Annotated in this window: 51 protein-coding genes and 2 pseudogenes (1 of these 53 only partly in view); 26 read left to right on the top strand and 27 right to left on the bottom strand. The window is 64.9% G+C overall.

Translation table 11 applies throughout. The features are described from left to right. Positions 1 to 72: 72 nt before the first annotated feature. Entirely contained in the window at positions 73 to 198 is a 126-nt protein-coding gene (locus QGN30_RS19290; protein WP_263644111.1) for a hypothetical protein, read from the bottom strand. Positions 199 to 274: 76 nt separating this feature from the next. Then, complete coding sequence (locus QGN30_RS19285; RefSeq protein ID WP_014379500.1) at positions 275 to 1681, bottom strand: adenylate/guanylate cyclase domain-containing protein; 1407 nt, start codon at positions 1679 to 1681, stop codon at positions 275 to 277. A gap of 253 nt (positions 1682 to 1934) precedes the next feature. Between QGN30_RS19285 and QGN30_RS19280 the strand changes: the two genes are divergently transcribed. The 3 genes and pseudogenes from QGN30_RS19280 to QGN30_RS19270 all read left to right on the top strand — a co-directional run bounded on the left by QGN30_RS19280 (position 1935) and on the right by QGN30_RS19270 (position 4857). Beyond that, positions 1935 to 3464 (top strand): CoA-acylating methylmalonate-semialdehyde dehydrogenase, encoded by a 1530-nt coding sequence (locus tag QGN30_RS19280; RefSeq protein WP_014379501.1) that lies wholly within the window; start codon positions 1935 to 1937, stop codon positions 3462 to 3464. A gap of 232 nt (positions 3465 to 3696) precedes the next feature. Further along, positions 3697 to 3869: pseudogene (locus QGN30_RS19275) on the top strand (D-aminoacylase); the annotation flags it as partial. 316 nt (positions 3870 to 4185) lie between these two features. Beyond that, positions 4186 to 4857: a CAP domain-containing protein gene (locus QGN30_RS19270; protein ID WP_026071529.1), complete on the top strand. Its 672-nt coding sequence runs from the start codon at positions 4186 to 4188 to the stop codon at positions 4855 to 4857. An 81-nt stretch (positions 4858 to 4938) separates the two neighbouring features. Here the strand turns inward: QGN30_RS19270 and QGN30_RS19265 are convergent, their stop codons facing one another. Both QGN30_RS19265 and QGN30_RS19260 read right to left on the bottom strand, forming a co-directional pair. Then, positions 4939 to 5397: a lipoprotein LpqH gene (locus QGN30_RS19265; RefSeq protein ID WP_036390507.1), complete on the bottom strand. Its 459-nt coding sequence runs from the start codon at positions 5395 to 5397 to the stop codon at positions 4939 to 4941. A gap of 280 nt (positions 5398 to 5677) precedes the next feature. Beyond that, positions 5678 to 6184 (bottom strand): TetR/AcrR family transcriptional regulator, encoded by a 507-nt coding sequence (locus tag QGN30_RS19260; protein WP_014379506.1) that lies wholly within the window; start codon positions 6182 to 6184, stop codon positions 5678 to 5680. Positions 6185 to 7687: 1503 nt separating this feature from the next. Here QGN30_RS19260 and QGN30_RS19255 point away from each other — a divergent pair. The 11 genes from QGN30_RS19255 to QGN30_RS19205 all read left to right on the top strand — a co-directional run bounded on the left by QGN30_RS19255 (position 7688) and on the right by QGN30_RS19205 (position 19784). Then, on the top strand, positions 7688 to 8476 hold the full coding sequence (locus tag QGN30_RS19255) for an MlaE family ABC transporter permease (protein ID WP_009953710.1): 789 nt from the start codon (positions 7688 to 7690) through the stop codon (positions 8474 to 8476). Between the two features lie 32 nt (positions 8477 to 8508). After that, positions 8509 to 9357, top strand: a complete 849-nt coding sequence (locus QGN30_RS19250; protein WP_009953712.1) for an ABC transporter permease — start codon at positions 8509 to 8511, stop codon at positions 9355 to 9357. A gap of 6 nt (positions 9358 to 9363) precedes the next feature. Continuing rightward, positions 9364 to 10833, top strand: coding sequence for an MCE family protein (locus QGN30_RS19245; RefSeq protein ID WP_009953713.1), 1470 nt, complete (start codon positions 9364 to 9366; stop codon positions 10831 to 10833). 38 nt (positions 10834 to 10871) lie between these two features. Next, entirely contained in the window at positions 10872 to 11900 is a 1029-nt protein-coding gene (locus tag QGN30_RS19240; RefSeq protein ID WP_009953715.1) for an MCE family protein, read from the top strand. Then, a complete protein-coding gene (locus QGN30_RS19235; protein ID WP_014379507.1) occupies positions 11897 to 13222 on the top strand; it encodes an MCE family protein in 1326 nt (441 codons plus the stop codon). Before QGN30_RS19240 ends, QGN30_RS19235 begins: the two co-directional genes overlap by 4 nt. Further along, positions 13219 to 14565: a virulence factor Mce family protein gene (locus tag QGN30_RS19230; protein ID WP_136244918.1), complete on the top strand. Its 1347-nt coding sequence runs from the start codon at positions 13219 to 13221 to the stop codon at positions 14563 to 14565. Before QGN30_RS19235 ends, QGN30_RS19230 begins: the two co-directional genes overlap by 4 nt. A 26-nt stretch (positions 14566 to 14591) precedes the next feature. Then, complete coding sequence (locus tag QGN30_RS19225; protein ID WP_009953718.1) at positions 14592 to 15722, top strand: MCE family protein; 1131 nt, start codon at positions 14592 to 14594, stop codon at positions 15720 to 15722. Between the two features lies 1 nt (position 15723). After that, the gene (locus tag QGN30_RS19220; protein ID WP_009953720.1) at positions 15724 to 17199 is read left to right on the top strand and encodes an MCE family protein; all 1476 of its coding nucleotides are present in this window, start codon (positions 15724 to 15726) and stop codon (positions 17197 to 17199) included. Beyond that, positions 17163 to 17894, top strand: coding sequence for a hypothetical protein (locus QGN30_RS19215; RefSeq protein WP_009953721.1), 732 nt, complete (start codon positions 17163 to 17165; stop codon positions 17892 to 17894). Before QGN30_RS19220 ends, QGN30_RS19215 begins: the two co-directional genes overlap by 37 nt. 62 nt (positions 17895 to 17956) lie before the next feature. After that, positions 17957 to 18658, top strand: coding sequence for a hypothetical protein (locus tag QGN30_RS19210; protein WP_009953722.1), 702 nt, complete (start codon positions 17957 to 17959; stop codon positions 18656 to 18658). A gap of 271 nt (positions 18659 to 18929) precedes the next feature. Then, positions 18930 to 19784, top strand: a complete 855-nt coding sequence (locus QGN30_RS19205; RefSeq protein ID WP_009953723.1) for an acyl-CoA thioesterase — start codon at positions 18930 to 18932, stop codon at positions 19782 to 19784. A gap of 30 nt (positions 19785 to 19814) precedes the next feature. On the opposite strand, the gene QGN30_RS19200 is transcribed toward QGN30_RS19205, so the two are convergent. The 3 genes from QGN30_RS19200 to QGN30_RS19190 form a co-directional block, all read right to left on the bottom strand. Then, positions 19815 to 21044 (bottom strand): CaiB/BaiF CoA transferase family protein, encoded by a 1230-nt coding sequence (locus tag QGN30_RS19200; RefSeq protein ID WP_014382027.1) that lies wholly within the window; start codon positions 21042 to 21044, stop codon positions 19815 to 19817. A 37-nt stretch (positions 21045 to 21081) separates the two neighbouring features. After that, entirely contained in the window at positions 21082 to 21864 is a 783-nt protein-coding gene (locus QGN30_RS19195; RefSeq protein WP_009953727.1) for a FadR/GntR family transcriptional regulator, read from the bottom strand. 75 nt (positions 21865 to 21939) lie between these two features. Further along, positions 21940 to 22935 carry an LLM class flavin-dependent oxidoreductase gene (locus tag QGN30_RS19190; protein ID WP_248923669.1) on the bottom strand — a complete coding sequence of 332 codons (996 nt, stop codon included), beginning with the start codon at positions 22933 to 22935 and terminating at the stop codon, positions 21940 to 21942. A 177-nt stretch (positions 22936 to 23112) separates the two neighbouring features. Between QGN30_RS19190 and QGN30_RS19185 the strand changes: the two genes are divergently transcribed. Beyond that, entirely contained in the window at positions 23113 to 24126 is a 1014-nt protein-coding gene (locus QGN30_RS19185) for a Rieske 2Fe-2S domain-containing protein (protein WP_020188811.1), read from the top strand. Beyond that, entirely contained in the window at positions 24116 to 24727 is a 612-nt protein-coding gene (locus tag QGN30_RS19180) for a TetR/AcrR family transcriptional regulator (RefSeq protein WP_009953731.1), read from the top strand. The genes QGN30_RS19185 and QGN30_RS19180 overlap by 11 nt, the downstream gene beginning before the upstream one ends. Here QGN30_RS19180 and QGN30_RS19175 read toward each other — a convergent pair. Continuing rightward, complete coding sequence (locus tag QGN30_RS19175; protein ID WP_020188810.1) at positions 24711 to 25328, bottom strand: cysteine hydrolase; 618 nt, start codon at positions 25326 to 25328, stop codon at positions 24711 to 24713. The two genes, QGN30_RS19180 and QGN30_RS19175, sit on opposite strands and share 17 nt — an antisense overlap. Before the next feature lie 109 nt (positions 25329 to 25437). On the opposite strand from QGN30_RS19175, the gene fadD4 reads away from it, so the two are divergent. Continuing rightward, complete coding sequence (gene fadD4, locus QGN30_RS19170; RefSeq protein ID WP_009953733.1) at positions 25438 to 26964, top strand: fatty-acid--CoA ligase FadD4; 1527 nt, start codon at positions 25438 to 25440, stop codon at positions 26962 to 26964. A 4-nt stretch (positions 26965 to 26968) separates the two neighbouring features. On the opposite strand, the gene QGN30_RS19165 is transcribed toward fadD4, so the two are convergent. The 3 genes from QGN30_RS19165 to QGN30_RS19155 are packed head-to-tail and all read right to left on the bottom strand — an operon-like array spanning position 26969 to position 29782. Further along, complete coding sequence (locus QGN30_RS19165; RefSeq protein WP_224112187.1) at positions 26969 to 28081, bottom strand: cytochrome P450; 1113 nt, start codon at positions 28079 to 28081, stop codon at positions 26969 to 26971. A gap of 60 nt (positions 28082 to 28141) precedes the next feature. Continuing rightward, positions 28142 to 28939, bottom strand: coding sequence for an SDR family oxidoreductase (locus QGN30_RS19160; RefSeq protein WP_009953736.1), 798 nt, complete (start codon positions 28937 to 28939; stop codon positions 28142 to 28144). 12 nt (positions 28940 to 28951) lie between these two features. After that, positions 28952 to 29782, bottom strand: a complete 831-nt coding sequence (locus QGN30_RS19155; protein ID WP_014379513.1) for a mycofactocin-coupled SDR family oxidoreductase — start codon at positions 29780 to 29782, stop codon at positions 28952 to 28954. 163 nt (positions 29783 to 29945) lie between these two features. Between QGN30_RS19155 and QGN30_RS19150 the strand changes: the two genes are divergently transcribed. Beyond that, positions 29946 to 30773 carry an enoyl-CoA hydratase/isomerase family protein gene (locus tag QGN30_RS19150; protein WP_248923592.1) on the top strand — a complete coding sequence of 276 codons (828 nt, stop codon included), beginning with the start codon at positions 29946 to 29948 and terminating at the stop codon, positions 30771 to 30773. A 46-nt stretch (positions 30774 to 30819) separates the two neighbouring features. On the opposite strand, the gene QGN30_RS19145 is transcribed toward QGN30_RS19150, so the two are convergent. From QGN30_RS19145 to QGN30_RS19130, 4 genes are read right to left on the bottom strand one after another with little or no spacing between them, the layout of a single operon-like run. Further along, on the bottom strand, positions 30820 to 31599 hold the full coding sequence (locus QGN30_RS19145; RefSeq protein WP_009953742.1) for an SDR family oxidoreductase: 780 nt from the start codon (positions 31597 to 31599) through the stop codon (positions 30820 to 30822). Beyond that, on the bottom strand, positions 31596 to 32705 hold the full coding sequence (locus QGN30_RS19140; protein ID WP_009953744.1) for an acyl-CoA dehydrogenase family protein: 1110 nt from the start codon (positions 32703 to 32705) through the stop codon (positions 31596 to 31598). Before QGN30_RS19140 ends, QGN30_RS19145 begins: the two co-directional genes overlap by 4 nt. Then, positions 32702 to 33853, bottom strand: coding sequence for an acyl-CoA dehydrogenase family protein (locus tag QGN30_RS19135; RefSeq protein ID WP_009953746.1), 1152 nt, complete (start codon positions 33851 to 33853; stop codon positions 32702 to 32704). Before QGN30_RS19135 ends, QGN30_RS19140 begins: the two co-directional genes overlap by 4 nt. Before the next feature lie 9 nt (positions 33854 to 33862). Next, a complete protein-coding gene (locus QGN30_RS19130; protein WP_014379515.1) occupies positions 33863 to 34690 on the bottom strand; it encodes an SDR family oxidoreductase in 828 nt (275 codons plus the stop codon). Positions 34691 to 34828: 138 nt separating this feature from the next. Between QGN30_RS19130 and QGN30_RS19125 the strand changes: the two genes are divergently transcribed. From QGN30_RS19125 to QGN30_RS19115, 3 genes are read left to right on the top strand one after another with little or no spacing between them, the layout of a single operon-like run. Continuing rightward, positions 34829 to 36049, top strand: a complete 1221-nt coding sequence (locus QGN30_RS19125; protein WP_009953751.1) for a Zn-ribbon domain-containing OB-fold protein — start codon at positions 34829 to 34831, stop codon at positions 36047 to 36049. Further along, positions 36046 to 37206, top strand: coding sequence for a thiolase C-terminal domain-containing protein (locus tag QGN30_RS19120; RefSeq protein WP_011724876.1), 1161 nt, complete (start codon positions 36046 to 36048; stop codon positions 37204 to 37206). The genes QGN30_RS19125 and QGN30_RS19120 overlap by 4 nt, the downstream gene beginning before the upstream one ends. A 12-nt stretch (positions 37207 to 37218) precedes the next feature. Continuing rightward, a complete protein-coding gene (locus QGN30_RS19115) occupies positions 37219 to 38028 on the top strand; it encodes an enoyl-CoA hydratase/isomerase family protein (protein ID WP_009953753.1) in 810 nt (269 codons plus the stop codon). Positions 38029 to 38053: 25 nt separating this feature from the next. Here QGN30_RS19115 and QGN30_RS19110 read toward each other — a convergent pair whose 3' ends face one another. The 5 genes from QGN30_RS19110 to QGN30_RS19090 all read right to left on the bottom strand — a co-directional run bounded on the left by QGN30_RS19110 (position 38054) and on the right by QGN30_RS19090 (position 43098). Beyond that, a complete protein-coding gene (locus tag QGN30_RS19110; protein WP_009953754.1) occupies positions 38054 to 38878 on the bottom strand; it encodes a PaaI family thioesterase in 825 nt (274 codons plus the stop codon). Then, positions 38875 to 39615, bottom strand: a complete 741-nt coding sequence (locus QGN30_RS19105) for a FadR/GntR family transcriptional regulator (RefSeq protein ID WP_014379516.1) — start codon at positions 39613 to 39615, stop codon at positions 38875 to 38877. Before QGN30_RS19105 ends, QGN30_RS19110 begins: the two co-directional genes overlap by 4 nt. 108 nt (positions 39616 to 39723) lie before the next feature. Then, a complete protein-coding gene (locus tag QGN30_RS19100; protein ID WP_009953756.1) occupies positions 39724 to 40866 on the bottom strand; it encodes an acyl-CoA dehydrogenase family protein in 1143 nt (380 codons plus the stop codon). A gap of 10 nt (positions 40867 to 40876) precedes the next feature. Continuing rightward, entirely contained in the window at positions 40877 to 41896 is a 1020-nt protein-coding gene (locus QGN30_RS19095) for an acyl-CoA dehydrogenase family protein (protein ID WP_014379517.1), read from the bottom strand. Continuing rightward, on the bottom strand, positions 41893 to 43098 hold the full coding sequence (locus tag QGN30_RS19090) for an acyl-CoA dehydrogenase family protein (RefSeq protein WP_014379518.1): 1206 nt from the start codon (positions 43096 to 43098) through the stop codon (positions 41893 to 41895). Before QGN30_RS19090 ends, QGN30_RS19095 begins: the two co-directional genes overlap by 4 nt. Positions 43099 to 43213: 115 nt before the next feature. On the opposite strand from QGN30_RS19090, the gene QGN30_RS19085 reads away from it, so the two are divergent. From QGN30_RS19085 to QGN30_RS19070, 4 genes are read left to right on the top strand one after another with little or no spacing between them, the layout of a single operon-like run. Continuing rightward, a complete protein-coding gene (locus tag QGN30_RS19085; RefSeq protein WP_014382029.1) occupies positions 43214 to 44707 on the top strand; it encodes an aldehyde dehydrogenase family protein in 1494 nt (497 codons plus the stop codon). Then, positions 44704 to 45915 (top strand): CaiB/BaiF CoA transferase family protein, encoded by a 1212-nt coding sequence (locus tag QGN30_RS19080; protein ID WP_009953761.1) that lies wholly within the window; start codon positions 44704 to 44706, stop codon positions 45913 to 45915. The genes QGN30_RS19085 and QGN30_RS19080 overlap by 4 nt, the downstream gene beginning before the upstream one ends. After that, a complete protein-coding gene (locus QGN30_RS19075; RefSeq protein WP_009953762.1) occupies positions 45915 to 46874 on the top strand; it encodes a VOC family protein in 960 nt (319 codons plus the stop codon). The genes QGN30_RS19080 and QGN30_RS19075 overlap by 1 nt, the downstream gene beginning before the upstream one ends. 57 nt (positions 46875 to 46931) lie before the next feature. Further along, positions 46932 to 47666, top strand: a complete 735-nt coding sequence (locus QGN30_RS19070) for an SDR family NAD(P)-dependent oxidoreductase (protein WP_009953763.1) — start codon at positions 46932 to 46934, stop codon at positions 47664 to 47666. Positions 47667 to 47674: 8 nt separating this feature from the next. On the opposite strand, the gene QGN30_RS19065 is transcribed toward QGN30_RS19070, so the two are convergent. The 7 genes and pseudogenes from QGN30_RS19065 to QGN30_RS19035 form a co-directional block, all read right to left on the bottom strand. After that, positions 47675 to 48586 carry an SDR family NAD(P)-dependent oxidoreductase gene (locus tag QGN30_RS19065; RefSeq protein WP_009953764.1) on the bottom strand — a complete coding sequence of 304 codons (912 nt, stop codon included), beginning with the start codon at positions 48584 to 48586 and terminating at the stop codon, positions 47675 to 47677. A 14-nt stretch (positions 48587 to 48600) separates the two neighbouring features. Next, positions 48601 to 49803, bottom strand: a complete 1203-nt coding sequence (locus tag QGN30_RS19060; RefSeq protein WP_014382030.1) for an acetyl-CoA hydrolase/transferase C-terminal domain-containing protein — start codon at positions 49801 to 49803, stop codon at positions 48601 to 48603. Further along, positions 49800 to 50936: an acyl-CoA dehydrogenase family protein gene (locus tag QGN30_RS19055; protein WP_036390527.1), complete on the bottom strand. Its 1137-nt coding sequence runs from the start codon at positions 50934 to 50936 to the stop codon at positions 49800 to 49802. The genes QGN30_RS19060 and QGN30_RS19055 overlap by 4 nt, the downstream gene beginning before the upstream one ends. Positions 50937 to 51062: 126 nt before the next feature. Next, positions 51063 to 52118, bottom strand: a pseudogene (locus QGN30_RS19050) (acyl-CoA dehydrogenase family protein); the annotation flags it as partial. After that, positions 52115 to 53605 (bottom strand): class I adenylate-forming enzyme family protein, encoded by a 1491-nt coding sequence (locus QGN30_RS19045; protein WP_009953768.1) that lies wholly within the window; start codon positions 53603 to 53605, stop codon positions 52115 to 52117. The gene QGN30_RS19045 and the pseudogene QGN30_RS19050, both read right to left, overlap by 4 nt. Positions 53606 to 53630: 25 nt before the next feature. Then, a complete protein-coding gene (locus QGN30_RS19040) occupies positions 53631 to 54851 on the bottom strand; it encodes a cytochrome P450 (protein ID WP_009953770.1) in 1221 nt (406 codons plus the stop codon). A gap of 26 nt (positions 54852 to 54877) precedes the next feature. Continuing rightward, a complete protein-coding gene (locus tag QGN30_RS19035; RefSeq protein WP_009953771.1) occupies positions 54878 to 56032 on the bottom strand; it encodes a thiolase family protein in 1155 nt (384 codons plus the stop codon). 174 nt (positions 56033 to 56206) lie between these two features. Here QGN30_RS19035 and QGN30_RS19030 point away from each other — a divergent pair, with 174 nt between their 5' ends. Then, positions 56207 to 57671, top strand: partial view of a class I adenylate-forming enzyme family protein gene (locus tag QGN30_RS19030; RefSeq protein ID WP_014379521.1) — the 5' portion only. The gene runs 35 nt beyond the window's last position; 1465 of the gene's 1500 nt are visible here — the first part of the coding sequence; it begins with the start codon at positions 56207 to 56209; the stop codon falls past the right edge of the window.

Raw genomic sequence — 57671 nt, 5'->3', positions numbered from 1 at the left:
GAGTTGGAAAGCTATAGCTGCTCGATCGTTAGATAACGGCGATCTCGGTGGGCGCGCGGGAGGCGAAGTCGATCACTCGCGCGCCGGCGGGCTGGACATCAGGTATCGGCTGGATGTCGCTGCCCACAGCGTCATCGAGGTGGACGACGACGCCGGCGGGTGGTTGTTCGATCGGGTGATGGCCGGGTGGGACGCCACTGTCTTCCTCGCCGCCGACGCCGATGTGCGAGAGCTGATAGCGCGGTCCTGCTGTGAGCGGACCGGCCAGCGAATGCTAAACGACATCATCGAACAGCGGCTCGGCCAGTTCGGTCATTGCCGATCGGCCTCGAAGCCACGCCGAACCGCGCGTTGCCCAGTGCTCCCGTTCCAACACCTGGGCTAGAGCGAGTGCGCTACCCGACGCCAGAATTCTGGAGTCCCATTGCTTGGCGTGATCAGCCAAGCGTGCGGCCTCGTTGACGGCGTCTCCAATGACCGTGTATTCGTAGCGGTTCTCCGCGCCGATATTGCCTGCGAATACCGCACCGGCGGCCACTCCGATACCGAAGTCCACCAGTGGCAGCGCCCTCAGTTCCGTGCCGAGCGCGCGTGCCGTCGCGAGCGCCGCCGAAGCCGGTTCATCAATGTCGATGGGTGCTCCGAACACGGCCAGGACCGCGTCGCCTTCGAACTTATTGATCAGGCCGTGCTGCTGGTGCACGGCCGCGACCACTATGCGGAAGAAGTCGTTCAGGATGCTCGCGACTTCCTCGGGCCGCCGGCCGGCGGCGATCGCCGTTGACCCCACCAGATCGACGAAGAGTACGGCGACATCGCGGACGTCACCCGATAGGGAGCCATCGTGTTGAAGTGCCTGGCGTGCCACGTCTGCGCCCACGTGGCGCCCGAAGAGGTCCCGGAGGCGTTCCCTTTCCTCAAGGCCTGCCACCATCCGGTTGAATCCGACCTGGAGTCGTCCGATTTCGGAGGGCTCATACACCTCGACGAGCGCCCCGCCATGGCCGTGCTCCACCTCGGTCATGGCGATGACGACTTCACGAACTGGGTCCGAGATTGACCGGGCAACCAAGATCATCGCGCGAAACCCCAAGGCGAGGGATGCCACAGCGAGCACCAGAACCGGTGTTTCGATTGGCGCTGACTTCGGCACAAGCCACCCGTTGGAGCGCGACAAGACGATCAATGCGATTCCAGCGATGGGTAATGCACTAAAGAGGACCCACGTAATCATCACTCGTGCAAGTACCCCCGGCATTTCGCTAGAGGGTTCGGCGGTCTTCATTGACGCCGCCAGGATGGGCCGCAGGATGCGTTGAGTTATCAGATAGCCCATGGAGGCGGTGGCCGCACCCCCGAACAGAATGGCGGTACCAATCACGCAGGCGACGGCGCCGCCGGCGTGAAAGTTGACCAGAACCAACACTGCGCCGCCGACAGCCCAGATGCCGAACTGGACGACGGTCTGGCGGGCGGCTATGCGCATAGCCGCGCGCTGTTGAGCGGGCGTTGGTTCGGCGCCATCGGCGAACCAACGGAAGGACGGAACCATATTCAAGACACCGGCCACACCACCGACGGTTGCCGAGATTGCGACCAGACCGCACACAGCAATCAGGTTCTTTCTGCTGGAGAGGATGCCGGGGTCCCCGCCGCGGTTACGGGTGAGCGAGACGATCATCAAAGAGACTGCGCCGGCGGCCAGGAGGTGCGCGGAGGTCAGCGCAGCCGCATAACTGAGCCCAAGACGAATTGCAGCTTTGCGCCCGGGAGTCCGGATTGACAGCCATGGAGGATAGGATGATTCCACTGGTAGACCGTCACTTCCGTTTAACGCATCTAACGACTACCATAAACAGCATTAATTGTTCTACTTCGTAGGTATCCAAACTTCGCGCACGTTAAAACCCATGACGAGGCCAGGACAAGACTGAATGACTGCGCACACGACGCTGATTCCGCACTTCATCGATGGGCAGCGCACCACCGGGCAGTCCGGTCGCAGCGCTGACGTCTTCGACCCCAGCACCGGGGGTGTTCAGGCGACGGTGCCGATGGCCGGCCAGGCCGACATCGATGCCGCGGTGGTATCGGCCGTCGAGGCCCAAAAGGGTTGGGCTGCAACAAATCCCCAGCGGCGCGCGCGGGTGATGATGCGCTTCATCGAGCTGGTCAACAAGCACAACGACGAGCTGGCCGAACTGCTGTCCCGCGAGCACGGCAAGACACTGGCCGACGCCAAGGGCGACATCCAGCGCGGCATCGAGGTCATCGAGTTCTGCATCGGCATCCCGCACCTGCTCAAGGGCGAATACAGCGAGGGCGCCGGCCCGGGCATCGACGTCTACTCGCTGCGCCAGCCCCTGGGCGTGGTCGCCGGCATCACCCCGTTCAACTTCCCGGCGATGATCCCGCTGTGGAAGGCCGGCCCGGCGCTGGCCTGCGGCAACGCGTTCGTGCTCAAGCCCAGCGAGCGGGACCCCTCGGTGCCGGTGCGGCTGGCCGAGCTCTTTGTGGAGGCGGGCCTGCCGCCCGGGGTGTTCCAGGTGGTGCACGGCGACAAAGAGGCCGTCGATGCCATCCTGAACCACCCCGACATCCAGGCGGTCGGGTTCGTCGGCAGCTCCGAGATCGCCCAGTACATCTACGCCGGGGCCGCGGCCACCGGCAAGCGTGCGCAGTGCTTCGGCGGCGCCAAGAACCACATGATCGTGATGCCCGACGCCGATCTGGATCAGGCCGTCGACGCCCTGATCGGGGCCGGCTACGGCAGCGCCGGCGAGCGCTGCATGGCGATCAGCGTGGCGGTCCCGGTCGGTGACCAGACCGCCGACCGGCTGCGCGCCCGGCTGATCGAGCGGGTCAACAACCTGCGCGTGGGCCACAGCCTGGACCCCAAGGCCGACTACGGCCCGCTGGTGACCGAGGCCGCCGTGGCGCGGGTGCGCGACTACATCGCCCAGGGCGTGGACGCGGGAGCCGAACTGGTCATCGACGGCCGCGAACGCGCCAGCGACGACCTGGCTTTCGGTGACGCCAACCTCGAACGCGGCTTCTTCATCGGCCCCACCCTGTTCGACCACGTCACACCGGACATGTCGATCTACACCGACGAGATCTTCGGTCCCGTGCTGTGCATCGTAAGGGCGCACGACTACGAGGAGGCGCTGCGGCTGCCGTCCGAGCACGAATACGGCAACGGCGTGGCGGTTTTCACCCGCGACGGCGACGCCGCCCGCGACTTCGTCGCCCGCGTGCAGGTCGGCATGGTCGGTGTCAACGTGCCGATCCCGGTGCCGGTGGCCTACCACACCTTCGGCGGCTGGAAGCGTTCGGGCTTCGGCGACCTCAACCAGCACGGCCCCTCGTCGATCACCTTCTACACCAAGACCAAAACCGTGACGTCGCGGTGGCCGTCCGGCATCAAGGACGGCGCCGAATTCAGCATTCCGACCATGAATTAGGCGAGCCCTTGTAAGTAACCACTTTCAATCAACCGAGCAACTTTCAACCTCGAACTGGTGACGGAGGCCGTCGAGGCGGCCGCCGCAGCCGGCCGGCAGGCTACCACCAGCGCCGAAGCCGCGGCACTACTCGGCCTACCACGGGCCATGGAATCGGTGCCGCGTAACGATTGCGGATTCGAAATCGGTTGCGGGACAATGATAAGAGAGAGCTGGTTAATGAGTTACGGATCTGGTGATCCGGAACGGCTCGATCGTTGACGGTTCGAGGGGAGTGCCCGAGCGGGGTTATGTCGCGGTGCGTGGTGGTGTCATCGTGGCGGTTGGTTCGGTCGATGTATGGGCACGCGTGAGATCGATGCGGCAAGCCTGTTGGTCACGCCCGGGTTCATTGACCTGCACACCACAGCATCTGAGCTGCTCGCAAGGTAATCCTGGCATCGAGCGGACGCCTCGTGCCGATGACAACATTGTTTAGCCCGCCTCGCCAGTCGGGATCGCAGCTGGCACAGACAAGTGCTTAAATAGATATTCATTTAAGTAATAAAACCTCTAGACGACTTCGCGGCGTCGTGGGTAGCCTACATGCATGTCAGGCTCGTTTCGGTCCTGCAACGGCTAGCTGAGGCGATCCGATCAGCCAGGCCGGCACTCGGTCGCAGCGCGTCCGCCGCACAGCACCGTCGACCACCGCTGGGTGGCTAACAAGGAGGACTTGGACATGCAACGTCGGCCGCACCGGCTGCCTGCCTTGGTTGTTACCGCCGGCGCTCTGTTGAGCAGTCCCGTCGCGCATGCGGACAATGACAACAACACGCTCATACCGAACAACAAGCGGCTCAATGACAGTGTCGTCGCCAACGTCTTCACCGTGCAGCATCAAGCAGGCTGCAATAACGACGTGAGAATCAGCCCCCAGCTGCAAGCCGCTGCGCAGCGACACACCCAGGATTTGTTGAACAACCGGGCCCTCGATGGTGACATCGGTTCGGACGGGTCTAGCCCACAAGACCGCGCCAACGCGGCTGGTTTCCATGGCCCGGTGGCCGAGACGGTGGCGATCAATCAGTCAATCGCGATCAGCGGCAATGACTTAATCAACCGGTGGTACTACAACCCCGACTATTTCAAGATCATGTCCAGCTGTGCGAACAGCCAGATGGGGGTTTGGTCGCTGAACAGTCCGGATCGTACGGTCGTGGTTGCGGTCTACGGACAGCCACAAGCCGATCCCTCGGGACGGGGAGCAACACCACTGAACACCGATGGGCAGAACATTCCGCTCGATCCCAGTCCTGACTATGACGCCAGCGATGAACTCCAGTTCGGTCTCAACTGGTTCCCGTGGATCCTGAGGGGCGTGTACCCGCCGCCGGGCAATCCTCCGCAGTAGAGCGAGATTCGTCTATCGGTAGCAAACGCGGGTCAAAAGCCCGCACATCAATGTAATCCGGCCATAGGTCGCAAGGTCGCGTTAACACGCGACCTTGATTATGAACGTGTCGGTTGCCTTCAGGCTGGGATTATCGGTGTCAAAGCCCTCGGCACGTCCCCGGATGGTGTAGGTGTATCCGTGCAGGGCTACATCGGCGGCGCCCTGGAGGTCTTCGGCGTAGCCGCCGGTGAAGCCGCCCAGGTCGCTGATGTTGACCGACTTGGCGGTCAGCGCACTTCCGTTGGAAATAAACGCTTTTGTGCCTGCCGCTGTGTCACCGATAGTAACCGCAGTGAGTGATCCCATCGGAATGCACTTCACAGCGTGGGTCTCCGGAAGGGCATGATCGTTGATCGTCACCTGTGCGGTTTCTGGGGGCAATGTTCCCGGAGGTGCGGCTGCGCGGGGCGTTGACGAACATGCACCGACACTTGCTGTTATCACGACGATCGCGGATGCGTTGCGGAACCGCTTCTGCACGAGCGCACCCCATTTCATCTCGCCGCCATCCCGACTCCGAATTAGAGCAAGGTCGCCACCGCTGGATTTCGGCGTCGGCTTGCCCGGTGCGGCGAGCGGTCGGCTTGGTCAAAACAACGATATCCGACTTTGGCATCGTGGTCACGGCTATCGCGATGTATTCGTCGACAACCGTTTTCGTCTGTGGGTCGGTGATCAGCCGTCATCGTGGTCGATTGCGCGTCCTCTTAACGAGGACAACAAGATTGAAGAGCTGACGGTGTAGCCAGTGCAGCCGTGACTTGATCTCGGCGAGAGGCTATCGCCGAGGGGTTAGCGAGGCGACGAGCAAGTTGCGCAGTACGCCCTCATCACCACCGTCATCGGGGTCGGCGGGCTCCGCGATAAGGCTGAAGTTGATGCGGACGATCCAGCGGGCGAGGGTGTCAGCCGGGACATCTCGGCGAATATCGCCGACAGCGGCAGCAGCCTCGAGGCGCCGCACCAGCGCGTCAGCGAGCTTGGCTCGCCACAACTCGGAACCTTCGGCGGCATGATAGGCAGCGCCGACGGCTTGATGGTCGTCGACTAGTGATCGCATCACCGGTGAGCCACGGGCGATGTCGATTCCCCGCATGCATGCGGCGACGAGCTGAGTCAGGAAGGGCTCGTCAGTCTGCCAACATTGTTCAACGGCGTGCAGGGTAACGGTGAGCACTCGCATGAAGGAGGCCGCCAGCAGAGCGTCCTTGCTCGGGAAGTAGTAGTACACCGTCGACCGGTGCACGCCAGCGCGCCGGGCGATGTCGCCCATCCGGGTGCGCACAGGCCCCTTATCCGAGTAGCAGGAATCGGCCGCGGTCAGCAACCGTTCGCGCGCCTCATCATCTGCCGGCGAGTCCGCCCCGGCTGGCCTCGGGCGACGGCCTCTGGATTGGGCGGTCACACCAGCACACTACGGCCTCGCAGCTGTGTCGGTGACGCGATGCGAATGTCTCGGCGAGGACTCGCTGGCGGTTTAACTGCGCTGCGAGAGGTGGCGGCGCCACCGGTTGTTCCCGGCGAGTGAAGCTCAACCGGCCTTGGCGGCTGCCCGGAATCTCGGCGATGGGGCAAGCCCACATCCAGATGAGCCGGGCTCTACCCCCGACCAGTTAACCGGGTAGCAACTGTCCGGCAGCGCACCTGACTCACTGCGGCTCAGCAGTGCAGAGTTCCCTCGAGATTCTCCAGTAATGCTCCGAATAATGAGCTAACGATACAAACCGATATATAGATAACTATTTAGCTTTAACCGTCACTTCTGTCAGCCCCTTTTGTGCGCTGGATCACTGCCATCCGCGCTACAGAGTAAGGCTCAGGCGAGAGGTCGGTTAGTCAAGATCGGCGATTAATTGCCACGCATGCGGGGGTTGGTGTTGACCCATGCTGGTATACCCGCGTGAACAAGTTTTCGCCCGGAGTGTTAAGGGTCGCGCTGACGCCAGAAAATTCGTAGCCCTACCTTGCGGTAAGTGCAGCTCAGGACCCCACCGGTGGCTCGACGCGCTCTGTGCGGGCCTGGGATATGGAGACGCGCCGGTGTGCACTCGATCCCGCTCAGCGGCGGGCTGCGATGGTGGAAATGCAAGGGATGTATCCGTACTTCAGTGAGCCGATTTACGTCGCAATCCCTTTATTGATTCCGGTGCGCAATAAGAAACGACGTTTAAGCATCCTGCTCTGCAATAAATACTACTGTTTACCGTCTGGAATGAACTCAGTTAAGGTGATTACTGTAGATAGATCTGCGAACGTATAGCGCGCAGTTCCTGGATACCATTCCTAATTTATGGTCAAATAGTGTAGTTCGTAGCAAACTTTATGGCCCTGGACTGGTCGCGATGCGGGTGATGCTGGGCGCGGGAGCGTCCAGCCCTGGCCGATGCGGCCGATCACCTGGCCCTTGCGATATCTACGAGGTCTGATGGGTGCTGTGCTGTTCGACACGGGTGTAGCGAGCCAACCTGACACGGCCCTCCCGTTTGCGGGTATTGCGACATTTCAGCCAAAATTGTCGGAACCCACAGCAAACCACCGCAGTTGCGCTCACGTCACTTCGCCGGTTTGTCCAAAATGGCGTTCGTCGATGTTGCCTTGCCTTAATGTAATGGTGTAGCGTCCCGCTGTGCTCTGGGCCACACCGTTTCGAAAGGGAGCAGCACGTCGTACCGCTGCCGGGGAGGATTCATCGTCTAATGTCGGCTCCGACTGGTTACAAACGAGTGCGCTAGTGGTAGTCGCGGACACAGCACCTATTCCCGCCTTGACCGCTCCGCCAGAGGAGGGCGTGGTGGTCGAGTCTCCGGGAACCGCTCGGCTGGCCGTTGCCGGCAAGCCGCTACGCGAGGTAGGCAGCTACTTCGCATTGACCCTCGACATCTTCACGCAGCTGGTGCGCCCGCCGTTTGCTTGGCGCGAATTCATCCATCAGGCGTGGTTCGTGGCTCGGGTGTCGATCGCCCCGACGATCTTGTTGTCGATTCCGTTCAACGCGCTCAGCGTCTTCATCATCAACGTTCTGCTCGTGGAGATCGGCGCCGCCGACGCATCAGGTGCTGGGGCTGCGTTGGCGAGCGTGGCATACATCGGCCCGATAACCACGGTGCTGGTCGTTGCGGGTACCGGCGCTACTGCGATTTGTGCTGACCTGGGTGCTCGGACCATCCGCGAAGAGCTCGACGCGATGCGGGTGATGGGGATCAACCCAGTGCAGCGACTGCTGGTACCCAGGGTCTTGGCGCTCTGCCTCAACGGGTTGTTGCTCAACTCGATCAACACCATCGTCGGGTTGGTCGGCAGTTTCTTCTTCTCGGTCTACTTTCAGCACGTCACTCCGGGTGCCTGGGCGGCGAGCCTGACGCTACTGGTCAAGATCGCCGACGTGGCCATCGCCTTCTTCAAGGCGGCTTTGTTCGGCCTGGTTGCTGGGACCATCGCCTGCTACAAGGGCGTCACGGTTGGTGGGGGACCCCAAGGTGTCGGCAACGCGGTCAATGAAACCGTGGTGTACACGTTCATGGCGTTGTTCGTGATCAACGTCGTGCTAGTCGCGGTCGGCACGAAGGTGACGATGTGACCGCGGCCCCCGCCCGACACCGCCCGACAAGCGTGATTCCCGCACCGCCGCGGTTGGCACGATTGTCGATCACCCTGCACCGCTTGGTCGCCGGCTGGAATCGGCTGGGAAGCCAAACCGCGTTCTACGTCAAGGCGCTGAGTCTGGTGTGGGATGCGGTCGCCCGCTATAAGGCTGAGACGCTGCGCCTGATCGCCACTATGAGTCTGGGGATCGGTGCGCTGGCCATCATCGGCGGGACCGTGGTGGTCGTCACCACACTGGTCATGTCGACCGGAGCGTTCATCGGTATCCAGCTCTACCGATCACTGTCCGATGTGGGCGTGGAGGCTTTGAGCGGTTTCGCCTCGGCCTACCTCAACACCCGTTTCGCCGCGCCGCTGACCTCGGCCATCGGGCTTGCCGCGACTATCGGCGCCGGAGCCACCGCACAGCTGGGAGCTATGCGCATCAACGAGGAGATCGACGCTCTGGAAGTGATGGGCATCCGCGCGATCAGCTACCTGGCATCAACGCGAATCGTAGCCGGCGTGCTGGTTACCGTTCCTTTGTGGTGCCTGTCCTCGCTGGCCGGATATCTGGCGACGCGAACGCTGGTGGTCGTCGCCTTCGGGCAGGCACCCGGGGTCTATGACCACTATTTCAACACCTACCTGCAGCCCACCGACTTGATCTGGTCACTGCTGCAAGTGATAGCGACGGCAACGGTCGTGATGCTGGTACACACCTACTACGGTTTCAACGCGACCGGCGGCCCAGCCGGCGTCGGCGAAGCTGTCGGCCGCTCGGTGCGCGCCTCACTGGTCGTGGCGGTAACGGTGCAGTTGGCGGTGGCAATGGCCGCCTACGGCGTGTCCGGCAACTTCAACCTGTCTGGATAGCACGCGATGAAGAAGATGCAACGTGAAGCCGGCCTTCCCCCGGCGCTGTGGACTCTCATCCTCCTTGGCACGATCACCGGCCTGGTCGTGCTCACGGTAGCGGCGTTCAACAGAGACCTGAGGCCCTATGCGAGGGTGACCCTCACCGCCGACCGCTCCGGTCTCATCATGGAACCCGGCGCCAAGGTGAAGTTGCGCGGCGTTCAGGTCGGCCGGGTTACCTCGATTCACTCGGGCGATCCCGTGACGCTGCGGCTGGAGCTCTACCCCGAGCAGCTCCAATACATCCCGGCCAACGTAAGCGCCCAGATCACCGCCACCACGGCGTTCGGGGGCAAATACGTCGATCTTCAGATACCTGAAAGCCCGAGCCCCAGACGCCTGGCGGCGGGCGCTGTCGTGCGATCACGCAACGTGACGACCGAGGTCAACACCGTGTTCCAGAACCTTGTCGCGGTGCTCAACCAGGTCGACACCCCCAAGCTGAACGCCGTACTCACCGCGCTGGGCGACGGGTTGCGCGGCAAAGGGGAGGCCCTCGGTGAGGCGACCACCGACCTCAACGAAGTCCTCGAGGCGATCAATCCCCGCAGCGAGACGATCCGGGCCGACTTTCGCGCACTCAAAGGATTCAGCGACACCTACAGCTCCGCCGCACACGACATCGTTACGGTGCTCGATGCGGCCAGCACCACCAGCGCCACCGTCAGCAACAATGCTCAGGCCCTGGACTCACTGCTGCTCAACGTCGTTGGACTCTCCCACAGCGGCATCGGTTTGATCGGCCCGAACAAAGACAACCTCGTGCACGGCGTCAACTTGCTCGAGTCGACCACGCGGCTGCTGATGAAGTACAACCCCGAACTGACCTGCACGCTGGTCGGCTCCAAGTACGACGCCGAGTTTTTCGGCGACGTATCGGGCGGCCACAACGGGTACTCGGTCACACTCGACGTCGCCTTGCTGCTTGGTGACGAGGCGTACCGATACCCTGACAACCTCCCGATCAACGGAGCCAAAGGCGGCCCCGGGGGACAGCCCGGCTGCGGAGCGTTACCCGACGTGTCCAAGAACTTCCCGCTGCGCTACCTCGTCACCAACACCGGGTGGGGGCGCGGCCTGGACATGCGACCCAACCCCGGCATCGGTTTCCCCGGATACGTCGACTACCTGCCGGCCACCCGTGGAACACCGCAGCCGCCCAGCCTTCGCCATCCGGGAGGGACGGCACCTGGTCCGATTCCGTACCCGGGTGCGCCACCGTACGGAGCGCAGCAGTACGCGCCGGATGGAACGCCGCTGTATCCGGGGTTGCCGCCCGCGCCTCCGCCGGGACGACCGCGAGATCCCGGCCCGCCGCCTGCGGGGTCGGAACCGTTCACGCCGCCAGTGCCGGGGGCGATCCAACCGACCTGCGGCGTCCTCAACCAGGTGTGCGAACCGCTGCCACCGCCACCAAATGTCCCGGGGCCATGACTGCCCACCGCGTTGAGAAGAGTTAGGGGAGGGCAGACATGAAAGAGAACCTCACCGGGACACTGTGGCGCCTCGCCATCTATGTCGTCGTCTCTGTCCTGGGCATGTTCACGCTGGTCGCCCTGTTCGGGCAGCTGCGCTTCCAGTCCGAGAAGACCTACAAAGCGCAGTTCGCGAACGTGTCGGGGTTGGAGGGCGGAAACTTCGTCCGTATCGCCGGTGTCGAGGTCGGCAAAGTCAAGAACATCACCGTCGAGCCCGACTCCACGGTCCTCGTCGAATTCACCGCAGCAGAAAAGGTCGTGCTCACCGAGGGCACCAGGGCCGCCATCCGTTTCGCCGACCTCACCGGCGGTAGGTACGTGGCACTCGAAGAGGGAGCGGGCAACATCAGGCGACTCAGTCCAGGCGCGACCATCCCCCTAGCCCGTACCGAACCGGCACTCGATCTGGACGCGTTGATAGGCGGTTTCCGGCCACTGTTCCGGGCGCTGGACCCAGACCAGGTCAACAAGCTGACCGGGCAGCTGATCGCGGCCTTCCAAGGTCAGGGCGGCACGATTGGCTCATTTCTCACCCAGGCCGCCGCACTCACCAACACCTTGGCCGACCGCGACCACCTGATCGGTCAGGTCATCGTCAACTTGAACACCGTGCTCGGTTCGCTCGGCGGCCAAAGCGGTCAGTTCGCCCGTGCCGTCGACTCCCTCTCCGAACTGGTAGCAGGCCTTGAAGCCCGCAAGCAGGACATCAGCAATGGCGTGGCGTACGCGAACGCCGCCGCCGGGTCGATCACCGATCTACTGGCCCAAGCCCGCCCGCCGGTGAAAAAGGTGGTGCACGAGGCAGATCGCACCGCGGGGACCATGCTGGCCGACCGCGAGTGGCTCGAAAAGTACCTCGACCACTGGCCCGACGCCTTCAAGATACTGAACCGGCAAGGCTTATACGGAGACTTCTTCAGCTTCTACCTGTGTGACATCGTGCTCAAGCTCAACGGCAAGGGCGGCCAGCCGGTGTACGTCAAGGTGGCCGGCCAGGCCAGCGGCAGGTGCACGCCGCGATGAAAACGTTCTCCGAACGCAATCCGTTCATCATCGGCGCCATCGGCCTGGGCGCGGTTTTTACACTCATGTTGGTGTCCCTGAACTACGACAAGCTGCCGTTTTTCCATAGCGACAGAACGTATTCGGCATACTTCGCCGAAGCGGGCGGCCTGGAGCCCGGTAACCACGTGCAGATATCGGGTTACCGGGTCGGGCAGGTCGACAGCGTCGAGTTGGACGGACCGCGCGTGCTGGTCACGTTCACCGTCGCCAGCAATCTCCGCCTCGGTGAGCGCACCGAGGCAGCGATCAAATTGCGGACCGTGCTGGGCAGCAAGGTCCTCGAGGTCAGCCCTCGTGGCGAGGGGCAGCTGACCGGACCGATCCCGCAGCAGCGGACCACATCTGCCTACCAGCTGCCTGACGCGCTAGGCGACCTCACCGCGACGATCAGCGGTCTTAACACCGACCAGCTGTCGAAATCGCTTGCAGTGCTAGCCAACACCTTCACCGACACCCCGCCCGACCTGAAGGCCGCGGTGCAGGGGGTGGCGCGCTTCTCGCAAACCCTGGATGAACGCGACGGCCAGTTGCGGACCCTGCTGAGTAACGCCAATAAGGCGACCACAGTGCTGGCAAAGCGCAGCGACGAAGTGGCCAAGCTCGTCCGCGACACCAACGCCCTTTTGAGGCAACTGAGAAGCCAAAGCAGCGCGCTGGAGCAGATTTCCAACAATCTTGCTGCGCTGGCCCGCCAACTCAAAGGCTTCATCGCCGAGAACCGCGACACGCTGAAGCCGGCCCTCGACAAGCTCAACAGTGTGCTGGCGATCGTCGACAACCGCAAGGAGAACGTCCAGAAGGCGCTCGTCGGGCTCAACAAGTACGCCTTGGGCCTGGGGGAATCAGTGTCGTCCGGGCCCTTCTTCAAGGCCTATGTCGTAAACCTTTTCCCCGGACAGTTTGTGCAGCCGTTCATCGATGCGGCGTTCTCCGACCTCGGCCTGGACCCGAATGTGTTGCTGCCCAGTCAACGCGCCGACCCGCAGGTTGGCCAGCCAGCGACACCGCCGCTGCCGATGCCGTTCCCGCGGACCGGTCAGGGCGGGGAACCGCGAATGACGCTGCCCGACGCCATCACCGGCAATCCGGGCGACCATCCGTGCGGTTCTCCCGGCGCAGCCTCGTCGGGGCCCGGCTGCTACCCCTACCGGGAGCCCCTTCCCGCGCCGCCCCCCGGTGGGCCGCCGCCAGGGCCACCCGCGCAGCCGGGTCAAGGCGCGGGGCAGTCAGCACCGTTGCCGGGGCCCGCACAGCCGGGCGAAGGGGGTGAGGGACGATGAGTCCCCGCAGCGCGAGGATCGGTGTGGCCATCGCTCTCACAGCGGTACTGCTCGGCGGAATCGTCACCGTGGTGCGGTCGGCTGCAGGGGTCGGTCGCACCACCGTCGTCGGATACTTCGCCAACAGCACTGGCCTCTACAACGGTGACAGCGTCGTTATTCTCGGTGTGCCGGTCGGCAAGATCGAGAAAATCGAACCGGAACCGGACCGTGTGCGAATCACCTTCTGGCTCAACGACAAATATAAGGTTCCCGCTGACGTCAAAGCTGCCATCCTCTCGCCGTCGCTGGTGACGCCCCGGTCCATCCAGTTGACCCCCGCCTATACGGGCGGCCCTGCACTGGCCGACCATGCGGTGATCCCGCAGCAACGTACCGCGGTGCCGGTGGAGTATGACGACTTCCGCCAGCAGCTGGAGAAGCTGACGCAGGTGCTGCAGCCGACCGCACCGGGTGGAACCAGCACCTTGGGGGCGTTCATCAACACCGCGGCCGACAACTTGCGAGGCCAAGGCCCAGACATCCGTAAGACGGTCATCGAACTTTCGCAGGCGATTTCAGCGCTCGGCGACCATAGCAATGACCTGTTCAGCACCGTGAAAAACCTGTCCATTCTGGTCTCCGCGCTGCACGACAGCAGCGACCTGCTCCAACAACTGAATCAGAACCTTGCCGAGGTCACCGGTCTGCTCGCCAATGACCCCAACGAGGTCGCCAATGCCGTCCGCAACCTCAACGACGTGGTTGGCGACGTCCGAGGCTTTGTGGCCGAGAACCGCGACGCGCTGGGTACCACGTCGGACAAACTGGCGTCAGTGACTCAAGCCGTGACCGACAGCCTCGGCGACGTCAAGCAAATTCTGCATACCGCGCCAACGGCCTTTCAGAACTTCCTCAACATCTATCAACCCGCACAAGGGACGTTGACCGGTGCGCTGGCCTTCAACAACTTTGCTAACACGATCCAATTCCTTTGTGGAGCAGTAGAAGCCGCATCACGTCTAGGCGCCAAGGAATCAGCGAAGCTGTGTGTGCAGTACCTGGCGCCGATCATTAAAAACCGCCAAGTGAATTTTCCGCCGCTGGGCGAAAATCTCTTCGTCGGGGCCGCGGCGCGCCCCAATGAACTCACCTATAGCGAGGACTGGCTGCGCCCGGATTATGTTCCGCCGCACCCTGACTCCCCGCCAACGGGAGACGGCACGGCACCGCCGGCCGCCGGGGCGACCCCGGCTGAAGCCCCGCCGCCGGCGGCGGATGCGCCGGCGCCTGCGCAAGCGGCGCCAACGAACCCGGCTGAGGGATTACGCGGAATGATGATGCCGCCCGGAGGTGGACAATGAGCCGATCACCACTTCGGCGTCGCGTGATGGCGGCGCTACTGGCGGCGGTGGCGCTCGCAACACTGTCCGGCTGCGGGTTTCGGGGCCTGAACTCGTTCAATTTGCCGGGCACCAAAGGCGGCGGCCCGGGCGCGTATACCATTCGGGCGCAGATGCCCGATGTGCAGAATCTGCAACGCAATTCGCGGGTCCGGGTAAACGATGTGACGGTCGGCAATGTCATCGACATAGAACTCCAGGGTTGGAATGCGCTGGTTACCATGACGATCGACGGCGATGTCGACCTACCCGCCAATGCAACCGCTACCCTCGGTCAAACCAGCTTGCTCGGTTCGGTGCATGTCGAACTGGCGCCTCCTGCGGGAGTAGCGCCGCAGGGCAAGCTGAAGAACGGGTCGTTGATTCCGCTGTCGTCGGCTGGCGCCTATCCGTCCACCGAGCGGACACTGGCCGCCGTGTCGCTGCTGCTCAACGGCGGCGGCCTGGGTCAGGTTCAAGACATCACCAAGACGTTGAGTACTGCTTTCAGTGGGCGCGAACAAGATCTGCGAAACCTGCTGAATCAGCTCGATACATTCGTCGGCTACCTCAACGACCAAAAAAGCGACATCATCGCCGCAACGGACCACCTCAACAATCTTGTCGGTCAATTTGCCGATCAGAAACCGATTATCGACAAGGCACTGAAGACCATTCCGCAAGCATTGACCGTGCTCAAAGACGAGCGAGACAACCTCGCCAACGCCCTCGGTGAAGTCGGCCAGTTGAGCGCGCTCGCCGCTGACTCGGTTAACAAGACCAAGGAAAACCTGATCAAGGAATTGAAAGACCTTGGCCCCGTGCTGCAATCGCTGGCCGATGCAGGGCCGGCGTTGACCCGATCGTTAGGCTTCCTCGGGACATTCCCCTTCCCCGCGGAGACGCTCAGCAAATGGATACGTGGCGACTACGCGAACTTGACGGCGGTAATCGACTTGACGCTGAGTCGGCTCGACGCGTCGTTCTTAACCGGCACCCGCTTCGAGTGCAATCTGACTGAGCTTGAGTTGCAGTGGGGCCGCACCATCGGGCAATTGCCCAGCCCCTGCACCGGGGGCGGGCCGTACAACCCTGGCAACCCCTTGGTTGTTCCCTACCATTTCGACCAGGGGCGCTGAGATGCTGCATCTGACCCGGCGCACCAAGATCCAGCTGGCCATTTTCACGGTGATCAGCCTGAGCGCAGCCTCGCTCATGTTCTTCGACTACATGCAGATACCGACGGTATTCTTCGGGGTCGACCGCTACACGGTCACGGTGGAGCTACCTCAAGCCGGCGGCCTTTACCCAGGCGGCAACGTCACCTACCGAGGCGTCGAGGTGGGTCGCGTGCAAGCGGTAAAGCTGACTGCGACCGGCGCCGAGGCCGTGCTTCAGCTCAATTCTGATGTCCACATTCCTGCCAACCTGAATGCGCAGGTCCACAGTGTCTCGGCGGTCGGCGAGCAATATGTCGAGCTGCTGCCACGTGGTGGGCAGGGGCCGTCACTGAAAAACGGTGACGTGATCCCGGTCGACCGTAGTTATGTTCCACCAGACATCAATTCACTCCTGGCGGCCACGAACCGTGGCCTTACCGTAATCCCGCGTGACAACCTCAAAACGGTTGTCGACGAGTCCTATACGGCCGTGGGCGGGCTCGGCCCGGAGCTTTCCCGGCTGGTCAGCGGAACGGCGAAGTTGGCGACCGACAGCCGTCAGAACCTCGACGCGCTAGTCAACCTGATCGATGGGTCAAAGCCGCTGCTGGACAGCCAGACCCAGTCAGCAGACTCGGTCCAAGCTTGGGCCGCACACCTGGCGACGATCACCTCCGAGCTGCGCGATAACGACTCCTCGGTCGCAGGTCTGCTACGAGAAGGCGGCCCGGCGGCCGCCGAGGCCCGGCAATTGTTCGACCGGCTGAGCCCCACGCTGCCGATCGTGCTGGCCAATCTGGTCAGTGTCGGGCAGGTAGGCGTCACCTACCGCGACAACCTCGAATCCTTATTGGTCGAGCTGCCCCAGGGGGTGGCCGAAATCCAAGCGACCGGGGTGGCCAACCGCAACACCAAGCAGGATTACAACGGCGCGTTCCTGAGCTTCAATCTGAACCTCAACTGGCCGCCCCCATGCACCACCGGATTCCTGCCCATCCAACAGCAGCGCGCTGCCAGCTACGAGGACTATCCGGACTCCCCTAACGGCGACATCTATTGCCGGGTACCGCAAGACTCGGTGCTCAACGTGCGCGGTGCCCACAACATGCCCTGCGAAACGCGCCCCGGCAAACGCGCGCCGACCGTCAAGATGTGCGAAAGCGACCAAACCTACGTTCCGCTTAACGACGGCTTCAACTGGAAGGGTGATCCGAACGCGACGTATTCCGGGCAGGACGTGCCCCAGTACAGACCGGGCGAGGAGCCGCCCGGACAGGTCCCCCCACCGTCGCCGCCGGGCCCGGCGCCACCGCCGATAGCGGCCGTCCAATACGATCCCGCCACGGGCATGTATATGGGGCCAGACGGCCGGATGTACACCCAGACCGACCTAGCTGTCGGCACCAAGAAAGGGCAAACATGGCAGAGCATGCTGATGCCACCCAAGAGAAACTGAGCGAGACGGACCTGGCGGGAACGTCCGCATCGGCCGGTCCCCCGGACGAGGGTTCATCGGAAGCGGTCACAGCTGATGAGACGACCGCTGAGGCGCCCGCTTCGGACAACCCGACAGTCGAGGCGCCGGACGACGAAGTCGAGGATTACGACGCCTCGGTTGATGACGCTGCCGAACCGGATGCCGAAGACCCTGTGCCGGCCAAGAAACTACGCTCGCCTGCGCTGTTGGCGACAGTGTTCGGGTTGGTCACAGTTGTCGGCCTGGCGGCGCTCGGGGGCTGGTTCGGGTATCAGACGTACCAGTCACACCAGGCCCAACAACAGCGCGAACTGATGGTTCGCATCGGCAGGCAAGGCGCGCTGAACCTGACGACAATCGACTGGCAGCACGCCGATGCCGACGTCCAACGCATCCTGGACTCAGCGACGGGCACTTTCTACGACGACTTTTCTCATCGATCCAAACCCTTCATCGACGTCGTCAAGAAAGCGCAGTCGAAATCGGTCGGGACAATTACCGAGGCGGGCCTGGAGTCGCAATCGGGGAACGAAGCCCAAGTGCTAGTCGCTGTGTCGGTAAAGACCTCGAATCTCGGTGCAGCCGAACAGGACCCGCGGCATTGGCGGATGCGCGTCATCGTACAGAAGGTCGGAAACGACATGAAAGTCTCCAACGTCGCATTCGTACCGTGACGGGGCCGCGCCCTGGCCAGCGCCGACGATCAAGACCACGAACCAGATAAGGAACCATCGCAGTGCGGGTTATATCCGATTCCGCCGTAGAGCGGGACGAAACACAGGTCGATGAGCAGGCCACTCAGCAAATCGATACTGAGACCGACGAAACCGACGAGACCGGGGACGGCACGGACACGGTCAGTACCGAAGACGTTGCCGAATCGGAGGACGAATCCGCCGACGATCCCGAAACGGAAGATTCCAGAGACGTTGAACCCCGGCCGCGTAAGCGCCGGATCGGATGGTCGCGGCTGCTGGTCTTCGGGGTGCTGCCTATATCAGCTTTGCTGATCGCTGTGGCCACGGGCTTTCTCAAGTGGCAAGCCGCTTCGAACCTTCTGTCCAGGGCGGCCGAAATCGAGTCAGTCGCCGCCGCCAAGGATTCCAGCGTTGCGATACTGTCCTACCGACCCGACACCGTCGAAAAGGACCTAGGCGCCGCCCGCGATCGGCTGACCGGCAAGTTCAAGGACTCCTACACACAGTTAGTCCAGGATGTGGTGATACCAGGCGCGAAGAAAGACCACATCTCGGCGGTCGCTACCGTTCCCGCCGCCGCCTCGGTGTCGGCGAACCCAAACCACGCGGTCGCGCTGGTGTATGTCGACCAGACTGTGTCCGTTGGCAACGATGCGCCCACCGATACCGCATCCACCGTCCGGGTGACCATGGACAAGGTCGGCAACCGTTGGCTTATCTCGGCATTCGACCCAGTTTGAGGCCAAGATGGCACAGGCAGATATCTCCTGAGGGTCTGGCTGGGTGATAAACCGTGACATGGCTCCCGGATGACGCAGCACAACAGTGGTTTTAATCTGGGAGCGGACGCACGTGCGGTGCGTCGGTCCAGCCTCCGATGTGTGCACACCCTACGAATTTGCATGAATAGCTTTGCCTTTGGGGTTCGCTAGCTTTCCGCGGTCGGAAGGGTTCGTCGAGAACTGCGGTGCCGCCGGGTGCGGCCGCCGGCCGCGTGCTTAGCTTGGCTACATGATCTCGACGCTCGAAGACGTGCTGAGTCTGTTGGACCTGCAGCAGATCGATGACGCAGCGTTCGTGGGCACTCAACCCGACACCCCCAACCACCACATCATCGGAAGCCAGGTCGCCGCTCAGGCGTTGATGGCGGCCGGGCGGACGACACCCGGGCGACTGGCGCACAGCATGCACATGTACTTTCTGCGGCGTGGTGACGCAAGGCAGCCGATCCAGTATGACGTGACCCCGCTACGTGACGGCGGCACCATCTCCTCGCGTCGGGTGACCGCGAGCCAGTCGGGAGTCGTCCTCTTCGAGGCGCTCGCCTCATTCACAATCATCGCCGACGACGTCGACTGGCAACAAAGAATGCCTGACGTGGCGGGGCCGTCCGCGGTCCACGGACTCGAGGATCTCTTGACGCCCTACGCCGAGGAATTCGGTGACTGGTGGCCGCAGCAACGTCCATTCACCATGCGGTACCTCGACGCGCCGCCTCGGGTCGCCCTTGATCTCTCCGACCCGCCGCCGCCGCGGCTTCGGATCTGGCTTCGTGCGAACGGCGAGGTCACCGACGATCCGTTGGTCAACAGTTGTGTGGTGGCCTATCTCAGCGCGCTCACACTGCTCGAGTGCGTGATGACGACGATGCGCACCACACCGGTGGGGCCTCGGCTCTCGGCGCTAGTCGACCACACCATCTGGTTTCACCGCGCTGCCGATTTTACTGACTGGCTGCTCTTCGACCAGTTCTCGCCGAGCATTGTGGGCCGCCGCGGTTTGGCCACCGGGACCCTGTACAACCGGTCGGGCGAATTGGTGTGCATCGCAACCCAGGAGGGTTACTTCGCTGAGCAGCGACAGTGAAGCGGATCAATGGCGTTGGCAGCGCCGCGATTACGTGATCACGCCGGCGATCTTTAGTTCAATAAGGCGGTCGTCATCGATGCCCAGTTCGCGCAGTACTGCGTCGGTGTGCTCCGCGAATTGCGGTGCTCTGGTTAGGCTGGCTGGATCGTCGTCGAACTGCGCCGGGCTGGCGACCAACTTCTGCGGATGACCTTCGGCATCGACGATTTCGGCGATGCGACCGTTGGCAGTCAGTGCTTCGTCATTGGCTATTTCCCAGGCATCCTGCACCGGGGCCCACTGCCCTCTGCCCTTGCGTAATAACGCTTGGCATGCAGCGAAACTCAACCTGCCGATCGCGTCCGCAACGATTTGTTGAGCAGTTTCGCTGTGCTCGGCCATCGCGTCGAGCGTTGTGAACCGCGGATCTTCAGCGACCTCGTGCAGACCCATCAGCCGGCAGAACTCCGGCCAGTACCGCGTCGGCTGCAACATTGACAACTGGACGAACCTTCCGTCCGAAGTCCGATAAGCGCCGGTGAGCGGGTTGCCCGGGGCCTGGGTTCGGCGTTCTACCTTCGGCAGCGGGCCGCCCATCAGCATCGCCATGTTCACGTTGAACTGGGTTGTCCAAGCGCCGACCGCCAAGAGCGAGACGTCGAGCACGGACGGTTCCCCGGTGGCCTGTCTGCCGTAGAGTGCCGCCGCCACGGCGCCGGCGATGGTGATGCCGCCGATGTTGTCCCCGTAAGCCCCGGCGGGCATGAACGCACTGTGTGCGGCATCGGGCGACGTGAGGCCGTCCGCGCTGCCACCACGGGCCCAGAACGCCGTCGCGTCATAGGCCCCCGCATCCCGGTCGGGCCCTTTCAGTCCGAAGCCGCTGCCGACGACATAGATTATGGCGGGGTTGATTCGGCGGACGTCGTCGACGTCGATGGACAGCTTCTTCCGCGTCGACGGCAGGTAGTTCGTCAGGAACACGTCGCTTCGCCGAATCAGTTCGTCGAGCAGGGGACGCGCCTCGGAATTGTCCAGGGCCAGGCCGACACTGCGCTTTCCGCGGTTGGGGGCTTCCATGATCGGCGCGAACGACGATCCGGGTACAGTTGCCGCGGCTCCCAACACTTTGACCAAGCCGCGCTGGGCATCGCCGGTGACAGGATGCTCGATCTTCACCACGTCGGCGCCCCAGTCGGCGAGCACAGCGCCTGCCGAGGGAACGAAGGTGAACTGGGCGACCTCCAGCACGCGAACTCCGGTGAGCGGTTTACGCATCAGATGTCCTTCAAGTGAGGGTGGGCACGGTGCCCACTCAGTGCATGATGTCTCGGACCTTCGTCTTCTCGTGGCCCTTGAGTAGCTCAGCGCTGGCGTTCTCCATGTGTCGCCGCCAATGCGCCTCGGCCTCGGCGCCGTCCCGGGCGGCCACCAAGTCGGCGAGTCGGGTGTAGGACCGCATCAGCTTGGTGTACTGAGCCTTGGGCACGACGTTCTGAACGCTGAGAAATGCTGCGGTCATGTGCCTTTCGAAGATTTCGTGCAGCATGCCGACGATCACGGTCAGTGTCGCGTTGCCCGACAGTTCGACTAGCCGGCGGTGCAATGCGGTGGACGCCGCGCCCAGCTTGCCGGTCTCCCATGCAGCGGGGATCTCCTCGATGAGTTCGCGTAACTCGCGGTGGGCCGCAGCGGTGCCATCCTCTGCGAGCAGCCGGGCCGCATACGGTTCAATGCCCATCCGTGCCGTCATCACGTCCGCGAGCGTCGTTCCCGCCATCTCGAGCAGGAAGCCCGCCGGCCGCGCGACGATCTCGGGGCCCGGGACGCGAACCCGGGCGCCGGTGCGTGAGCCGCGCCGCACCTCCACGAGGCGGTCGGACTCCAAGACTCGCACCGCTTCTCGCAGTGACGGCCGGCTGACCTGAAAGTGATCCATGAGTTCGGCTTCGTAGGGAAGGAAGTCGCCGTCTTTGAGCTGTCCCTCGACGATCATCCGCCGCAACGTGTCCGCCACGATCTCGGCCGTCTTCGGCGACCGCACCGCACCGTTATTCTGTGACGTGGCCATCGGCGCGAGCGGTTCCCGCTTGGGCATCGCGACCTCCTGAACTCGACATGTAGTACTCAGTACACCATGTAAGGCACCCATCTGGTGCATCCGTAGCTGGCGTCAATGTAGTTGCGAAAGAACGCGCGTCGCGGCCGCACCATAGCCGGAGCGTCGTCGACGTCCGACCAGGAAGCTTGGCGGTGAGGCAAATGCCGTGTCGGGCACTCGTTTGCGAGTCGCCAGCATCTCGCGTGCCTGTGTGTCGTCGCCACAGATCGCGATCGACCACAGCATATCGTCAGTGACGTGGTCGGCGATCGTTTCCGGATGGCCGCTGCGGAAGGCCGATCGGATCCGGGCGACCTGGTCTGTCCAGCCGTGCAGTTCGACGAGTGAGTCGTAGGTCTTCACGGTGAAGTAGAAGGCGATCTGCAGCCGCGCGTCCCGGACAGCCCGGGCCGGGTCGTCGTTGTCGATCGCGGTGATCAGCCACCCCCAACGTCGTAGCTCGGCCGGGTCGCGTCCGCTTGCTTCCGCGCCGCGGACCAGTTCGGGCTCCACGACTTCGGTCCACCACCGATCGGTGAACAGGCCGTGCCCCAGTACGCCATCGGCGATGCGACCTACCGTCCGCAACATGATCTTGTTGAACGCTCCGATCAGGATGGGAACGTCTAACCGGCCGAGCACCGGTGCACGGATGTCGGCGTCAATCGTGTAGAACCGGCCCTCGTAACGGACGCGTTCGCCGTTCTCGGCGTTCAGGAACGCCCGGATCGCCTCGATCAGTTCGGCCATCCGGGGGGCGGGGTGGGCGGCGTCGACACCAAACCAGTCCTTATTCATCCGTGAGGTCCCCGACCCAAGTCCCAGAAAGACCCTGCCCGGGGCGAGTGTCCAGAGATGTCGGACCGCCGCGGCGTGCACGAACGGGGTCCGGGCGAATGCGTATGCGATTCCCGGGCCGATGTACGCCCGCGAGGTACCGAGAGCCATCTCGGTCGCGGTGATGTATGCGTTGAGATCGGCGAACTCGCCGGCGCAAAACGCCTGCGCGCCGGCGGTCTCCGCCTGCGCTGCCAGCGCGGGCCCCGGCCACGGCAGACCCCAGTCCATGCGTCCTCGCATCCGTCGGCACTACGTCACTAACCTAGTTAGATACGTAATTGTACTTCCTGCCCGGTGGCTACGCCATCGCCCCTGCATCGATCGTTTTCGACAAAAGTGTCAAAAAAGAGTAGCCTCGCGATAGTCCTGCTGCTAGGCGTCGTGCGTGGAAAGGACATTCCGATAATGCAAACATTGCCGAGCATGCTGCCCACCGGGTGGTTTCAGGTCGCCTGGAGCGCTGACCTTGCCGTCGCCGAGGTGATCCCGATGCACTACTTCGGCCGGGATCTGGTCGCCTTCCGGCAGCTGGATGGGGTGGTGAAGGTGCTGGACGCGCACTGCCAGCATCTTGGCGCGAGCCTGGCCCACGGCGGCTGCGTAGTCGAAGAAGGCATCCAGTGCCCTTTTCACGGCTGGGTGTGGAACGGCGCGGGACGCAACGTCCACATTCCCTACCAGGATCGGCCCAATAAGGGCCGCCGAGTACGTAGCTACCCGGTCGCCGAGCTCAACGATTCGATCTTGATCTGGCATGACAGCGCGGGCAGAGATCCATTGTGGGCGGCACCCGACGCGTTCGCGGTGCTTGGCGAACACGTCCGCTCGCAACGATTCCACCCATTGACAGCCGATTGCCGGACGCGGCATGAGCGGGTAAAGGTGCATCCCCAGGTGATCGCCGAGAACGCCGTCGATCCTCACCACTTCCAATTCGTCCATCGCACCCCGATCAGTCCCGTGGTACTGCGTGAAAGCACCGACAGCTCGACCTGGTCGGCCAAGGTCGGCTTTGGCCGGAGGTGGAGCGACGGCCTGGACCGCACCGGCGACACGATGAACACGATCGAAATCTATTGGTCAGGAATCGGGCTCAGCTACAACGGCGAACACGTCCGCGACGGAATCCGAGTCATCTCCATCTGCGCGACACCGGTGGACGACACCAGATCCGACATCTTCGCCGGCTACTGGATCAGCGAGGAAACGTCAGAAGGCCCGGATGATTTCGAGGCGCGCCTGGCCGCAGCGAAACTCGCCCTGCCCGACGACATCCGGATCTGGGAGCACCAGAAGTACCTCGAACCGCCGGGTCTGGCGACCTCGGAGGCGGCAGGCTTTCGCGCGCTGCGCCGGTGGGCGAGCGGGTTTTATCCCGAACCGGAGGCTGCCGCCGAGCCGGTCGCGCATGGTGTCTGAGGGCTCGCCCCCGCGGGTAACACGCAAGTCCGACCGCACCCGAGAGTCAATCCTGGACGCTGCGCGGACCGCGTTTGCGCGCAAGGGTTTCTCGGGCGTCACCATCAAGGACATCACTGACCTCGCGCCGGTCACCCGGGCGAGCTTCTACTATTACTTCTCCGACAAGACCGAGCTTTTCATCGAGCTCGGCACCGACACCTACCGCGAAGCGCTGGCGGTTGTCGAGGGTTTCATGGAGCAGGGGAGCCCGCCCAGCCGGGAGGACGTCGAGGCCTGGGTTGCCGGCTACTTCGACTACCTCGACCGCAACGGTGCGTTCGTCATCCGCTCCACGGAGGACATGCCTCCCGATCGCAAATTCCGCGCGGCGGTCGCCCGCTCGCACCGTCGAACCGCCGCCGCGCTCGGTGAGGGCATCGCAAAGATGGCGCCGACACCGCCCGACCTCGACCCCGTGGCTACCGGGCTGGTGATAATGGCGATGCTCGAACGCTCATGGCTGATGGTTCGCCACAACGAGGTCCCGTCGACGACACGCCAAGCGGTGATCATGGCGGCCACCGAGATGCTGTGGCGAACGGTCAACGGTCAGACCTGACCGATGTCCATTCGCCGATAAGCTTATCGATCGTGGTCAGCCGACCCAGCACGGCAATAGTGTTGTCCAGCACCTGTTCTGCATAGTCCTTGGGGGTGCCGCCGACGGCGTCGCGCGGGACGACGAGTTCGAAACCGGCCTGCGTAACATGCCCGGCAGTGTGGGTGATCGCCAGGTTCAGCGAAACGCCGGCAAGGACGATGGTGCTCACGCCGAAGCCTTTGAGCACGGGCAGTAGTTCGGAATCGAGCGTTGGGAAAAGGCCGTGGTGGCGCGGTAACACCAGATCGGTGGGTGCCAGTAGCTCGGGAAGCACTGTAGTGGAGGCGGTTCCGGGTGCCCAGTGAGCGGTTGCGGGGCCCAGGGCCCGCCAGATGCGCGCCGTCCCGGTCGGCCGGCCCCCGAGGTTGCCCTCATAGGTCGCGTGCACCACCCGCGCGCCGAACTGGCGGGCGGAATCGAGAAGTCGGCGCACACTGGAGACGAGTTCAGAGCTGTCGGCGGCCAAAGCGGGCAAGACGGACTCGGGGCCCAGCACACCGTTCTGACATTCCACACAGACAACGGCCGTAGTCTCGGGGTCCCATGGTGTCGGAGCCATCCCTGCACCCTAGTCCATTTTTTTGACACCTGTGACGAAAAATTCGGTAGATCCCTTACAAAATATCGCGTTTCGCCTTCTTTACCTCGGAAGACTCTAAGGTGAAATCGTGGAGATCCGCGATCACATCTCATCCGGTAAACCTGCCCTGGTCCTCGCTCGGACTGGCACGGTGATCGACTTTGCCGAGCTGGAGAAGCGTGCCAATCGTCTGGCTCACTTCTGGTATGCCGCCGGACTTCGCGAGGGCGACACGGTTGCGGCATTACTCGAGAACAATGAACACGTCCATGCCGTGATGTGGGCGGCGCGCCGAAGCGGTCTGTACTACGCGTTGATCAACACTCACCTGACAGCCGCCGAGGCCGCCTACATCGTCGACAACAGTTCAGCAAAGGCGCTGATCGGGTCACGCGCGACTCGCGACATCTGCGAAGGCCTTGCCGAGCATTCCCCCGGCGGGTTACCTGAGCTGCTGCTGATCGCCGACGACGATCTAGACGGATGGTACCGCTACCCGGAATGCGTTGCCGACCAACCCGAGACGCCGATCCCCGACGAAAGCGAAGGCGATCTGCTGCAGTACTCGTCGGGAACCACTGGCAGACCCAAGGGGATCCGCCGTGAGCTTCCGCATCTACCACCAAGCGAAGCACCCAGCATCCTGATGCCGTTGATGAATGCCGTCGGAATCACCAGCGAGTCGGTGTATCTGAGCCCGGCGCCGCTGTACCACACCGCGCCGTCGTTCTGGTCGATGGTGGTGCAGTCGCTGGGCGGCACCACCGTCGTGATGGAGAAGTTCGACCCGGAACACGCGCTCGAGTGCATCCAGCGCTACGGCATCACTCATGGCCAATTCGTCCCGGCGATGTTCGTGCGGATGCTCAAACTGCCCGAAGCGGTGCGCATATCCTACGACGTTTCCAGCCTGCAGCGGGTGGTGCATGCGGCCGCGCCATGCCCGGTGGACATCAAGAAACAGATGATCGCGTGGTGGGGGCCGATCATCGACGAGTACTACGCCGCTTCGGAGGCGGTGGGAGCCTCGTTCATCCGCGCCGAGGACTGGCTTACCCACCCCGGCTCGGTCGGCCGACCCTTGGTTGGGGTCCCACACATCCTCGACGAGAGCGGCCATGAGCTACCGCCCGGTGTGCCCGGCGAGATCTATTATGAGGGAGGGCATTCGTTCCAGTACCTCAAAGACGATGCGAAGACGGCGGCGGCCCACGACGCGCACGGCTGGGTGACCGTCGGTGACATCGGCTATCTCGACGTGGATGGCTACCTCTATCTCACTGATCGCCGTCATCACATGATCATTTCGGGTGGCGTGAACATCTACCCGCAAGAAGCCGAAGACCTCCTGATCACCCATCCCAAGGTGCTCGACGCCGCAGTCTTCGGTATTCCGGATGACGAGATGGGTCAGGCTGTCAAAGGCGTGGTGCAGACGGTAGATCCGGCTGACGCCAACGACGGCTTCGCGGCGGAGTTATTGGAGTGGCTGCGAAACCGGTTGGCGCACTACAAGTGTCCGCGGTCTCTCTCGTTCGAGGCGCAGCTGCCCCGGACCGATGCCGGTAAGTTGTACAAGCAGCAGCTCGTCGGCAAATATTCGGCGAAGGGATAGGTGATCAGCCCAGTTTCAGAGGCACGCGCTCAAGTGAAAAGGTGCTCGCGGGGAACACAATCTGCGGTTCCTCACCGACTTTCACCGAAAACTCGGGAATGCGCCGGAGCCATTCGCCCACGATCAACTTCAGCTCGAGGCGGGCCAGGTGCGACCCCAGGCAGCGGTGTGGCCCGCCACCGAAGCCCCAGTGCCGGTGCACCTTTCCATCCATCACCACGTCATTGGTCGAGATCTCGTCGCTGTCGTCGCGATTGATGGCAGCGACACACAACCGCACCATGGTGTCGGCGGGCAGCGTGACGTCCCCGATGGTGACCTCGGTGGTGGTCACGCGGGGCAGCATCGGCGCCGGCGGCTCCAGCCGGACGATCTCCTCGACGAACACATCGATCTGGTCGGGATCGTCGTGGAGGGTGGCCCTCAGCTCCGGGTTGCGGGCGAGCTCCAGCAGTGCGGAACTCATCGCCGCGGTGACGGTGTCCAGCCCGGCCAGGACGAAAAGGAAGCTCAGGCCCATGATTTCGGCGTCGTCGAGTGGCTCCTCGCCATTGAGCAACTGCGACAGGATGTCCGGCCCGGGGTCGGCGCGCCGTGCGTTGATCGCCTCGGTGAGGTATGCGACCAATTCGAGTGCCGGCGTCAGGTCGGCATCCTCGAGTGACGGCGCTTCCGAGATCGCGATGACCGAGGTTTTCCACGCGACGAGCTTGTCGCGATCCTCCAGCGGAAGCCCGAACAAGGTCAGGAATACCTGTGAGGGATAGGGGATCGCCACGTCGGCCACGACTTCGCACTCGCCTTGTGCGGCTACCCGTTCGATGATCTCGATCGCCTGCTGCTGCAGCGAGGGCAGCATCTCTTTCAAGGTGTGTGGACTGAAGAAGGGCTGCAGGATCTTACGGAACCGGGTGTGTTCCGGCGGATCGAACGAGATGGGCACCAACGGCAGCGGGCTGCCGAGCACGTCAAAAGCCTTCTTCGAGGAGAACAATTCGGGATCGCGCAGCGCGGCCAGCACGTCCTCGCGGTGGGTCAGATAGAAGATTCCGTCGACGGACACCACCCGCCCTGCGTCACGCAGGACCTTCCACCCCACCCCGCGGTCTGCCGCCATCGGCAGGCTGGCGAAGGAAAGTTCGGGTGCGCCAAGGGTTTCCACGTATGCTCCTAAAGGTTAGAATGCCGACCGGTGCAAGCCACCGTCGACTTCGATCCAACTACCGGTGAGGTAGCCGGCAGGTTCTGAGCAAAGATAGGCGATGAGCGAGGCAATCTCGCTCGGTTTGCCCATTCGCGCTGCCGGCACCCGAGCTTCGCGCAGCATGAACTCGCGTCGCTCCTGATCGGTGCTCGCGCCGAGGTGCTGCTCCAGGTAGGCCAGTGCGTTCTCAGTCTCGATCCAGCCGGGCGCGACGGTGTTGACCGTGATGCCGAACTGGGCGTACTCGTCGGAGACCGTCTTGAGCAGGCCGATCGTCGACGGCCGACTGGTGTTGGCCACCGCGTGGTGGATGTTGCCCGCCGGCTCCTTGGCGGTGGCGGAGCCGATGTGCACGAATCGGCCCCAGCCGGCGTCCTGCATGGCAGGCAGGACCGCGTGCAGCAGGAGGATCTGGCTCATCGTGTGCAGTTCGAAGGACTCACGGTAGACGTTCACATCGGTGATATCGGCGAAATCGCCGGGCCGCTGGTACTTGGCCTGCCCGACAACGATCAGCGGTGCCCCGTGCCGGGCCGCAATCTCGCGGACGGCGTCGGTGAGCTGCCCGTCGTCGGCCACGTCGGCAGTGACACCGATGGCAGTGCCCCCTTCAGTGCGGATCGCCTCGACCGCGGCGTCGACATCGGTCTTAGTCCGCGCCAGTATCGCAACCCGCGCACCTTCTGCGGCAAGCAGTTTGGCGACCTCGAAGCCGATTCCCTTGCTGCCGCCGACGACCAGCGCCGATCGGCCGTCGATTCCGTAATGCATCCGGCGCGCCGACTAGCCTCGCCGCACGTCCATGCCGGCGTCCACCTTGAGCATGCTTCCGGTGAACGAACGGCCCGCGTCGCTGATCAAAAAGAGGATCGTGTTGCTGACGTCGCGTGGCTCGATCAGCGGCAAGTCCGGCAGCGCGGTCTGGACTGCATTGACCATGCGGGGGTTGTCCTCGATCACTTTGAACAGCGCCGGGTTGTCAGTGATCATCGGGGTCGCGCAATTCGTCGGCGCCACCGCATTGACGCGAATACGGTCGGGGGCAAGCATGGCTGCGTACGCGCGGACCAGGCCGACGACGGCGACCTTGGACATCAGGTAGGCGTCGCTGCCGCCGCGGCCGTCGGTGAGATCCAGTAGGGCGATCATCGAACTCGTCGCGATCAGATTGCCACCCTCGCCACGTTCCTTCATGTGGGGGATCGCTACCTGGAAGGCGTTCCACACCCCGATGAGCATGATGTCGAGCCCTAGCCTCAGCGCCTCTGAGGCGTCGCGCTCATCGGCGTTGGTGAGCACGACCCCGGCATTCGCGAGCACCGTGTCGACGTGGCCGAACTCGGTGACGCCCGCGTCGAACGCCTCCTGCAGGGCAGCCTTGTCGCGGACGTCCGCCTTGCGGGTCAGCATCTTCCTGCCGGTCTTTTCCACCAGGCGGGCCGTCTCCTCGAGATCGTCTTCGGTGCCAAGTGCATAGGGCACGATGTCGAGGTTCTCGCAGATGTCGACGCCGATGATGTCGGCACCTTGCTCGGCGCACATCACCGCGTGCGAACGGCCTTGCCCGCGAGCGGCTCCGGTGATGAAGACAACTCTGCCGTCCAGTGAACCCATATCTTTAAGCCTCCAGTAGCTCTCGCTATCGGCCGCGCTCTGCGGGATGGTGAGGGCGCGACGCAGTGACGTGCGCCACGTTACGCCGCGGAATTGGAATCATACAACTATTTGGCTAATTTGGTGGACGACGGAACACTCCGAGCTTTGGAAGGGATATCACATGTCCGACAGCCCCAATGGCGGTCCGCGCCCACCCGACGGTGACTGGTTGGGGAGCCCCTACCTGAGGTTCGAACGTGAAGGTGCGTTTGCGATCTGCACCTTGGACCGCCCCGAGGCGCGGAATGCGATGACGCCCGCGATGTACTTCGGGATCCGTTACGCGGTGAGTCGCGTCAATGCCGACCCCGACCTCGCGGGCCTGCTCATCACCGGCACCGGCGACGTCTTCGCGCCGGGAGGTGACCTGGGTCAGAAAGCAGCAGACAACTGGATGGACTTCGCGTCCACCATGGGAACCGACGTCACGCCGTTCGACACGCTGCGGCAGTCGGCCAAGCCGGTCGTGTCCGCGGTCAACGGCATCTGTCAGGGTGGTGGCCTGCAGATCGCGATGTGCAGTGACCTCGCCGTGGTGAGTGATCGGGCCGTCTTCCGGGTGCCCGAATTGTTCCGTGGCATCGCCGACACGTACTACAGCCAGGTGCTGGCCCGGCTCATCGGACCGGTCCGGACCAAGGACCTGATGTTCACCGGACGGACGCTGAACGCGCAGGAGGCGCTCGACTGGGGCATGGTGAGCAGGGTGGTCCCGCACGACGACCTGATGAGCGTCGCCAAGGAGTTGCTCGCGCAGTGTTGCCGGACCGCTCCGGGAGCGCGCGGGTTGGTCAAGGCGAGCCTGGACAACTACCTCGGGCTGTACGACCGGATCGGCATGACGACCAGTCTGTTCGGTCCCGAGGCGACCGAGGGCTTTCGGGCGTTCAAGCAGAAGGACTCGCCGGACTGGGTGCACCCGGAACTCCGGGTCCAGGGCCGGTTGTAGCCCGTCGCTGCGGGCCGACGCGAGGTCGGCCCGCAGTCCACGCCGGCTACTTCGGAGTGAAGCGCTGCGCGCCGTCTAGGCGCATCACCTCGCCGTTGACGTAGCCGTTGGACAGCAGAAACGTTGCTGCGTCGGCATACTCGGCAGGAGTGCCTAGTCGCTTGGGGAACGGGATGTTGGCGGCGAACTTTGCGATCGCCTCTTCGCCGACCGACTCCATGATCGGCGTCTTCATCGTTCCAGGTGCGATGGTGTTGACTCGGATGCCCACCGAACTAAGGTCGCGAGCGGCAGCGATGGTCAACCCGATCACGCCGGCTTTCGCTGCGGCATAAGCCGTCTGGCCGATCTGGCCCTCATAGCCGGCAACCGAGGCCGTCATGACGATGGCACCGCGTTCGCCGTCCTCACGAGGTTCGGCAGCGGCTACCGCAGCCGCTACCAGCCGTGTCAGGTTGTAGGTGCCGTTGAGATACAGGTTGATCGTCTTAGTGAATGCGGCCATGTCGGCGGGACTGCCGTCGCGCTGCACGATCCGTTGGGCCACCCCGAAGCCGCCGTGCGCAACGACCGCGTAGCGCAATCGACCGAGCTGGTTGGCCTGCTCGATGGCGCCCTGCACACTCTCGTCACTGGTTACATCGGTACTGACAAACAGTGCCCCGCTGCCCAGTTCGTCGGCCAGAGCCTTACCCTTGTCGGCGGCGAGATCGGCGATCACCACGCCGAGTCCGTCGGCATGGAGCCGACGGACCGTCGCCTCGCCCAGGCCACCCGCGCCGCCGCTGACAATCGCCGACGCTCCGTCGAATTTCGCTACAGTCACCAATTCTCCTTATTAACCATTGTTTTCACTTCAGGCGGATCGCCCGTCACCAAGCTCCACGGATCCTCCGCGGCCAGCACCAGCCGGCCGAGTCGTCGTGCGTAGTTCGCGGTCGTGCCGTAATCCGCGGTCCAGCTCTGAGCGCGCAGGGTGAACAGCCACAGCGGGTGCTCACTGGTGACGCCGATCGCGCCGTGCAACTGATGGGCGACGCTGGTGACCGGGCCGACGGCGCGGCCGACTGCGACCTTCGCGACGGTGACGGCATAGTCGGTGTGGGGGGAGTTGAAGCCGTGCTCGGAAGCGGCGGCGACAGCTAATTCCGCAGCGGCACGGGCTCTTTCGATCTCTCCGGCCATGCCGGCCAGTGACTGCTGCACGGATTGGAAGGCGCTGAGCGGACGACCGAACTGGACGCGCTGCCGGGTGTGCTCGACTGAAAGTGCGGCGGCGGCGTCCAGCACCCCGATGGTCTGCACACAGCGTGACCATGCGCCGCGCCGAGTCAGCTCGGCGCCGAGTGCCGGGTCTACGGCGTGTAATTGGTCGGCGGACACGTCGAACGGAACCGAATCGCGTGGTTCGCCTGCCAGGTTGTGGCCTTCCTGCAGATCACCAGAGGCCACGTCGATGACGCCGACCCGCAGCCCGGCGGGCGTGGTGACGGCTAGCAGGGCGGCGGCGCACGCTCGAGCCCATGGCACGCCGGTCGCGGTGCCGGTGACCCTGGCGCCGTCGGTTTCGGCATCGGCGACGGCAACGGTCAGCGGCCCGTTGGGGAGCTCGATCCCGGCCTGCTGGCCCAGCCACCCGGCAAGCGCGTCGGTTTCGGCCAACGGCACCGCGCCGGCGTGGCGGGACACGCCGTAAAGCGCAATGGCCAACTCGTGCGGGCCGGCTCCCATGTCGGGCGTGCTCGTCAGCCTGGCCAGCCCGGTGTCCTCGAGGTTGCGCCAGAGTTCGGCGTCGAACTGCTCGGGGATGCCGCGACGGCCCAGCCCCGCGTCATAGGAACGCCGGCCAAGGTCGTCGACGAGCTGGCGCAGCTGTGTGTCGTCATTTTGAGAGTCGGTCGCGGCGAATACCCCGCCGGCCAGCGCGCTCATCGCAGCCCCATACCGCGGGCGATGACGCCGCGTAGCACCTCGTTGGTGCCACCGCGCAGCGTGAACATGGGTTTGTGCAGCCACGCGGTGTTCAGCATGGCCTCCAGTTCGGAATTCGGCGGTGCCGCCTCGAGCAGGTCGGCGATCAACCCGACGGATTCGGCTTCGAAACGGGTGCCGAGGTCCTTCACCAGCGCCGCCTGATTCGCCGCGTCGCCGCCGTCGGTGAGCGTGCGGGCCACCGACAACGACAGCTGCCGCAGCGAGATCAACCGCGCCATCAGGTCGCCGATGTCGGCGGCGGTACGGTCGTCGGGCACCGGCCCGCGACCGAGTGTGCGGATGGCGGCGAACAGCAGGGGACCGGTGGACAGGATCCGCTCGGGCCCGCTGCGTTCGAACGACAACTCGGACGTGACCTGGTGCCAGCCGTTGCCGACCTCACCGAGCACGTCGGCATCGGGAACGAAGACCTGCTCGAACAGCACCTCGTTGAAGTGGTGAGCCCCCGACATCAAGATGATCGGCTCGATGCGGACGCCCTCGGCATCGCACGGCACCAGGAATTGGCTGAACCCGGCGTGGCGGTGTTCTGGATCCGGCGGGCTGGTGCGGGCTAGCACGACGACCTGGTGCGCATGGTGGGCCCCGCTGGTCCACACCTTGCTGCCGGAGAGTAGCCAGCCGCCGTCGGCGCGGACAGCCTTGGTTTGCACAGCAGCAAGGTCGGACCCGGCGCCGTGTTCGCTCATGCCGATTGACGAAAAAAGCTGTCCTGCAACAATCTTGGGCAACAAACGTTCGCGCTGCTCCTCATTGCCGTAGGTCAGCAGGGCGGGTGCGACCTGACGGTCGGCCGTCCAGTGGGCGGCCACGGGCGCGCCCGCCGCGATCAGTTCCTCGGTCACCACGTAGCGGTGCAGGTGCCCCAGCCCGTGGCCGCCGTAACGCTGCGGGATGGTCAGGCCGGTGAATCCGGCGGCGCCAAGCCGCCCCGAGAACTCCTCGTCCCACCCGGCCAGCCATGAATCGACGCCGGGCTGCCAGCCGAATTCAGCACGGTCGGACTCCAAGAAGTCGCGCACGGCGTGCCGCAGTTTGACCAACTCAGGCTCACGGGCGCTCAACGCGTCGAACGAATTCACCACTGCCGCTTCCTAAACCGTAGGCGCCGGGGCCGACAGGAGGTAGAAGTTGGGCGTCAGGTCATCCTCGTTGGCCGCCAGTAGGTACTCCGACAGGTCGGCGCGGCCCTCCTCACGAAGGATCTCCTCGTCGGTGTAGAAGTGGCCGCTGCACGCCGCGGCGGGACGGGTGACCAGCGCGTGCACCGCCTCGGCCATGATCTGCGGGCTGCGGGCCTGCGCCCGCACCGTTTCCTCGCCCATTGCGACCATCATTCCCGTACTGGCGATCGTGGTGGCCGGCCACAGTGAATTCACCGCGATCGGCACCGAGGCGAACTCCTCGGCCCATCCCAAGGTAAGCAGGCTCTCGGCATACTTGCCCACGGTGTGCCCGACATGGGCACCAACCCATCGGGGGTCCATGTTCAGCGGGGGGGCGACATTGACCACGTGCGCGTTGCCCGACCGGCGCAAGTACGGAAGTGCGGCCTGCACAATCGCGAACGGCCCTTCGACATTGACCTCCAGCAGCCGGCGCAGGCTTTTGGGCGGTAGCTGCGCGGTCGGTCGTAGATCCAAGGCTCCGGCGTTGTTGATGACGACGTCGATGCCACCGAACGCGTCGGCTACCGCCTCGACTGCCGCTGCGACCGCTGCCGCATCGCGCACATCGCAGGTCAGCGGCAGCGCCCGACCGCCGGCACGTTGCACGGCGTCCGCGGTCTCGCCAAGGGTGCCCGCGATCTTGGGATTCGGCGTCTGAGTCTTAGCCAACAGGGCCACAGCAGCGCCATCGGCGGCGGCCCGAACGGCGACGGCGGCTCCGATACCGCGGCTCGCGCCGGTGACCACGACCACGCGGTGCTTCAAGGTGCGAGAATCGGGACTACCCACGGTTTGTTGGCCTTCCGCCGTCGCTGCGGTGATTCGAGGAATGCTATAACTATATAGCTCATTAGTGGGAGGGATGAACCCGCCCGACCGAAGCGAGGCCCCATGACTCAGGTTCTGTCGATCGGCACCTATCTGCCGCCATGGACTGTGCGCGACCGGCGGGTCAAGGGGCCCGACGAGGACGCGCTGACGATGGCCGTCGCCGCCGGTCGCGCCGCCGATCCCGAGGCCACGGCGCAACGCGTGGCGTTGGTGTCACGTGACTTTCCGCTGCTGGAGGGCGGCAACGGCGCGGTGCTGTTGGCCGCGTTGTCCCTGCCGGCCGACACCCCCGTCGCCGAGGTCCTCGGCGGTGCGCCCGCCGTGTTGGACCAAATCTCCAGCGCCGGCGAAGGCACCTTGGTGATCGCCGCCGACGACAACGATCTCGCGGCGGGGGCCGGTGCGGTGCTCACGGGCGATGGCGGCGCCTCCGTGACCCCGCTGGCACGCCAGACCCGCAGTCTGCCGTTGACGGCCCGTGGTGCCGACGGCGCCCGCCACTCCTACGTCGACCCCCGGCTGCAACGTGAGGTCGGGGTGCGTTCCACACTGGCCCGATTGGGCCTCGCCCCAAACTCGGCGGTGGCAGCGGTCGCAGGCGTGCCGGTCGCGCAGGTCGGGGGTGACTTCGACACATCGCACGCCGTCGGCATCCCCACCGTCTCCGCCACGGCGATCATCCGGCTGTTGGCCGATGCGATCGAGGCTGGCACACAAGGCTTGTTGATCGCCGTCGAGCAATCCAGTGTCAGCGCGGCCGATCTCGCGCAGGGGGGCGCCACGCCCAGGATCGCCCGCGACGAGTTTCCGGCGCGGGAGCTACCCAAGGCGCGCGTTGCCGACGGCGTCGGCATTCCGATTTCGATGCCCGCGTATGCGCGCGCTTTCGAGCCGAAGATCCGTTGGGAGGCAGCGGTTTTCGAAGAGAGCCCCGGCATCGATGCCGCACCGCAGTTTCCACCGCGGCTGCGAGTCGACAATGCCGGACGGTTGGCCACCGAGTACCGGCTCGAGTCGCTGCCGCGAACCGGCACCGTCTACACCCACACCACGGTGCGGATTCCGGTGCCCGACTTGCCCAGCCCGTACTCCCTGGCCGTCGTTCAACTCGACGACAGCCCGGTGCGGGTGCTGCTGAAAGTCACCGGTGTGCCCGCGGGCGAGGCGACGATCGGACAGCCGGGGTCGGTGGTGCTGCGCAGGATCGCCACTCGCACCGGCATTCCCGATTACGGCTACGCCTTCTGGCCCGGACGGACGCTGGAAGGAGCGGTTGCATGAGAAAAGTCGCCATCGTCGGCGCGGGGATGACGCCCTTCGCCGAACACTTCGAACTGGGTATCAAGGACCTGGTGCCGATGGCCTACGCCGAAGCGGTCGCCAACGTTGACAAGGGCATTCAGAAGTCTGAGCTCGAAGCCGCGTGGTTCGGCGAGTTAGCGACCACCGACGGGTTCCCGTCCGGCATTTTGGCCGACACCCTCGATCTGACCGACATCCCGGTAACCCGCGTCGAAAATGCCTGCGCCACCGGCAATGACGCGATCCGGAACGGCACGCTGGCCATTGCCTCCGGCCTCTACGATGTGGTGCTCGTCGTCGGGGCCGACAAGGTCCGCGAGACCTCCTCGAACACCACGTTCTGGGACTGGGCGGCGATGACCCGCGACAACGCGTGGGACTATCCGCTGGGGCTGGTTGCGCCCGCCAATTTCGCGCTGCACGTGATGCGATATCTGCACGAGTCTCCGGCGACAAAGGAGCACATGGCGATGGTGGCGGTGAAGAACCATTTCCACGCGGTGAACAACCCGAAAGCTCAACTGCGCTATGAGATCACCGTCGAGCAGGCGCTTGCCGCGCCGATCGTGGTCGAACCCTTCGGGCTCTACGACTGCACCCCGCAGAGCGACGGCGCGGCCGCGGTGATCTTGGCTGCCGAGGACGTCGTCGACCGCTACACCGACCGTCCCGTCTGGGTTCGCGGCGTGGGGCTGGGTATGGACCGGGTGATGCACCAGCATAAGACGGACATGACGACGTTTCCGCCGACGGTGCGTGCCGCCAAGGCCGCAATGGCGATGGCCGGGGTGACGCCGCGCGATATCGACGTCGCCGAGGTCCACGACTGCTTCACCGGCGTCGAGCTGATCAGCTACGAAGATCTGGGCTTCGCACACCGTTTCGAGGCCTACAAGTTGGTGGAAGGCCGCGAACACTATGTGGGCGGGTCGATTCCGATCAACCCGAGCGGCGGGTTGAAGGCTAAGGGGCATCCGCCGGGTGCCACCGGCGTGGCGCAGTGTTACGAACTGTTCAACCAGCTTCGCGGTGAAGCCGAGAATCAGGTTGACGGCGCACGAATCGCGTTGGCGCACAACATCGGCGGGCCGACCGCGGTCTCCGCGGTCACCGTCCTTTCCAACCAGAAGAACTGATAGGACCATCACATGACAACTTCCGAGATCGCCACCCTGCCCGGCTACGAAGAGTTTGCGCCGTGGCTGCTGGTGGAGAAGACCGGCAACGTGCACGTGATCAGCATCAACCGGCCGGAGGCTTTCAACGCCGTCAACGAGGACGTGCACCACGCGTTCGCGACGATCTGGCGGGTACTGGCCGCCGACGATGACGTGCGGGCGGTGGTGACAACCGGTGTCGGAAAGGCATTTTCCGCGGGCGGCGACATGGTGATGTTCGGGCGCCTCATCGAGGACCCAGTGGCACGTCAGTTTCAGATCACCGAGGCCCGCACGGTTTTTCTTGAGGTGATCAATTTCCCCAAGCCGCTGGTGTCGGCCGTCAACGGCCCGGCTGTCGGGCTCGGCTGCTCGATCGCTTTGTTGAGCGACTTCCTGGTGATGGGGGAGAACAGCTACCTGGCCGACCCGCATGTCGCGGTCGGCTTGGTGGCCGGTGACGGCGGTGCCGCGATGCTTCCGCTGCTGATCGGCCTGATGAAAGCCAAAGAGTATGTGCTGCTGGGGGATCGGATCACCCCTGCCATTGCGGACAAGCTGAACCTCGTCACCAAAGTGGCCACCGATGACACCGTGCTCGACGAGGCGCTCGCAATAGGAGAGCGGCTGGCCGGTCTGCCGCCTCAGGCCCTGCGCGCCAGCAAGGTCGCGATGAACATGCACCTGTCTCGGGCCGCGCTCGGTGTGCTGGAGTACGCGCTGGCCGAGGAATACACGTCGTTCTCGACCCCGGAATTCAAGGAGCGGGTGGCCGCGTTCCGGGCGCGCTCGAAGAAGTAGCTCGACGGGCCGGCGCGGGAATCAGTCAGCGGTAGGCCGTCACTCGCGCGGTGATCGCCACCTTGCGGTCGTGGCCGGTGGCCTGCGCATCGCCCACGCCGGTGTTGCGGCCTACCCGCAACGGCGTGCCCTCGTAGCGGGATTCATTGCCGGCGAAAAACGGACGCAGAAAGTTCACTCGCAACGAGGAGGTCTGCAGCAGACCGCCGGAACGGTTCTGGTTGATCGCCGCCGAAGCCGCGAGCTCGAGGCCGGCGGCGGCCACGCCGCCGTGCACGATGTCCATGTCGTTGTTCAGGTTGCCGTCCGCACGCTGCGCCAGCACCGTCGCCGGACCATCCTGCGCGACGTGCACCGCCATCAGGTCGGCGAACGCGGTCTCGCCCGACCGGCGCAGGGTCTCCGACCGTTGCTGAGGGACGATGTCGCCGGCGTGGACGAAGAATGACCGCACTATGCCGGTGCCGATCACCACGCCGCGATAGGTCAGCGTGCAGATCCCCAGCGACGTGGCACCCAGCGGACCGGGTGAGTGCGCGCTGGCCAGCACCGGGCCGTCGAGTTCGCCGACGTCGGGGCTGAGGTCCATCGAAAGCTCGCTTGACACCGTCCAGTGCCCGGGCCGCCTGCGGTAGTGGTTGACGATCCCGGCGGCCGCGTCGACGAGGATCGCCAAGGGGGCCACAGTGGGAGCGCCGGTGCACGGATTGCGGAATCGATGCATCGGCATCGACAGCACGGCTGTGGCCTTGGGCGGGTCTGATTCGACGTATTCGATACCGAACCGGACCTGTATCGAGTCGGGTGTCTCGAGATCGTGCTGGTTTACCTGTTCGTCGACCCCGGTCATTCGAGAAGGTCTACGACGGTGGACAATTCGGCGCCGGTCAAGACGAACTCCTCTGCCTTCTGCAGGTGGCGCTTCCAGAGCTCGCCGGCCTGCTCGGCGTCGCCGTCCTTGATCATGTCCAGCACCATCCGGTGGGTCTTCGCTGAGCGGCGGACCGCCTGCTCGGCGCGCGTGCCCTTGGTGGGCTGCAGCGACCGGTTGGCCTTCTCGATGATGTGATGCAGCATGTCGCTGACGATTTGCAGAGTGCTGTTGCCGGATAACCGCGCGATTGCGGCGTGGAAGTCGGTGAGCTGATCGACGGCGTCGCTGCCGGGATTCAGCTGCGATTCGCGTTCGACGATCTGCTCGAGTTCGGCGATCACCTTGGGATTGCGGTCCTTGGCCAGCTGCTCGACCATCGGAACCTCGAGCGTCACTCGTGCGTCATAGACGTCCTTCACCGTGACGCCTTCGTATTCGAGAATCAAGCCGGCATAGCGGGCGAGTGTCTCGCGCCGGGGGCGGGTGACGCGGGCGCCGCCGCGTACCCCACGCTGAACCTGAATCAGCGACTCCGATTCGAGCACGCGGAACGCTTCCCGCAGCGTCGGCCGGGACACGCCGAAACGCTCCATCAGCTCCGATTCCGGCGGCAACATGGTGCCTTCGGTGATCTCGCCGCGGATGAACATTCGCCGCAGCACCGTGGCCACCCGATCGGCCATCTTCGGTTCTCGAAGACTGGTGACCTCCATTGCAACCTCCACCGCTATGCGAATATGCGAATCAACTAACCATTTAGAGGTTAGCCGAACTAGAGGGCCGAGTCGGGAATCGGCGACCGTCAGTTAGCAAACTCACCCTTAGTACCCCATGGCCCGTCCCATGAGGTCCTTCATGATCTCAGTGGTGCCCGCATAGAGCCGCTGCACCCGCGAGTCCCGCCAGAGTCTGGCTACTTCGTACTCGTTGATATAGCCGTAGCCGCCGTGCAGCTGCAGGCAGCGGTCGATGATCTCCCACTGGACTTCCGAGGTCCACCACTTCAGCCCGGCGGCGTCCTGATCGCTCAGGGTGCCGTCGTTGACCGAGAGCACGCATTGGTCGAGGTAGGTCTGAGCGGCGTCGAGCTTGGTCTGCATTTCGGCCAGGAAGTGCCTATTGACCTGAAACTTGCCGATGGGCTGCCCAAACGCGGTGCGCTCCAGCGCGTAGGCCTTGGTCAGGTCGAGCGCACGGCGGGCGGCCGGCAGCGCGTAGCAGGCTACGCCGACCCGCTCGCTGGGCAGGTTGGAGACCAGATGGTAGAAGCCGCGGTTGAGCTCTCCCACCAGGTTCTCCTTGGGCACCTTGACATCCTCGAAGAACAATTCCGCGGTGTCGGCGGAGTATTGGCCGATTTTGTCGAGCTTGCGGCCACGGGTGAAACCCTCCATCCCGTCCTCGATCATCAGCAGGCTGATGCCCTTGTGCCGCGCCGACGGATCGGTCTTCACGGCCGTCAGCACCAGCTTGGACAGCAGGCCGTTGCTGATAAAGGTCTTCTGGCCGTTGACCACCCAGTGGTCGCCCTCGTCGCGCGCGGTGGTCTTGATGCCGGCCAGGTCGGACCCGGCCGCGGGTTCGGACATCGCGATGGACCCGATGTACTCGCCGGAGACAAACTTGGGCAGCCAGCGTTCCTTCTGCTCCTCGGTGGTCAGATCGTTCAGGTACGGCACCAGGATGTCGTTCTGCACGCCGAGGCCGATGCCGACCGAGCCGGTAAGGAACATCTCCTCGGAGACGATCTGATTGAACCGGAAGTCCTTGACGCCGAGCCCGCCGTACTTTTCGTCGAACTCCCAGCCGATCAATCCGTGTTCGCCTGCGGCCAGCCAGGCCTCACGGCTCACCTTGCCGTCGCGTTCCCACTTCTCGACGTTGGGCACGCATTCGCGCTCGAAGAAGCTCCTGGCGGTGGCCCGGAACTCGTCGTGGATCTCCTCGAAAATGTTGCGGCGCATGTACTTCCCTCTACTCGGCTGTCTCGTCGGCCCACGTGACGACGGCGGGCAGCGCGCGGCCGGTGGCCCAGCCCTCGTCGGAGTCCTCGAAGAGCCGCTCCGCGAGCAGCCCTTCGAGCTGGTCGTGTGACCCGCAGAGCGCGTCGATCTGGAATCCTCGAGTGACGTAGCGGTGCAGATCGTGCTCGGCGGTCAGTCCGATCGCACCGCACACCTGCAGTGCCACGTCGCTGACGGCGCGGTGTGCCCGGCCCGCGGCGGCCTTGGCGGCCAGCGCCAACAGTTCGCCGCCGTCTCGCCATGACTCGCCCAGCAGCGCCCGCGCGCCTGCCAGCACCGCCGAGGCATCGGCCAGTGCATGCCGCGGCGATTGGAATGACCCGATCGGTGCGCCGAACTGGACGCGCACGCTGACGTGGTCGACGGCGATGCGCAGCGCCCGCTCGGCCAGTTCCACCAGTTCGGTGGCCAGCGCCCGACGGGCTGCGGTGACGGCGTTCTTCCATTCGGTGGAGGCCTCGACCAGCGGGGTGTCGATTGATCCGCTCACTCGGGTCCAATGCGTCGACACGTCAAAGGTGTCCAGCCGCTGGCCGTTGAGCCGCGATGCGTCCACAACGGCCACCGAAACGGTGTTCCTCGGTCCGACTACCGGGACCACGATCCGGCCCTCCGGCGGTCCCAGCATGATGCCCGAGACCCGCTCAGCATCGGAACCCGCCACACTTCCGGTGGCGAGGTCGGGCAGCAGCACGTGAGCTGCGGAACCGTCGAGCACTCCGGCCAGTTCGGCCAACATGATGCGGTCCAAGCAGTCCGTCAGGGCCAGCGATCTGCCTTGCGCGCGGAACAACAGCTCACCCGCCTGGACGGGGTACTCGGCCTCGATCTCCGACCAGCCCAACTCGGCCAGCCGCCCACCGATTGCCAGGTGCTCACCGGCGTTCTTACCCGCCAGTTCCTCGAAGAGGCGAAACACCGCCTCTTCGACCATCTGCCATGACTCGTCGGGCACCGGCGCCTTCCTCATCGTTTCTCCTTGGGCAGCCCGAGCAGGTGGTCGGCGATGATGCCGCGCTGCACTTCGGCGGTGCCACCCATCACCGTGGCGGCCCGCGAGTACCACCACTCGGCCCGCGCGGTGTCCAGTTCCGCGCCGCCACGGCCTGTGCCGGCGATCAGGTGCTCTCGCTCGATTTCCAGGATGAGGTCGTTGACCTCCTTCTCGGCGCGGCCGAACAGCAGCTTGTCGATGCTGCTATCGGCACCGACCGCCTCGCCCGCGGCCAATCGGCGCACGGTGGTGGCAGTGCGTGCCTGGGCGGCCGCCACGTCGACATACACCCTGGCGAAGCGCCGGCGTTGCGCGTCGGTAGCGCCGGCGGTCACCATGTGCTCACGCAATCGACCCAATTCGGTGAGCACCTTGTTGAGCACCGCGTAGCCGTACATGCCGCGTTCGTACTGCATCAGATGCATCGCCACGGCCCAGCCGCCGCCGACGTCGCCGACGACCCGCTCACCGTCGACCCGGACGTCGTCGAAGAACACTTCGGCGAGTTCGCGGCGTCCGCTGGCCAGCGCGATCGGACGAATGGTGACGCCCGGTGCGTCGGCGTCGACCATGATCATCGTCAGCCCGCGGTGTCGGCTCTCGGGGGTTCCGGTCCGGACCAACGCCAACAGGCGCGTCGCGGTGGGCCCTTGGCTGGTCCAGATCTTCTGACCGTTGACGACGAACCCCCCGGCCCCGTCGTCGACCGCGCGGGTGCGCAGGCTGGCCAGGTCGCTGCCCGACTCGGGTTCTGAGAAACTTTGGCCCCACCACTCGACGCCGCTGAGGTAACCCGGCAGATACGCCGCGGCCAGACCGGGAGCGAACTTCAACAGAGCGGGGCCGAGGGTCTCCAGCGTCCAGTGTTGGGCCGGAATGGGCAGCATCGCGCGGCCGAGTTCCTCGTAGTACACCGCACGGTGAATCTCGTTGCCGCCCAACCCACCCGCGGCCTCCGGCCAGCCGTACCGGTTCCAGCCGTCGGCGTTCAGAGTGGCCATCACCGTGGCGTCGCGCGCAAGTCCGTCCTCGGCGCTGGTGAACGCGGCCGCGCGCCACTCGTCGGCTGTCTTCAAATTACGCAGGTAACGTCGGAAGTCCTCGCGGTACGCCGCGATGCTGGACAGGTATTCGGGGTGGCGACCGCTATGCAGGGCGCTATCGACAGGGGCGGACAACTGCTGCCCTTCCGTTGGTTCTCGCGTCTCGCCAGCCGGAGCTGAATCCGCTAAACAGTTATCTATAACAAGGTACACTAGCCCCACGCCGACAACTCTGCGAGAGGGAGCGCCAATGACGGCTTCACCGGTCGCCGCTACAACTGTCCAGTTCAATCCCGAGGCCAGGCTTTTTATCGACGGCCGGTTGCGGGATTCGTCGACCGGTAAGACCGTCGACAACATCAATCCGGCTAACGAAGAAGTGCTCGGCCTCGCCACCGACGCCAGCGCCGAAGACATGGAGGAGGCCATCGCCGCTGCCCGGCGTGCCTTCGACTCCACCGACTGGTCCACCAACCACGAGTTCCGTCAACGCTGCCTGATGCAGTTGCACGACGCGCTGCAGGAGGAAGCCGAAGACATCCGCGCCGAGCTGATCGCCGAGGTCGGTGCGACGGTGGGGATGACCCACATCGCACAGATGGGATGGCCGCTGGCCGACGCCATCCGGTGGCCGGCCCAGCTGATCTCGACCTTCCAATGGGAGCGGATGCTCGATCAGGACGCGAAGATGGGCGTGCCGTACAACCGCGTCGTGGTCAAGGAGCCGATGGGTGTCGTCGGCGCGATCACGCCGTGGAATTTCCCGTTCGAGATCATCAGCAACAAGGTGGGCCAGATCCTGGCCACCGGCAACACGATGGTGCTCAAGCCGGCCATGGAGACGCCGTGGAGCGCCCTGCGGTGGGGCCGGATCATCGCCGAGAAGACTGACATCCCGGCCGGTGTCGTCAACATCGTCCCGGCGTCGGACAACGACATCGCCCAGGTGCTCGCCACCGACCCGCGGATTGACATGGTCTCCTTCACCGGATCAACAGCTGTCGGCAAAGTCATCCAGCGGCTCTCGGCCGACACCATGAAGCGCAACATGCTCGAGCTCGGCGGCAAGTCGGTGTACCTGGTGCTCGATGATGCCGACATGGACACGGCGCTGCCCGGCTGTATCGGCGCACTGATGCATTCCGGGCAGGGGTGTGCGCTGGCCACCCGGATGCTCGTCCCGCGTTCCCATTACGACCAGGCCGTCGAGGTCGCCTCCGCGACATTTGGCTCCCTGGCCGTCGGCGACCCTGCGGACCCGAATACCTTCTGCGGGCCGCTGGTCTCGGCCAAGCAACAGGCCCGGGTGCTGAACTACATCGAGATAGCCAAGCGTGACGGAGGCCGCGTCACCACGGGCGGCGGAGTTCCCGACGGCCTGGACCGCGGATACTTCGTGGCACCGACCGTCGTTGCCGACGTCGCACCGGACCACACGATCTTCCAGGAGGAAGTGTTCGGGCCGGTGCTGTCCATCACGCCGTACGACGGAGGTGACGACGGCGCCGTCGAGTTGGCCAACAACTCCACCTACGGCCTGGCCGGCGGCATCATGGGCTCCGACGAGCGCGCCATGGCCGTCGCCCGCCGCATCCGCACCGGCTCACTGATGATCAACAGTGGCATGTACTACGGCGCCGACGCCCCCTTCGGTGGCTACAAGATGAGCGGTATCGGCAGGCAGAACGGCATCGAGGGCTTCGAGCAGCATCTACAGACCAAGACGATCGGATACCCCCTGTGAGCGACATCCTCAGCGGAATACGCGTCGTTGAGCTGGCGGCGTGGACATTCGTTCCGGCCGCGGGCGCCGTGCTCGCCGATTGGGGTGCCGACGTCATCAAAATCGAGCACCCCGAGACCGGTGACCCGCAGCGTGGCCTGATCAGCTCCGGGATCGTCACCGGCGCAGGGGGAGTGAATCACTTCATCGAGCAACCGAACCGCGGCAAGCGCAGCATTGGGCTGGACACCTCGACCCCGGACGGGCTCGAGCTGCTGATGAAGCTGCTCGAAACCGCCGACGTCTTTGTCACGAATCTGCTGCCGGATTCGCGCCAGCGGATGGGGATTGACGTCGAGCAGGTGCGGGCGCGCAACCCCAAGATCATCTATGCCCGCGGCCACGGCTACGGCACCCGTGGCGACCTCGCCTCGCAGGGCGGCTTCGACCTGGCCGCCTACTGGGCGCGCGGCGGCATCGGCGATGCCTATTCGGCCGGCGACGGCACCTACCCGCCGATTCAGCGACCGGCATTCGGCGACTCCTATGGTGGGCTGGCGATCGCGGGCGGAATCGCCGCGGCCCTGGTGAAGCGCGAGCGCACCGGCGAACCGTCGGTGGTCGACGTGTCGCTGCTCAACGCCGCGATCTGGCAGTTGGGTCCGGACATCGTCGGATCAGGCGTCACCGGTCAGGACATCCCGAAGTTCAACCTCGACGAGATGCCCAACCCGGTGGCCAGCATCTACAAGACCCGCGACAACCGGTTCATCGCCTTCGTGCTGCTGCAGGCCGACCGATTCTGGGCGGACTTCTGCACCCGGCTGGGCCGCACCGATCTGATCGAGGACGAACGGTTCGCCAATGCGGTCGTGCGGTTCGGCAACCGTCAGGAGTGTATCGGCGAGTTGCGCAGCGCGTTCGAGTCCCAAGATCTCTCGCACTGGGAGAAGGCATTTGCTGGTTTCGACGGGGTGTGGGACGTCATGCACACCGCGCATGAGGTGCACAGTGACCCGCAGGTGATCGCGAACGGGTATCTGCCAAGGGTCACCGATGCGAACGACAACGAGTTCGCGCTGGCTGCCAGCCCCGTGCAGTTCGACGAGGCTCCGCTGGACCTGACGTGTGCGCCGGGCCACGGTGAGCACACCGACGCGCTGTTGGCCGAGTTGGGCTTCAGCGAAGAAGAGATCATCGAATTCAAAATCAATTCGGTTGTGCTGTAGTGGGTTCCGAGGAACTCGCGCGACGGTTCCTGCACGTCAATCTCAACTGCGCATCGCTGGACGCCACCGAGGCGCTCTATGTCGGGCAGCTTGGACTGGCGGCGCGAATGCGCACCGATCCCAAAGTTCCGACCGACGGCAGCATCCTCGGCATCGACGGCGACGAAACGTTTTGCGAGACATCGTTTCTCTACGATTCGCGAGGCGGCCGCGCCGGCTGCGCTTTGGAGGCCATCGAGTTTCACAACCCGGCGCTGAAAGCCGATCCGAACAGTGACCCGACTCGTCCCGGCATCCGGTCAACGCTGCTGACAGTGGCCGATCTCGATGCAACCGTCATAGCGTTGCGTGAGGCCGGCATCACCGTGGGCGGGCCGGTCGACGGCCTGATCTCCGGCTCTAAATCGGTTCTCGCGGTCGACCCCGACGGAGCGGTCATCGAGCTCACCGAAGCCCCGAGCGATAAGCCGGGGGCGGTGTTCGCCGGAATCCGCCTCGCCGCCATCGACGCAGTGGCCACCGGAGAGTTCCTTGCCGCGATCGGTTTCACTCAGGTGCAGGCGCTGACTCAAGTCGAGGTGGCCGGCGACCAACTCACGCCTGACGGGTCACCCGATGCCGTCAAATGCGCGGTGTCGCGCTACGCGCTTCCTGAGGACGCCCATCAGTTCAGCCTCACCATTGTGGAACATCCCGACACCCGTGACGTGGACCCGGTGCCGTGGGGCGGGAACCATCAAGGGCTGTACCGCTGCGCGCTGCGGGTGGAAAACACCGAGGCGGCAATGGCGTTGGTCCCGAATTCCGTTGAAACCATGGGTGATCCGGTGTGGTGCCCGTTGCCGGGGACAAAGATCGAGGGGCTGTATATCTCCTTCCTGCGTTCGCCCGACGGAGTGGTATTCGAATTCGTCGAGCGGCCGCTGAAGTACTTCAGTCCGGCCGTGGAAAGGGGTTGAGCGTTGGACCTGGGAGTGCGCGGCAAGGGTTATGTCGTCGTCGGCGGGACGGCGGGTATGGGACTGGCGGCAGCGCGGGCGCTGGCTCGCGAGGGTGCGTCGGTCGTCGTGGTCGGGCGCGACCCACAGCGAGGAAAGAACGCCGCGGAAGAAGTCGCCGCAGCGGGTGCGGCCTCGGCGCATGACCTGGTCTTCGACGTGAGTCAGCCCGGAGCGGCAGTGGCCGCGGTCGACGAGGCAGTGCGGCTTCTCGGCAGGCTCGACGGCATCGCGGTCACTATGGGCACCGCCGGAATGATGCCGATCGACTCCGACGACGCCGCCTGGGACGCCGCGTTTCACGACGTCTTGCTAGCCACCGTCCGCAGCGTGCAGGCGGCACTGCCACACCTCGCGGTCAACGGAGGCGCGATCGTGACCACCGCCGCGTACTCGGCGCGCTCGCCGCACGAGCCCCGGCTGCCCTACGCCAGCCTGAAGGCGGCCGTTGCCACCTTCACCCGCGGAATCGCGCGCACCCATGGCAAATCGGGCATCCGGGCGAACAGCGTAGCCCCCGGCGCCGTGGAAACCGATGCGCTGCATGCCATCCGGGGATACGTCGCCGAAAGCAAGGGCTATCCCTACGACGAGGCCCTCGAGCGGGCACTGGTGGAGGATTTCGGGTTCGACGCCGCGCTCGGGCGCCCCGGACAGCCCGATGAGATCGGCGCTCTGATCGCCTTCCTGCTGTCGGACGTCTGCGCGTTCGTCACCGGCCAGACCATCTACGCCGACGGTGGCGCGCCCTAGTAACGAACTCAGGCCGTCGGCAGCGGCCCGGCCAGCCCGCGGGGCGAAGTGCCGTAGAGCCAGCTGACGGCCTGTCCGATCTCCGAAAAGGCTAGGGAGAAACCGTCTTTGGCGTGGTAGGCGCCAGGAGCCTCGGTAAAGCCCTCGATGCGGGTCAGCTTGTCGCCGTTGATACGCAGGATCTGCCCGGTGAGCCACGACGACTGCGCCGATTGCAGCCAGGCCACCACAGCGGAGCTGCGGGCGGGATCCAGCGCGGGATCGTCAGCCCGGGCGCCGAAGACATCGGCGGTCATTCGCGACATCGCCAGTGGCGAGATCGCATTGACTGCAACACCGTAACGTTGTGCCTCCATCGCGGTGACGAGCGTCAGGTTGGCGATCGCGGCCTTGGCCGCGCCGTAAGCGCTCTGCCCGACATTGCCCCACAAGCCCGCGCCGGACACCGTATTGACGACGTGCGCGTCAATCGGGTTGCCTGCCTTGAACTGAGCGCGCCAGTACTCGCAGGCATGTCGGGTGACCGCGAAGGTACCTTTGAGATGTACGGCGATGACGGCGTCCCAATCGGCCTCACTGGAGGCGGCCACCATGGAATCGCGCAGGATGCCCGCGTTGTTCACCACTCCGGTCAGGCAACCGAAAGTGTCGATGGCGGTGGAGATCATGTCGGCGACGTCGTCCCACGCCGACACCGAACCCGTGTGCGCGACGGCCTTGCCGCCGGACGCCTCGATCTCGGCGACGACGTCCGCCGCGGGACCTTCCTCGTCACTGCTTGAGCCATCCCTGCCGACACCTGGATCGTTCACCACGACGGCCGCACCCTGCTTGGCCAACTCGAGGCAGTGGGCTCGGCCGATTCCCCGGCCGCCGCCCGTCACCAAAACGACCTTGCCGGTCAGTGGACCTTCAGGCATGCTCGTTAGCCCCTTCACTTCGAGAACAATTCGGTGATGAGTTGCCGGCGTTGCGACCAGTCTGCTGCGCGCAGGTCGACGTATCCGGACTCGGTAACGATGACGTCCACGTCATGGGCGGGCGTGGAGGCGGGACGGCTGAGCTGCTCGACGAGCGGTGAGCGTCCGTTCAGCTGAGTCGGAACGGCGATGATCGACAGACCGCCGCGGCTCATCCTCGCGGCGGCGCAATAGTCGGGGTGGCCGCCGATGCCACCGATTACCTTGTCGCCCAAGCCTTCGACGTTGATCTGCCCGTATAGGTCGATCTCGATGGCGGTGTTCACTGCGACCAGCGGTGACCCGCGCGACAGCCGGGTGAGGTCGTGGGTGTAGTCGAGTCCGCGCAGGATCCGGCGCCCGTCGGCCCAGTCGTAGAGCGCGTCGCTGCCCAGCAGATACGTCGCCGACGGAGTGCCCGCCAACAGGCCGCGCCGGTCCAAGTCGACGACGGCGTCGGTGAGTAGCCCGGTGTCGATATACAACGGTACCTGTGCCTGTCGCAGCAGTGCGGTGCCGAGCTGGCCGGGCCCGTACTGGATCCGGGCGCCCTCTGGCAGCAACCGCAATACCGCATCGGCGAGCGCCTCGTGGATCGGCTCGGGCTCGCGCTGCGGTACTCGTAGTGGGCCGCCCCGCACAGTGCCAAGTACCTCGAGGCCCGGCGGGCCGAGTCCAGGCTCGGCAGCCGCTGCGGGCGCCGAGGTGTCGATGATCGCGAGAGTCCTTGTCCCGCTGTCGGTTACCGCGCGCTGCCAGGACACCTCGGTGCTGAAGTGCAGCAAGCCATCCCGGCGGACCAGCCGGGTGAGCAGCACGTCGGGCCGCAGCACATCGGCCAGCAGGGCGGGAATCGCCGCCAGCCGCGTCGGCAGGAACCGCGCCTTCGGGCTGCGCAGCACCTCACGCACACCCCACCCGGGCATCAACGCAACCACCTCACCGAACGCGTCTGCGTCGAGGCCGTCGATCGGGGCGGGCAGCCAGCCCAGTACCAGCCGCACCGAGCCGACCTCCCTGGCCGCGGCGCTCAGCGCCGCGCCGACCGAGCCGCCGTCGTCAAGGCAGCCCAGCGCGCCAACTCCGTCGCCGAGGGCAACCGTCATTCCGGGGCGCAGCGCAGCGCGCAACGCGGCGGTGAAGTCGACCCTGGTCAAAGGGTTCAAACCCGCTGTCATCGCGGTTCTTTGGGAAGTCCGAGCACTCGCTCGCCGAGGATGTTGCGCTGAATCTCGCTGGTTCCGCCCAGGATAGTCTGCGCTCGACCGATCAGCATGTGGTGCACCAGGCCGTCCTCCTCGGGGTCGGTGCACGCGTCGGTACCGAGCACCTCGGTGGCCATGTCACCCAGGTCCTGATCGGTTTCCGAGGTCATCAGCTTGAGTACCGAGAAGGCCGGCGACGTCAGGTCACCCGAGTCGATGGCGCGCTGCCAGGTGAACCGCAGCAGCCACATCCTGGCCCACAATCGGGTCATCGACCTGGACAGCACCGGGTCGAGCAGGTCGTGGTCACGGGCCGCATCGACCATGCGCTCGTGCAACCGGAACATCGATACGGCCTGCGAACCCAACGTCAGGCGCTCACGGCCCAGCGTCACCATCGCCACTGTCCAGCCCTGACCGACTTCACCGATCAGGGCGTCTTCGTCGAGCTCGGCGCCGTCGAAGAAGACTTCGTTGAATTTGCTCTCACCGTCCATCTGGGTCAGTGGGCGCACCGTCACCCCCGGGATATCCATGGGCACAACGAACATCGACAAGTCACGGTGCTTGTCCGGGCCGGTGCGGGCGAGCAGCAGCCCGAAGCGGGCCGAGGCGGCCGCCGAACTCCACACCTTCTGACCATCGATCCGCCAGCCGGTCGTGGTGCGCTCGGCACGGGTACGCACACCGGCGAGGTCTGACCCGGCGCCAGGCTCGGAGAAGAGCTGACACCAGACATCGTCGCCCAGCCTGATCGGCTCCAGGTAGCGATCCTTCTGTTCCTGGCTGCCGAACTTGATCAGCACCGGTCCGACCAGGTCAGCGCCGGTGATGTTGAGCTGACGGGGCACTTCGGCTCGCGCGCACTCCTCGGCGAAGACGGCCTGGTACGTCACTGTTGCTGCGGCACCGCCGAACTCGCGCGGCCAGTGCAGACACGCGTAGCCGTGGTCGGCCAGGTAGCGGTGCCAGACCCGGCCGGCTTCGACGTCGTCCGCGGTGGGAGTGGGCCCGTAGTTCCGGAGGCCGGCCGGCCTGGGTGCGTTGTCCAGGAAAGAGCGGATCTCCGCGCGTAGGGCGTCGACATCGTTGAGCTCTTTCGTCACTTCTGGCGAAGCCGGCGGCTGAGTCGACGGGTCCAGCGTCGATAGCCGGTCCCAGTGCTGGCCCGGGGCGCCGAGGAGCACCTCGTCCGTGCGGGCGCGCCGGAAGTACAGGTGTGCGGAATCCTCCCAGGTAAAGCCGATGCCGCCGTGAATCTGGACGTTTGCCTTAGTCGCGTTGCGCAGCGCCTCTGAGCAGACCGCCTTGGCCATGCTCGCCCGCCAGCCCGCTTCGCCGACGGCCGCGGAGTCCGGATCGTCGAGAGCTTCCAGGGCCGCCTGTGAGGCCGAGCGCGCCCACTCGAGATCGACCAGCATGTCGGCGCACTTGTGCTTGATGGCCTGAAAGCTGCCGATCTGCCGTCCGAACTGCTCACGCGTGCGGGCATAGTCGGTGGCGATCTCGAGCACTCGCTCGCAGGCGCCGACCTGTTCGGCCGAGAGCACCGCCAGCGCAATGTCGACGTTGCGGTCGACGACGTCGCCAAGGGGTGCGTCGCCGGACAGCCGCAGCGCCGGCGCCGAGCTCAGCGTGATGGTGGCCATCGGCCTGGTGCGGTCGAGCACGCGTTCGGCCTTCGCGACGACGCTGTCGATAGTCGGGTCGAGCAGGAACACCGCCGGCTCGCCATCTTCGTCGATGGCGACCACGACGAGGTCGTCGGCAACGGAGCCGCCCAGCACGTGGCGTACCGTGCCGTCGATGTTCCAATCATCCCCGGCGCGAGCTGCTCGCAGGGTCACCGCGGACCGTCGCCACAACCCGCCGTCGCCGGTAAGGGCTGCGGCGGCGGTGCGGCGACCTTCGATGAGCCCGGTGAGTCGCTTGTCCGCATCCGGGTCGCGCTCGGTCAGGTCGAGCAGCAGGCCGGTGGCCAGCACCGTGGAACTGACGAACGGCACCGGGGCCAGCGCGCGGCCGAGTTCGTGGGCGACCACACCCAGCGCGGACACTCCGTAACCTGCGCCGCCCAGGTGTTCGGGCAGCGCGATGCCGGCCACCCCCACCTGGTTGCACAGCACGTCCCACAGCACCGTGTCGAAGCCGGAATGCCCGTCTCCGCCGCCGCGGTTGCCCTCGGCGTATGCGACGGCGCGCACTCGGTCCTCGGATGCCAGTCGCTCACAGGCGGAGCGCACCGATTGCGCGAGTTCCTGACGCTCGTCAGCGGACAACGCCGTCATCGGGTTCCTCCTGCGATCTGCCGGGCCAGCTCGGACTTGGCGACCTTGCCGAGCCCTGTCAGCGGGAACTCGTCGACGAGGACGAGCCGCTCGGGCCACTTCTGCTTCATCAGCCCGCGTTGGTCGAGGAACGTGCAGAGTTCATCGAGGGTGACGGCGCGATGGCGTGGCGAACGACGCACGACCGCGCATACCAACTCGCCGCGCAGTTCGTCGGGCTGGCCGAGCACGGCGATTTCGTCAACCAGGGGGTGGGCCAGCAGTTCGTTCTCGATCTCGTCAGGGGCAACGTTCTCGCCCTTGCGAATGATCAAATCCTTGGTGCGGCCGGTGACCACGATGCGCCCGTCCGGGCGAAGGTGGCCCCGGTCGCCGCTGCGGAACCACCCGTCGGCGGTGAGCGCGTCGGCCCACTGGTCGTGCTGCAGATATCCCGGTGTCAGGTTGGCGCCGCGCAACTCGATCTCGCCGTTCGCCCCGATCCGCACCTGTGATCCAGGGATGGGCCGGCCGGCGCTGTTGGCCAGTTGTTCGTCGGTGTCGGTGGCCTCGCTGACGCAGATCATCGGCGCCTCGGTCATTCCGTAGGCATGCACGACGGGTACGCGTAGGTGTTCACGCACCTGCTTGTGCACCTCGGGCGGACACGGGGCACCCCCGCCGATCAGCATCCGCAGCGACGGCACCAGCAATTCGGTTGTCGGCGCGGCCATCTGGGCGGCCAGCAGCATCTGGTAGAACGCGGTGCTCGCTCCGGTCACCGTCACCTGATGTTCGGCGAGCACCCGGGGCAGGTCGGCTGCGGAAACTTTGGGGATGAGCACCACGGGAAAGTCGCCGAACAGAGCGGTCGCGAGGTAGACCATGCCGCCGATGTGTGCGATGGGAAAGGCGATCGTGCCGACTTCCCGCGGATGGCTGCCCACGCCGAGATGCGCGACATAACCGCGGGCGGCGCTGAGCAAGGTGGCGTCGGAGTGGCGGACGGCTTTCGGGCGGCCGGTGGTGCCCGACGTGAAGTACACCCAGCGCGGCTCCGTTGCGGAGGGGAGCGCTTCGTACTCGGCGCTTGTGGCCGGTGACGTCTGGAGTCGGCGGACAAGGTCGGCAGGCAACGTGATTGTCGGTAGCCCTGGTGCGGCATTGGCGGCCGTCGACTCATCAACCAGCAGGATGTCAGCGCGCGCGACGTCGACCGCCGCGCACACCTCGCGGCACCGATAGAGGTGTAACACCGGGGCCTGCACAACGGGCATGCGGGCCAGCGCCAGCATCACCACCGCCGCGTTGACGTGTGAGGGTAGCTGCCAGGCGACCGTCATGCCGGGACGTACACCGGCATCCGCCAGCCATCCCGCGGCAGCCGAAGCCAGTCCGGCGACCCGCGACACGGTGAGTGTCTCGCCGTCGACGTCGCGCAGCAGCGGACGATCCGGCCGGCCGGCGGCACACTCGTCCAGCAGCCCGGCGATGGTGCCAGCCGTCACCGCGTTCTCCCGTCCCGGCCGGCCGTCAGCCCACCCGCGGCCCGGGCGTGAAACTGACCGGCAGTTCGCGCACGGCGTACACCTCGCCCGCGTCCTCGAACAGTTTCGCCTCACCGGCCAACTCGAAGTCGGGTAGCCGCTTGAGCACCTGGGTGATCATCACGTCGAACATCAGCTTGGCATAGTGCGAGCCAAGGCAGCGGTGCATGCCCACACCGAAAGCCATGTGCTTCTTGGCATTTGGGCGATCGAGGTCGAGTTCGTCGGGGTTCTCGAACATTGCGGGGTCACGGTTCGCCGCAGCCCACATCAGGATCGCCCGGTCGCCCTGGCACAGGTGTTGGCCGTGAAAGTCGGCGTCGCGCGAGACGGTGCGCGCCAGGCCGAGCGTCGGCGTGTACAGGCGCAGCAGCTCATCGGTGGACTTCTTCACCAGGCTCGGATCAGCGGTGAACTTGGCGCGCAGCTCGGCGTCCTTGCACAGCCGCAACAGCACATTGGCGGTGAAGCCACTGGTGGTGTCCATACCACCGAGCATCATCAGCACGGTGTACATGGTGATCTGGCCATCGTCGAGCGGTTCGCCGTTCAGCGTCCCGCGCAGGATGTCGCTGAACAGGTCATCACCGAGTCCCTCGGCCCGACGCTGCTCCATGTGCTTGACGATCTCGCCGAACATCTCCATCCCCGCGATTCCGGCCTTCTCCGGGTCATGGGCACGGTCGTGCACGGTGGTGTGCACCCAGCCGACCCAGTCCATGAACCGCGACTCGTCGAAGTTCAACAGCCGCAAGATCAACCGCGCCGGCAGCGGCGTCGTAAGCTCACCGACCAGGTCACACTCACCGCGCTCGATGAAGGCGTCGATCGCCTCATTGGTCATCTCGATGGCTGACTCACGAAACCGTTCCGCCGAACCCGGCGAGAACCGCTTGAGGGTGACCTCGCGCAACTCCTGGGTCTCGGGAGGATCCGACTCGATCGGCAGGATCGGCAAGGGCAGCTCACTGGCGGGCACACCGACCGAGGGGAAAGAGTTGAACAGGTCGTCGTCGCGGGCCGCTTCGAAAACCGATGCGTAGTCGACCAGCGCCCAGAAGCCTTCGTAGTGCTCGGAATGTGCTACTGGACAGCCTGATTCGCGCATCTCACGGAACCGGCCGTAGGGGTCATCGCGAAACTCGGGCGAGTGGTGGTCGAGGTCGACCTCGGCGCGCGGGCGCGATTCCGCCTGGGTGTCGGTCATCGGCAGTACTCCCTTCGGGATGGCGGCTACTTGGACAAGATGGCGACGGCTGCGGTTCCGGGTGCCCCGTACAGCTGGGCCAGCCCGACCTGCGGATCGTTCGGCACCTGACGGTCACCCGCGATGCCACGCAACTGCTGGACCAGCTCGTAGACCTGACGTAGGCCGGACGCGCCGACCGGTTCGCCGTTCGCCAGCAGGCCGCCGTCGGTGTTGATAGGCAGCCGTCCGCCGATCTTGGTGGCGCCGTCAGCGAGCAGCGCCTCCTGTTCGCCGTCCTTGCACAGCCCCGTCTCGGCCATGTGGATGATCTCGGAACCCGAGTCGGTGTCCTGCAATTGCGCGACGTCGACGTCCTCGGGACCTATCCCGGCCAGCTCGTAGGCGGCGCGGGCGGCCTCGGCGGTGGTGCCGGGCACGATCGGCAGCTCGATCGAGGTACGCAGCAGTTCGTAGGCGCCTTCGCGGCGGCTGCGCAGCGCGGTGGAGCGCAGGTAGATCGGAGAGTCGGTGTACTGCTTGGCTTTATCGGCCCGGCACACCACGACGGCGGCAGCGCCTTCGTTCGGGTTGCAGTACATGTATTGACGCAGCGGTGCGTTCACGACCGGAGAGCTCAGGATCGCGTCGACGCTCATCGGCTTGCGGCGCCATGCATGCGGCGCCAGCGCGCCGTTGTCGAAGTTCTTGGCGGCAACGCGGGCCAGGGTCTCCTCGGTGATGCCGTGATCGTGCATGTAGCGCATGATCTTGGTGCCGAAGTAATGCGTGGTCAGGAACATGCCCTGATCGCCGTACCACTGCGGCAACCCCGATACCGACGGGTCGGCGCCGAAGGCGCCGCGCGGGTGCTTGTCCAGCCCGACCCCGACCGCAATGTCGGCTTCGCCGAGTTGGACGTCTCGCGCGGCGAGGGTCAACAGCGAGTTTCCGGTCGCGCAGCCGCTCAACGTGGCCCGCGCCGGGAGGCCAGTCATCCCTGCCAACCCCGTCACCGCCTCGGGATTGGCCACCTCGAGGCTGCCCGCATACAGGCTGCCCACGTCGGACCACGCCACCCCGGCATCGCGCAGTGCCCTGCTGATCGCCACGGCGCCCATCTCCAGTGCCGACCGGTCCTCGTACCGCCCGAACGGGTGAAGGCCGACACCGATGATGGCGATCTCGGGCCTGCTGCTCATTGTGTTCCCTTCAGCATGCGTCACTGTCGAACCCGCCGTCGACGGGAGCGCGCGTTGACTCAGATACCACTAAGCCTATAACTATATATCTGATTAGTCGGTGCGGGTCTAGAATCGGGTCGCTACGCACTAACGGCGTTAGGGCATCAACTCGCAGGTGAGGGCTGAGGGGCGTTGAGTATTTCGTTGCTGCTGGAGATGGCGGCGTCGGGTGATCCCGGCCGGGTTGCCGTGGTGGACGGCGACATTCGATTGACCACTGCCGACCTCGGCGAGCTCGCCGACGGCGGTGCAGGTGTTATCGCCGCATCCGGGGCATCCCATGTCGCTTACGTCGGCACCGGCGGAGCACTACTCCCGCTGCTGCTGTTCTCTTCGGCGCGCGCGAACACGGCGTTCACGCCACTGAATTATCGGCTGAGTCCAGAGGGGCTGCGCGAACTCATCGATCGGCTGGCCTCGCCGTTGGTCGTGGTCGACGCCGAGTACCGCGATATCGTGGCCGGTTTCGGCCAGCCGGTGATGACGTCCGACGAGTTCATCGAGACCGCGCGATCCACCGAGCCCGTCTCGGTCTTCGCCGACCCCGACGACGTGGCGGTCGTGTTGTTCACCTCGGGTACCACGTCGCGGCCCAAAGCCGTTGAGCTGACTCACAACAACCTGACCAGTTATGTCACCGGCACTGTCGAATTCGGTTCCGCCGATCCCGCCGATGCGGCGCTGGTGTGCGTCCCGCCATATCACATCGCGGGGGTCGGGGCCGCATTGTCAAACCTGTATGCCGGACGGGCGATCGTGTACCTGCGCCGGTTCGATCCGCACGAATGGGTTCGACTGGTCCGCGACGAGCGGGTCACCACCGCAACGGTGGTGCCGACCATGCTGTCCCGCATCGTGGCGGTCCTCGAGCAGCAGTCTGCCGAGCTTCCGACGCTGCGCAACTTCGCGTACGGCGGATCGAAGGTGGCGCGACCCCTGGTCCGAAGGGCGCTCGACCTGCTACCGCAGGTCGGCTTCGTCAACGCCTACGGGCTGACCGAGACCAGTTCGACCATTGCGGTGCTCACACCCGAGGACCATCGCCTGGCCCACGAGGCGCGAGACGACGCCGTCGCCCGTCGACTGACTTCGGTCGGTCGACCGGTCCCCGGCATCGAGGTGCAGATTCGCGCGGAGGACGGCACCGTGCTAGGGCCGGGCGAGACGGGTGAGCTGTTCGTTCGCGGCCCTCAGGTCTCGGGCCGTTACACCGAGATCGGTTCGGTGCTCGATGCGCAGGGCTGGTTCGCGACCAGGGACGTCGCGATGCTGGATGAGGATGGCTACCTGTTCATCGGAGGGCGGTCCGACGACACCATCATCCGCGGCGGCGAGAATATCGCCCCGTCGGAGGTCGAGGACGTGCTCATTGAGCACCCCGATGTCCGCGAGGTTGTCGTCGTCGGGCTGGATGACGCCGAGTGGGGGCAGGCCATCGTAGCGGTGATCGTGCCCGAGTCAGACACCGCGCCGGCACCTGAGCAGTTGCGCGAGTTCGCCCGCAGCAAGCTGCGCGGGTCCCGCACGCCGGACCGCATCGTGTTCCGGGATGAGCTGCCGACCACGCCGACCGGCAAGGTGCTGCGCCGGGAGATCC

Origin of the sequence: Mycobacterium sp. 3-98, from assembly GCF_035918355.1 — a bacterium.
GTDB classification, from domain to species: domain Bacteria; phylum Actinomycetota; class Actinomycetes; order Mycobacteriales; family Mycobacteriaceae; genus Mycobacterium; species Mycobacterium intracellulare.
Note: the sequence above shows the minus strand (reverse complement) of the source record. Positions and strands in the feature narration are given on the sequence as shown.

What these genes read in the sequence shown, in the direction of transcription:
- QGN30_RS19285 (WP_014379500.1), bottom strand. Translation starts at nt 1,681, where the DNA reads ATGATCGTCTCGCTCACCCGTAACCGCGGCGGGGACCCCGGCATCCTC.
- QGN30_RS19280 (WP_014379501.1), top strand. Translation starts at nt 1,935, where the DNA reads ATGACTGCGCACACGACGCTGATTCCGCACTTCATCGATGGGCAGCGC.
- QGN30_RS19270 (WP_026071529.1), top strand. Translation starts at nt 4,186, where the DNA reads ATGCAACGTCGGCCGCACCGGCTGCCTGCCTTGGTTGTTACCGCCGGC.
- QGN30_RS19265 (WP_036390507.1), bottom strand. Translation starts at nt 5,397, where the DNA reads ATGAAATGGGGTGCGCTCGTGCAGAAGCGGTTCCGCAACGCATCCGCG.
- QGN30_RS19245 (WP_009953713.1), top strand. Translation starts at nt 9,364, where the DNA reads ATGAAGAAGATGCAACGTGAAGCCGGCCTTCCCCCGGCGCTGTGGACT.
- QGN30_RS19240 (WP_009953715.1), top strand. Translation starts at nt 10,872, where the DNA reads ATGAAAGAGAACCTCACCGGGACACTGTGGCGCCTCGCCATCTATGTC.
- QGN30_RS19235 (WP_014379507.1), top strand. Translation starts at nt 11,897, where the DNA reads ATGAAAACGTTCTCCGAACGCAATCCGTTCATCATCGGCGCCATCGGC.
- QGN30_RS19230 (WP_136244918.1), top strand. Translation starts at nt 13,219, where the DNA reads ATGAGTCCCCGCAGCGCGAGGATCGGTGTGGCCATCGCTCTCACAGCG.
- QGN30_RS19225 (WP_009953718.1), top strand. Translation starts at nt 14,592, where the DNA reads ATGGCGGCGCTACTGGCGGCGGTGGCGCTCGCAACACTGTCCGGCTGC.
- QGN30_RS19220 (WP_009953720.1), top strand. Translation starts at nt 15,724, where the DNA reads ATGCTGCATCTGACCCGGCGCACCAAGATCCAGCTGGCCATTTTCACG.
- QGN30_RS19215 (WP_009953721.1), top strand. Translation starts at nt 17,163, where the DNA reads ATGGCAGAGCATGCTGATGCCACCCAAGAGAAACTGAGCGAGACGGAC.
- QGN30_RS19205 (WP_009953723.1), top strand. Translation starts at nt 18,930, where the DNA reads ATGATCTCGACGCTCGAAGACGTGCTGAGTCTGTTGGACCTGCAGCAG.
- QGN30_RS19200 (WP_014382027.1), bottom strand. Translation starts at nt 21,044, where the DNA reads ATGCGTAAACCGCTCACCGGAGTTCGCGTGCTGGAGGTCGCCCAGTTC.
- QGN30_RS19195 (WP_009953727.1), bottom strand. Translation starts at nt 21,864, where the DNA reads ATGCCCAAGCGGGAACCGCTCGCGCCGATGGCCACGTCACAGAATAAC.
- QGN30_RS19190 (WP_248923669.1), bottom strand. Translation starts at nt 22,935, where the DNA reads ATGGACTGGGGTCTGCCGTGGCCGGGGCCCGCGCTGGCAGCGCAGGCG.
- QGN30_RS19185 (WP_020188811.1), top strand. Translation starts at nt 23,113, where the DNA reads ATGCAAACATTGCCGAGCATGCTGCCCACCGGGTGGTTTCAGGTCGCC.
- QGN30_RS19180 (WP_009953731.1), top strand. Translation starts at nt 24,116, where the DNA reads ATGGTGTCTGAGGGCTCGCCCCCGCGGGTAACACGCAAGTCCGACCGC.
- QGN30_RS19175 (WP_020188810.1), bottom strand. Translation starts at nt 25,328, where the DNA reads ATGGCTCCGACACCATGGGACCCCGAGACTACGGCCGTTGTCTGTGTG.
- QGN30_RS19165 (WP_224112187.1), bottom strand. Translation starts at nt 28,081, where the DNA reads ATGGCGGCAGACCGCGGGGTGGGGTGGAAGGTCCTGCGTGACGCAGGG.
- QGN30_RS19160 (WP_009953736.1), bottom strand. Translation starts at nt 28,939, where the DNA reads ATGCATTACGGAATCGACGGCCGATCGGCGCTGGTCGTCGGCGGCAGC.
- QGN30_RS19155 (WP_014379513.1), bottom strand. Translation starts at nt 29,782, where the DNA reads ATGGGTTCACTGGACGGCAGAGTTGTCTTCATCACCGGAGCCGCTCGC.
- QGN30_RS19150 (WP_248923592.1), top strand. Translation starts at nt 29,946, where the DNA reads ATGTCCGACAGCCCCAATGGCGGTCCGCGCCCACCCGACGGTGACTGG.
- QGN30_RS19140 (WP_009953744.1), bottom strand. Translation starts at nt 32,705, where the DNA reads ATGAGCGCGCTGGCCGGCGGGGTATTCGCCGCGACCGACTCTCAAAAT.
- QGN30_RS19125 (WP_009953751.1), top strand. Translation starts at nt 34,829, where the DNA reads ATGACTCAGGTTCTGTCGATCGGCACCTATCTGCCGCCATGGACTGTG.
- QGN30_RS19120 (WP_011724876.1), top strand. Translation starts at nt 36,046, where the DNA reads ATGAGAAAAGTCGCCATCGTCGGCGCGGGGATGACGCCCTTCGCCGAA.
- QGN30_RS19115 (WP_009953753.1), top strand. Translation starts at nt 37,219, where the DNA reads ATGACAACTTCCGAGATCGCCACCCTGCCCGGCTACGAAGAGTTTGCG.
- QGN30_RS19110 (WP_009953754.1), bottom strand. Translation starts at nt 38,878, where the DNA reads ATGACCGGGGTCGACGAACAGGTAAACCAGCACGATCTCGAGACACCC.
- QGN30_RS19105 (WP_014379516.1), bottom strand. Translation starts at nt 39,615, where the DNA reads ATGGAGGTCACCAGTCTTCGAGAACCGAAGATGGCCGATCGGGTGGCC.
- QGN30_RS19100 (WP_009953756.1), bottom strand. Translation starts at nt 40,866, where the DNA reads ATGCGCCGCAACATTTTCGAGGAGATCCACGACGAGTTCCGGGCCACC.
- QGN30_RS19095 (WP_014379517.1), bottom strand. Translation starts at nt 41,896, where the DNA reads ATGAGGAAGGCGCCGGTGCCCGACGAGTCATGGCAGATGGTCGAAGAG.
- QGN30_RS19085 (WP_014382029.1), top strand. Translation starts at nt 43,214, where the DNA reads ATGACGGCTTCACCGGTCGCCGCTACAACTGTCCAGTTCAATCCCGAG.
- QGN30_RS19070 (WP_009953763.1), top strand. Translation starts at nt 46,932, where the DNA reads ATGGGACTGGCGGCAGCGCGGGCGCTGGCTCGCGAGGGTGCGTCGGTC.
- QGN30_RS19065 (WP_009953764.1), bottom strand. Translation starts at nt 48,586, where the DNA reads ATGCCTGAAGGTCCACTGACCGGCAAGGTCGTTTTGGTGACGGGCGGC.
- QGN30_RS19060 (WP_014382030.1), bottom strand. Translation starts at nt 49,803, where the DNA reads ATGACAGCGGGTTTGAACCCTTTGACCAGGGTCGACTTCACCGCCGCG.
- QGN30_RS19040 (WP_009953770.1), bottom strand. Translation starts at nt 54,851, where the DNA reads ATGACCGACACCCAGGCGGAATCGCGCCCGCGCGCCGAGGTCGACCTC.
- QGN30_RS19035 (WP_009953771.1), bottom strand. Translation starts at nt 56,032, where the DNA reads ATGAGCAGCAGGCCCGAGATCGCCATCATCGGTGTCGGCCTTCACCCG.